This window comes from uncultured Cohaesibacter sp. (genome assembly GCF_963556055.3).
In the GTDB taxonomy this organism is placed as follows: domain Bacteria; phylum Pseudomonadota; class Alphaproteobacteria; order Rhizobiales; family Cohaesibacteraceae; genus Cohaesibacter.
In genome coordinates this window covers 56,848-114,518 of record NZ_CAUVYE020000021.1, presented here as the reverse complement: position 1 = coordinate 114,518, position 57,671 = coordinate 56,848, and the positions used below count along the sequence as shown (strand labels likewise).

The following is a 57,671-nucleotide window of genomic DNA, read 5'->3' as shown; positions in this document are numbered from 1 at the left end:
TTAAAGCGGCTTACCGACTGTGTTTTGAATCATTCTAAGAAAATTTGCTTTTTGTTCATCGTTAACGCGTTGTTTTCACGTGGGATTTGCATTGACTTTGAGAAGCGTTCGCATCAATCTGCATCTCAATCAAAACCTCTGGTATGGAGGAGACGCTCTCGCTGAGAGCGAAATTGCCGCCGATTTGGGCCTTGAACCCAACTTTGGAGAATGAAATGAGAAGACGACTTGGCTTGTCAATGACAGCCGCCGCCTTGTTGATGTCCTCGTCCCTTGCGTCTCATGCCGCAAGCGAAGTGAATATCTATTCCTATCGGCAGCCCTTCCTGATCGAGCCGCTCTTGCAGGCTTTCACTGAGGAAACCGGCATTCGCACCAATTTGATTTTTGCGAAAAAGGGTCTTGAGACACGCATCAAGGCCGAAGGGGAGTTTTCTCCCGCCGATCTTTTGCTCAGCACCGATGTCGGACGTTTGCAGGCGGCCAAAAATCAGGGCATCGCGCAGCCCGTTTCTTCCGAAATCCTGCATCAGAATATTCCGGCCCGGTTTCGTGATGAAACGGATCAATGGTTTGGTCTGACAACCCGCGCCCGCGTTGTCTATGCGTCGAACGAGCGTGTCGCGGACACGGAAATCACCTATGAGGATCTCGCCGATCCGAAATGGAAGGGGCGGATTTGCACCCGCTCAGGCCAACATGATTACACCATCGGGCTCATCGCTTCGATGATCGTGAATGACGGTGAAGAAGCCACAAAGACCTGGCTGGAAGGCGTCAAGGCCAATCTGGCGCGCCGCCCCACTGGCGATGATCGCGCCCAGGTCAAGGCCGTCTATGCCGGAGAGTGTGATATCGCGCTGGGCAATACCTATTATATGGGCAAGATGCAAACCAACGACAAAGAGCCCGAACAGAAGGAATGGGCCAAGTCGGTGCGCATCCTGTTTCCCAACAGCAAGGATCGCGGCACGCATGTCAATATCTCTGGCATGATGCTTACCAAATATGCGCCAAACAAGGACAATGCCATCAAGTTGATGGAATTTCTCTCCTCGGCCAAAGCGCAGCAAATCTATGCAGAAGGCAATTTCGAATATCCTGTGCGACAGGATATCGAGCCCTCAGAGCTGGTCAAGAGCTGGGGCAGTCTGACGCCGGATGCCGTGGCATTGGGGAAAATTGCCGACGCGCGGCAAAAGGCTTCGGAATTGGTCGATATCGTCGATTTCGATGCCGGAGCGCGATAGGGGCAAAGGCCCCTCGTAAAACAAAGTCAGGCCCTTCGGTTGCAATTGAGCCAACCGGGCGGGCATCTCTCCGGAAGGCACCTTGCAAGAGGGCAGAAGGGGAGGAAAGAGATTGGACGAAGAAGACCCACAATTGGCCCGTCCCCCGGGTTCAATTTGGTCACGCAGTACTGGTCCTACTGCCTGTTCCAGCGGGTCATTCTTCGCCAATGCCGCACTGATCAAAGACAAACGCGATTCTGGTCCTCTCGCGTGGCTCAATGATCGGTGCAACAGAAGGTTCTGCAGTCGATGACTGGGAGACGAAGCTGGTCCCTTCTCTCCGGAATGTCATTGATAGAAGCGGTCTTATGCATAACGGTTTTGACCCGGCAAGACAAGAATGCAGACCTCGAACATAAGGCAGACGGTTGATCAAGTGCAGAAAGCTGGTCCCTTTCCGCATCATTCACCCACCGAACTGCATTTATGTGAGTGCCACGGCGGTCTCCACGCCGTGGCACTCTTTTTTATGTCTTTGCAATTGGGATGAAGGGGTTACGAGGCGGGCTGCTCTTCGGACTGACGATCTGTTCCCCGCGTCACCACCAGTGTGATGATCGCCGCAATCAATGCCACGCTTGAAGACAGAACCGCCGTGCGATAATCGCTGATGCTGGCGATGATCCCCATGATCGAGCCACCAAACAGGCCGGAAAGCGCCATGCTGTTCGTGTAGAGCGACATGGCGTTGCCGATGAAACCGCGCGCGAATGACTGCATGAACGTGATGGAGACGGCGGCGAAAATGCCGAAATAGGTTCCCTCAATGGCTGCCGCAAGCACCATCTCTGCCATGCTGCTGACCGTCGAAAGATAGCAGTAGCAGACCACCCCCAGAAATCCTGCCAGAATCATCGCATTGCGCGATCCGAACCGCTTCAGCAGTTTCGGTGTTCCAAGGATGATGATGACCTCGAAGAAGCATTTGACCGTGAGTGACAAGCCCGGTGCCACTTCTGGCAGGTGGGCCTCCTTGATCAGGAACAAGGGAGAGGAGGCGAGCGCCAGCGCATTGCCAAGGGAGATGAAAAAGCAGGCAATCGTGGCCGCCATGAGCGGGAAATTGAAGTTGTGAACCTGTTCATTTCGAGCAAGGGAGGCATTGGACGTCCATGTGCGCCGGAAGGGCTGGCGGAAGGTTATGAACCAGGCCAGCAACCACAGACAGCCAACGGCAAAAGCCAACTGGAAGACAATCATATGGCCAAGAATACCGGCAAGCGCAAAGCAAAGGGCTGGGGCGATCATCCAGGCCAGCGACATCATGGCTCTTACCCGGGAATTGAATTTTGCCGTATCGAGCTTGTTCTGATCCGAATAGAAACGGGCAAAGCTCAGGATTGTTCCCGGAGCCGTGTTGGCAATGGCAAGGCACAGCGCATAGATCGTGATCAGCGTCCAGTAGCTGGTGTAGATCAGCAAGGAGCCCATGGCGACCAGATAGGACAGGATCGACACCATGAGCAGTCGCCTGATGTCCCACCCATTGTCGATGCCCTGTCCGACATAGCGGTTCGCCAGAATGGTCATGGTTGTCGCCAGAACGGAAAAGACACTGATCATCAGCGGTGACCGGTTCAGATCCTCAATGATGAACAAACCAATGAAAGGCATCGTTGCCGCATTGGCAAACGAGCCTGTAAAGACCATGACAAGAACGAGATATTGGTTGGGCATTGTGGGGGGTATTTCATAAAGACGCTCACGCGTTGTTGCCAACGCGAGTGTGAGCGCAAGTTGATATGAGTAAAAAAGCCCCAAAGAAGGTGAAAAGGAGCCAGGGCCGGACTCTTCCTAACAGATAGCAAAAATTGCATGGCTTGGTCAATGAACTCGACAGCAATAGCGGCATTTCCTGCGTCTTGTCACAAGACAGTCCGGATTGACCTGATCATGGCATCCGTGTAAACATGAATTGAATAGTCATAATATTGACGACCTACGCCCGAGCCAAGAAACGCCTGATGCACGTGCAATCAACAAACCAGACCAAAGCCGGGCAACGGCGGTGGGCCACAAAGGGAAACGAGCCTGCCATGGCTCCCCTGCCAGCAAATGATCCGGCAGATGAGACAGTTGCGCACGTCTCTTCAAGTCGTCCCGCCTCGTTTGGTCGGCCGGTTCAGCGCATATTGCACGCTGATGCCAAAAGCATGTCGGGGGTGGCTCTGTTGTTGCTGACATTGCTACTGGTCACTGCGCCCATTCTGTCCCTGATCGTTATTGCCTTCGGTGATGCGGGCGATGTCTGGCCACATCTGTTATCCACTGTCCTGCCGCGCTCTGTCACCACCACCGCCTGGTTGATGCTGGGTGTGGGAAGCCTCACCAGTCTTATCGGGATCTCGACCGCATGGCTCGTCACCATGTGCCATTTCCCCGGCCGCAGGGTCCTTTCATGGGCCCTGTTGGTGCCACTCGCCATTCCGACTTATATCGTTGCCTATGCGGCGGTCGACCTGCTCGATTTTTCCGGCCCCGTCCAGAGCGCACTGCGCTGGACCTTCGGCTTCTCATCGGCCCGAGACTACTGGTTTCCCGAGCTTCGCTCGCTTCCCGGTGCGATTGTGATCATGAGCCTCGTGCTCTACCCCTATGTCTATCTGACCAGCCGGGCGACCTTTCTCATGCAGTCGGCCTGCGTTCTGGATGTTGCCCGCACGTTGGGGGCCGGGCCATGGCGCCTGTTTTTCGCAGTTGCCCTGCCTCTGGCGCGGCCCGCGATTGTTGTCGGCGTCACCTTGGCCATGATGGAATGCCTCAATGATATTGGGGCGGTGGAGTTTTTCGGGGTCAAGACGCTGACGTTCAGCGTTTATGACACATGGCTCAACCGAGCCAGCCTTGCCGGAGCCGCGCAGATTTCGGTCGTCATGCTGCTGGTTGTTCTGTTGCTGTTATGGCTTGAGCGGCGGGGACGCCGGGGGCAGAAATTTGCCTCGACCTCGCGTCGATTGCAGCCCTTGCCCGGCTTCAAGCTGTCTGGCTGGCGAGCCGGACTGGCCCTTATGGTCTGCCTTCTGCCGATCAGTCTGGGCTTTTTGCTGCCAGCAATGGTGCTCTTGCGCTCCATCTGGTTTCATTGGCGGGACAACGTCAACGAAGATTTCTTTCTTGCGGCCGGAAATTCGCTCTTTCTGGCGCTGTTGGCAGCGTTGCTTACCGCCTCGCTCGGCACGGCGCTGGCCTATTTCGCCCGTACCCACAAAAACGGGCTGGTGAGCGCGGCCACGCGCCTGTCTTCCATTGGCTATGCTGTGCCCGGCACGGTTCTGGCCGTTGGCATCCTCATCCCCGTTGCGCGTCTGGACAATCTGATTGCATCGAGCATGCGAGACTGGTTTGGCATCGCAACCGGCCTCATTCTGATCAGTTCGGGCGCAGCCATGCTCTATGCCTACAGCGTCCGGTTCATGGCTATGTCCTATGGGGCAGGGGAAACCGGCTTGCAGCGCGTCTCGCCGAATCTGGAAGCGGCGGCGCGGACCTTGGGTCGCTCGCCTTTCAGAACGCTGGTGGAAATCGATCTGCCCATCATGCGCCCGTCGGTCATTTCCGGTGCGCTGCTGGTCTTTGTCGATGTCATGAAGGAACTGCCTGCGACCATTTTGCTGCGCCCCTTCAATTTCGATACACTTGCCACGCTGGTCTATGGCCAGGCGTCACTGGAGGCGTTCGAACAAGGCTCGCTTGCTGCCCTGACTATTGTTGTGGTGGGGATTGTCCCGGTCATTCTCTTGTCCCGAACGACGGGCACAGAGACCAGATTCTAGAATTTCAAAAAAAAGAATACCCGGCCAGGCCGGGTCGAGTTGGCGGATCTGCGGACTTATTGCCGCCCGCTTGGATATCGCCAAGCTTCGAGTCCTTAAAAAGGCGCTCGGAGTCCGAAACTTGAGCGATATCTCACATTAGAATAGCTCAAAAACAACAACTTGTAGATGTTGATTTTTAAAAACTAGATAATATTTGAAATAAATCCTTAATGGGTTAGGTTGAAAAAGACAAAATACTTGATGCGTCAATAAGTTGTTGTTTTAGTCATGGGCTGACTTAATGTATTTAAACTATAGGAGTGGGGACTTATAGTTTATCAGATCATTATAATAACTTTAGTCGAAAAGATAAACGGAAAATGGTGGCGGTTTGTCATGCGAATGACACAGGTGGAAAAGCCTGTGACTTGAATGCGAGCAACAGGCACCCATCAGCGCACGCTCGGCCGCTTGAGACATGTGCTCAAGACCTGGGCTTGCAAATGATGAGGAATCGGGGCGGGATCAAACCGGGATCAACAATGAGTATTCGTGCTTCGCACCCCATTGTCTTTAAGGCAATGACAGACAGCCGAGCGCCAGATTTCGCAATGATAACCCGGCCTTGCATCATTCTTTGCCTGTTGTTAACCATTAAGGCCTTGCATTTTGCTTTGTACAAAGGAAAGTTAGCTAGATAAGATACGCATGAATTCTGGGCATATCTGACCGGCGCGTTACGAACCTGTAGGCTGAATATAAGAAGTTCTTGCGCAGTGATGATCTCTTCGATTGTCATTTATGACAGTATCGTCGGAATGCCTTCAGTGGGGAAACTTGCAAGGGTGCCAAAAAGGGCTCGAGTTATCTGCATTGCGCATGCGCCTGGTATGGTGCTGAACGAGCGGCAATCCTTTTTTGAAGTAACGGAAGATTAAATGACATCGACCATACGGATCCGTATCCTGTGGACATTTTTGGCTTTTGCAGTGATCGTCGTGGGACTCGTGGTGTCCACGCCCTATTTGATCAATACGAGAGTGGTCAAGAGGCAGATTTCAAACCAGATTTCTGACTGGATGGGCCTGCCTGTCAGGGTGCGTGGCGAGCCTGTCGTGACGATTCTGCCCTATCTGACGATCAAGCTGAATGACGTTCAGGTCGCGTCCAAACTGGGCCGCACGCATCCTCCGCTCGCTGCCATGCATACCCTGAAGGCCGAGATGTATTGGCTGCCATTGATCTTCGGGCGGTTTGAAGTGCGCCGTTTCCATCTCGTCGAGCCCGTTTTCGAATTCATCCGCGACGAGCAAGGCAACAGCTCCTGGGATGTGACCGGGGGATCGCTGCTCCATAACAAGCTTGGCGAGAATCGGCTCATCTTGTCAAACGTCCAGCTGGGGAACTTCCGAATTACCCGCGGCGTGGCTCACTACAAGGATCAGATGACCGACAGGGAAGAGAATCTGAGCGACATCAATCTCAGCTTCGATTGGCCCCGTACAGAGGCTCCCGCTTCGATCGTCGGGACGACACAGTGGCGGGGAAGGGCGGTCAAGCTTAGCGCTCAATCCAAAAAACCGATGGAATTGTTTGCCGGAGGGCTGTCGCCGCTTTCGCTCTCCTTGTCTTCCCCTCTTTTTTCCATGAGCCTGAGTGGATCGGCTGCCACCATGTCGAATTTCCAATTCGAGGGGGACTTTGCCTTTCGCACACCTTCCGTGCAGGATCTGCTTGTCTGGCTGAAAAGGGATGTGCCCACGGATCAGACACTTGGTGCCGCCTCGCTCAAGGCGCGCGCCAATCTCGTCGGTGCGTCCATTGCCTTCTCCAATATGGATCTCGTTTTCGAGGACAATCACGCAAACGGGGTTTTGCAGCTCGATTTTCGGCGTGAGAGACCGTTCATTCAGGGTACACTTGCCAGTGACGAGCTTGATTTTGGTCCCTATCTCAAGGCGGCGGAACGCCTCAGGGATATCGAATATTACAATCTGCTCTCCCAGGATCTCGGCTATGCAGATGTCGACGTCCGGCTTTCGGCAACCAAGCTCACTCTGGGGCAATTGGAAATGAGCCGGGCCGCGACCTCGCTCATGACGCGGAACAATGAAATGTCCTTCTCCATAAGCGAGGCCTACACCCATGGCGGTCGGCTTGAAGCCAGCTTCGACATGCGGCAGAGCAACTCCAACAAGGGAATGATGAATTGTAACTTCCGTACCAAGGCAAACGGGGTCTCGGCAGGCAGCCTGACGCGTCAGATCCTGGGTAATGAAATCCTGACCGGGACCGCACTGATCGAAGCCGACCTGCAAGGCAGCGGCAAGAATCTGCATCAGATCATGGACAACACCCACGGCACTCTATCGGTCGTTCTGACGCAAGGTGATCTCGATCATTTCAGCCTCGACAAGGCACAGGCCGCTATTGAAGGGTCTCAGGACAAGAAAAAGACAGAATTCACCAACGGTCGAACGCGGTTTGATGTTCTTTCAGTGCGAGGCAAGATCATCGACCGGGCTCTGGATGTTGAAGGCCTGCGGCTCACATCGGGCAACCGGGCGCTTGTTGGCACGGCGCAAGTGGGGCTTGCTGATCAGACCATCGATTTCCCCGGAACCCTGTCTCTCTATCGCAGCTCTGATCCGGCAACCCATTCAACCGAGCAACCAAAGAAAAATCTCCCCTTCCTGATCTCCGGCCCGCTCTCGGACCCGAAGATCACAGCCAGAAAGCCGGATGACCCGGCAATCCAGCCCGAAACGGACATTCTGGCTCCGGGTGTGCCGTTGGATATGTCGCCCGGCAGAGAACCCGCAGCGCTTCCCGAAGCAGGTCAGCCGGTCGGGGCCAGCGATCCGTCCGCGCTTGTCACCCCGGCCCTGTGATCGCGGCCCAGTGATCTGGCCCAGTGATCCGACCTAGTGATCCCATCCAGCGCGCCGGCGTCGCGATCCGCTCCTTTGATCGCGTTTTTCCTTACGGCAGGGACGAGACCGTCTTTTTGCCTCACTATCGGCAGGCATGTGGTCAACACCTCGATTGAGGCTCGGTTTTGTCAAGCGCAACATGGAAGTCTTGAGGTTTTTCCCGATGTTGGAAATTGCAAATTGCGGTCATGGGCGCTACAAAGATCATCAATAGTCGTCTTGGCAAGAATGTGAGATCAGCGGAGTAGACCTATGCGTTTTGGATCCATGCTGTCAGGGTTGGGCAAGGCCCTTCTCGCCTCGTTGATCACCGGCACCGTATTGACCTTTCTGGGCATCTCAAGCCGGGATATCTTTCCGGGCATGTCTATCTATATTGATCAGCTGACAGATGCGGTCGAACTGACAATCAACTGGATCGTGATCTGGGCGGTGCCCAACACTCTGGTGGGCATGGTGATCATTGTCCCGATCTGGATCATTCTTGTGCTGTTCGGCCCAAGGCGTTAGGCCTGCCAACAAGGCATGAAGGGCGGCAGAGCCGCCCACCAAACAATCAAAAATCTTCCGCAAGGGCCGCAAGCACCGACCACAAGCAGCGGCTACAAGCTCAGAGGATAGGCTCAGGCATCACCGCGCTTTGAGGGGTCGATCCAGCGTTCCAGAAGCTGCGTCGCACTGACATTGTAGCCAAGGGCCTCGTAGAACTTGATGACTTTCTCATTGCCGGTCCGAACCATCAATTGGGATTTCCATATGCCCTGCGCCAGATGCCAGTCTTCGACTGCCTTCATCATGGCCTGGCCAAGCCCCTTTGCCTGATGGTTGGGCGAGACCGAGAGATAATAGGTCCAGCCGCGATGTCCGTCATGCCCCGCCATGGCGGAGGCGACGATCTCGCCGTCCTGCTCGAACCGGCCGACCAGCACGGTTGAATTGACTTGCGAGCGGGCAAAGGCAATATCGCTGTAGGGATTGTTCCAAGGGCGGGTGAGCCCGCAGACCTGCCACAGCGCAACGACGCTTTCCAGATCATCATCGACCATGTCGCTGACAATCAGACTATCCATTTTCTGGTTGCTCATTTTCAAAGATCACTATTGTTTTTCAATGCAGTAACAGACAGGACCTTGTCCGGATTCAGTAGGCCTTTAGGGTCCAGCAATGTCTTGATGCCGATCATCAGATCCATTTCAACCCGATCCTTGACGCTTGGCAATTCATCCCGCTTCAGGGTGCCGATACCGTGTTCGGCAGAAATCGACCCGTTCATATCTTTCACGATGCCATGAATGACCGTGCTCAAGTCCGTCCAGCGGGCCAGAAAGGCCTCCCTGTCGGCTCCCACGGGTTGGGAAATATTGAAATGAATATTGCCATCGCCCATATGACCGAACGGCACCGGCCGACAGCCTGGAATTGTTTCCTCGCTTGCGGCGATGGCGCGGGCCAGAAAGGCCGGGATCGATTTGACCGGCACAGAAATGTCGTGCTTGATCGAGCCACCTTCGAATTTCTGGATCTCGCTCATGCCATGGCGCAGTCGCCAGAAATCGTCTGCCTGTTGCTGGCTTTCCGCCAGAACGGCATCGCGGACAAGACCTGCTTCAAAGGCTTCCTCGAAAATGGACTCGATCAGCGCCCGTCCGTTAACTGCCTTTGAGCCGATTGACAATTCGATCAGGCAATACCAAGGATGCGGTTCTTCGAGCGGGTCGCGAATGCCTTCGCCATGTTTGAGGGTGAAATCGACACCGATTCTGGGCATCAGTTCGAAGCCTGTCATCATCTGACCCGCATCCCCGCGTGCCAGCTGGAACAGCTCCAGTGCCATTTCCGGATCATCGACCGCAAAGACGGCGACCTGCTGCTCTCTGGGCTTCGGATAGAGCTTGAGGGATGCCGCTGTTATGACCCCGAGCGTTCCTTCCGCCCCGATAAACAGATGCTTGAGATCATACCCCGTATTGTCCTTGCGCAAGGATCGCAGGCCATTGAAGATGCGCCCATCCGGCAAGACCACCTCAAGCCCGAGCACCAGATCGCGCATGTTGCCGTAGGCCAGCACATTGGTTCCGCCCGCATTGGCCGACAGATTGCCGCCGATCTGGCAAGAGCCCTGCGCTCCCAAAGAAAGAGGGAACAACCGGTCGCTTTCGTCTGCTGCCTGCTGAAGCGTCTCAAGAATGACGCCAGCCTCGACAATCGCGACATTGCTCTCGGCATCAAGAGTGCGGATCGCATTCAGTCTTTCCAGGGAAAGCACGACCTGATCGGCGCTGTCATCGGTGATCTGAGCCCCAACCAGTCCGGTATTTCCCCCTTGCGGCACGATCGCGATATTCTTCTCATAGGCCAGCTTCATCACGTCACTGACCTCAGCGGTGCTTGCCGGTTTGAGAACGAGATTGCAAGACCCGAAGAACTTGTCGCGCCATTCCCGACAATAGGGGGCAATGTCGGCGGCTTCGGTCAGGCAATTCTGCGCTCCTATCAGCTCTTTGAATTGCGCGATGATGGCGTCTCCGATTGTGGAGGACTTTGTCGGCCATGAAGATGAGGAGGAATTGTTCACTTGAGACTTCGCTTTTCAGTAGGGGAATGATTGATCAGATGGAAAAGAATTACTCGACAAGGTGGGAGATGACCTGCACAAACTATCAGAATGTTCGGGCGCTGAAAAGCGTTTGACGCCGCTACGAGAGGGTCCGGTTTCCAACACTTCGGCAAAAAGGCTCAGTCTGCAACTCTCAAAGTAAAACCAGTGATTTGTGCGTGTCTATCCAAATTACATTCCTTGAATCCTGTTTTTACTGTTCCGCCGCAACAAAAAAGACAAAGCCATCACTGTCACGAATCAACAAATTGTTCAAATCCACCGATAAAAGGGGCCTTGTTCATTTCGTAAATACGAAGTTACTAACAGGGGAAACGTTTGTGGGTGCACAAAATGTCGCAATTTTCGAGAATTTCGCGCGACTTGACTATAAAGCATAGAAAATTAGAAATTTATGACTATATCATAATCGTTATTGCAAATTGTTCGCATCACAGCAAGGGGACAGCTGGATGCCTAAATCAGGTATTTCTACAAAAAAGAGGCCTGTTCAGCGGATGAACAGTGCCCGTCGTCAGCTTGAGATCGTGAATGCTGCGTTCGACTGTATCGCAGCTTCAGGGCATCTTTCCCTGTCGACAACAGAGCTCGCCAACAAGGTGGGCATTTCTCAACCGGCGATCTTTCGACATTTTCGCTCCAAACAGCAGCTTCATCGTGCCATCCTTGATGAGGCCAATCTTCGCGTGATCGAAGAGTTGAAGCTGAATATCGGGCGGTCGGAAATGTGGAGCAATCCCATCAATCTGCTACAGGATGTCGTGATTCAGATGGGCTCCAGTTTTGAACGGTCGCCCGGCGTCTGGCTGACTTTGATCTGCCAGCGTAGCATCGCAGCCGAAGCGGAACTGCCCGTTGACGAGCATGTGCGAAAAGGGAACAGATGCGCCATTACTCAATGCGCCTATACCCTTGAGCGGCTCTGCAATGCAGCGATTGAAAACGGACAGATCAGCCACGAGGCAAAGTCTCGCGATATCAGCAATGTGATCATGTCGCTGATTTTCGGCATGGGTCAGCTCTGGCTGAACAATGAACGTGACTTTGCCTTGCCACAGAGGCTTGATGTTGCTGTCGGCGGCGTGATGGCTGGATATGCCTATCCAGCTCAAGCGGGCGACATGCCGATCTCGGCCATTGCTTGATTTTCAGTGAAATGGTCGGGGTCTTGCGCACCTGAAAAAGAGCCCGTTTCTCTGCGGGCTTTCTTCATGTTTCATGCATTTGTTGGCCTCTGCCAGATCCGGCAAGAGACAGGTGTCCGATTGGCTGCGTTTACCAAGGGGCTTTTCACGCAAGGCTAATTGCGAACAAGAGCCTTGCAATTTCCCCTTAGTCACGCATCTCAATCGTGCAACACTGGCCCGTCTGTTAAGAAACTGTAACAAAGATTGAGCTTCTGAGCGCGTACCGCGACATATTTGGCATTGCATTTGTACAAGAACCTATCGGATAAGATCCCGACAAACTGTGCGATGTCACATGAGGGACAGCTGTCTTAAGACAAATCGAATGTTGATTTTTGTCCCTGAGATTCATTATAGCACTAGCCAAAGAGCTTGCAGCGCGCAGCGGTGTTGCTCTGCTGCTATTTGAAGCGGACAAGCTCACAGGGCCTTCGGCAACCCGTTTTGCCGGTGGCAAAAGAATTCGCGAATTGGTCGCGACTGACTCAAGAGGATTTCTATGTCTGATAAGCCACAATTGATGAAAGGCAAACGCGGCCTGATCATGGGCGTTGCCAACAACCGTTCCATCGCTTGGGGCATCGCCAAAGCTTGTAAGGATGCTGGTGCCGAATTGGCGATGACCTATCAGGGCGATGCCATGAAGAAGCGCGTCGAACCCCTCGCTGAACAGTTGGGCGCCTTTGTGGTGGGACATTGTGATGTAACCGATGGCGACAGCATTGACGCCGTTTTCGGCACTCTTGCGCAGGAATGGGGCAGCATCGACTTTGTCGTTCACTGCATTGCCTATTCCGACAAGGATGAACTGACCGGTCGTTATATCGACACAACGCCGGAAAACTTCACGCAGTCCATGTTCATCTCTGCCTATTCCTTCACGGCAGTCGCCCAGCGGGCCGAAAAGCTGATGCCCGAAGGTGGTTCGATGCTGACCCTGACCTATTATGGCGCAGAGAAAGTGATGCCACATTACAATGTCATGGGTGTTGCCAAGTCCGCACTTGAAACATCGGTTCGTTATCTGGCTGAAGATCTTGGCAAGAACAATATTCGCGTCAACGCCATTTCCGCCGGTCCGATCAAGACACTGGCAGCCTCCGGCATTGGTGATTTCCGCTATATCCTGAAGTGGAACGAATATAACTCGCCGATGCGTCGGGTCGTGACGATCGACGAGGTTGGGGATTCGGCTGTCTATCTGCTGTCCGACTTTGCACGTGGTGTGACCGGTGAAATCCACCATGTGGATTCCGGCTATCATGTTGTCGGCATGAAGGCGGTTGATGCGCCAGATATCACTGTCTGATGTCACTTTGCGGCTGCCTGATCATGACGGGCGCCGAGACGGCATTTTTGCCTGACGTGCGATTTTGCATCCGTGGTCTACCCATTTTGGCGGTTGACCACGGATGTTTTTTTTGGCCTAAAAGCGCCAGGTCTGCCCCGCTGGCAGGCCATGGCTCTTTCATCCGCCAGCCAATCAAGCAAAGTCTGAAAAGGAGACGCGATGCCGACCCCGCCAATCTACTATATTCGCCATGGCGAAACCGACTGGAATGCCGAGCATCGTTATCAGGGGCAACGCGACATCCCGCTGAACAAGACTGGCGAGCAACAGGCCCGCCGCAATGGCAAGGTGCTCGCCGAGCTTCTGGATGATCCTGCTGGTACCAATCTGTTTTGCAGCCCAATGACCCGTACCCGGCAGACCCTCGATCTGGTGCTCGAGACATCCGGCTGGGCCGATACGGACTGGGCTCGCAATGTGTTGTTCGATGACCGGCTGATCGAATTCTCTTTCGGCGACTGGGAAGGCTGGACACTGGAAGAGATCAAGCAGCGCGAACCAGAACTCTATTGGGAACGCGAAGCCGATAAATGGACCACCTGCATGCCCAACGGCGAGAGCTATCAAATGCTGGCGGAGCGGATTGGCGGCTGGTTCCGATCTCTGGACAAACCGACTGTTGTCGTTGCCCATGGTGGCGTCTTGCGGATTGTGCGCTATTTCCTTGAAAATGTGCCCGAACTCGAGGCCCCGATGCTCAAAACACCACAGGACAAGATTTATTTCTGGTCCGGTTCAGACGCGTCCTGGATTTGAACCACCCGTCCGGTTCATCGCTGGCGACGGTTTTCCTGTTTGTTTTTCAATCATTTGGTGTGAAAAAATCGAGCGGTTGCATGTCGTGGTAATCGTTTGCCGAGAAAAAGGTTCAATTTTAGCTAAAAGCAATGCAAACCCGAACTAATAATTGGCGTAAGTAGAAAGGTTTATAAGCTAAGTTGCCCCGAGTATGGAAATGGGACTTGAGGAAGCTGGTCGGTAATGCGACCACTGGCGACCTATATGCTTTGGGGAAAGCTATTATGGTAAAAACGGTAAGACTGGCCTATCTCGCATTGGCTGTAAGTGCATTCTGTGTCCACAACGCAACCGCCATGGCAGAGGGAGTCGTCGCCGCATTGGCAGGTCAGACTTTCTATTGCGAAGGGGGCAATGAATCCTCCGGACGCCACTATTATTTCAAGGTCAAGAACGGGCAGGTTGAACGGATTGATCACCGTTTCCCAAATCAGAATGTCATTTTCAATATCGGCGGTGCCAGCAAAGGCCAGCTTAATCAATATTGGAGCTATGAGACCCTGAGTGACGAGCGGGGTGATCGGGTCCATCTCTATGAACGCGTATCCATGCGCTCAGGCTCCGAGAACAAGCATGTCTATCGCACCTATGAGCTTTATCGCAACAAAGGCGGCGTCTATATGATCTTCTATGACGGCGTCAACGGCGCACGCGACTGGACGATCAAGATGACGCGCGACTGCGGCTACAAGGTTGGCAACAAGATTGTTCAAAGCTCCGGACAGCGCTACTGGTCGACGACATTCTCCAAGAAATAGCGAACAGGAAGAAGCCGACAGGCAGAACCGTTTCAAGAAATGCCCGCCTCCTGGCGGGCATATTCGTTTGGATGAGCCGAACAGACCTGTCTTGACACCGCATCTGTGCGCAAGGACATGATAAAATCCGTCTCATGATTTGACCTTTGTTGCTGCGCTCAGTAAGACATCTTCCGATGATCTTCATGAATGCCTGTGATATAGCAGACCGCTGATAACAGGCGCGTGCGATTCTCTTGCCATGGCAGGCAGGTCTTGCCGCTCAGCCATGCAGGGTCGGAATCGCTTGAGACGGAAAGCAGGCCGCCAATGTCGCATAACAGTTTCGGACATCTTTTTCGCGTCACCACCTGGGGCGAGAGCCACGGACCGGCCATCGGCTGCACGGTGGATGGCTGTCCTTCACTCATCGGCATCACCAGAGAGGAAATCCAGAGAGATCTGGATCGTCGGCGTCCCGGTCAGTCCCGCTATACCACCCAGCGACAGGAGAAAGATCAGGTCGAAATCCTGTCCGGGGTCTTTGCGCACCCTGAAAGCGGAGAACAGGTGACGACCGGCACGTCCATCGGCCTCATCATCCACAACACGGATCAGCGCTCCAGGGATTATGGCGATATCGCCGAGCGTTACCGTCCGGGCCATGCCGACTATACCTATGACGCCAAATATGGCATTCGCGACTATCGCGGTGGTGGTCGCTCCTCAGCGCGTGAAACAGCCATGCGCGTTGCCGCCGGAGCCATTGCCCGCAAGGTGATCCCGGAGATCTCCATCCGCGGTGCCATGGTGCAGATGGGCCCGCACAAGATCAACCGCGACAATTGGGACTGGAATGAAGTGGGCAACAATCCTTTCTTCTGTCCGGACAGGGAAGCGGCTGCTCTTTGGGCCGATTATCTTGATGACATCAGAAAATCCGGCTCCTCCATCGGGGCCGTGATCGAAGTGGTCGCATCCGGTGTTCCCGTTGGTCTGGGGGCTCCCATCTATGCCAAGCTCGATCAGGATATTGCCAGCGCCATGATGTCCATCAACGCGGTCAAGGGCGTGGAAATCGGTGAAGGCTTCAACGCCGCCTGCCTGACCGGCGAGGAAAATGCTGATGAAATGCGTCTTGATGACACCGGCAATCCGGTTTTCCTGTCCAACCATGCCGGGGGCATTCTGGGGGGCATCTCAACTGGGGAAGATGTCGTGGTCCGTTTTGCCATCAAACCGACCAGTTCCATCCTGACACCAAAAAAATCCATTACCCGCAGTGGTGAGGAGGTTGAGGTCATGACAAGGGGACGTCATGATCCTTGTGTCGGCATCCGGGCCGTGCCTGTTGGTGAAGCCATGCTCGCCATTACGCTGGCCGATCACATCCTGTTGCACAGGGCGCAACAGGGCGGAAGGTAGCATTGCATTTTCAGGTGCAAATCCTAACTGTGAGAAACACCAGAACCAGACCCGCGCGCATCCAGCAAGCGTGGCGCATAAACAAAAAGGGACCTTCATGGCCGATATGGAACGGGTTGCAGAGGCAATCCGCGCATTTGAAAAAGGTGAGATGGTCATCGTCACGGATGATGATGATCGCGAGAATGAGGGCGATCTGATTGTCGCCGCCACCAAGATCACGTCCGAGCAGATGGCCTTTATCGTTCGTCACAGCTCGGGCATCGTCTGTGCTCCGATGACAGGCGAGCGGGCCGGGCATTTGCAGCTCGCACCGATGGTCGCCAACAACAATGCGCCGCTGTCGACCGCTTTCACGGTTTCGGTTGACTTCAAGCATGGAACGACAACCGGCATTTCTGCCGAAGAGCGCTGCATGACGGTGCATGGCCTTGCCAATGGCAACACCGGGGCTGGCGATTTCGTGCGGCCCGGCCACATCTTCCCGCTCATCGCCAAGGATGGCGGAGTGCTGGTCCGCTCAGGCCATACCGAAGCCGCGGTTGATCTGTGCACGCTTGCCGGTCTGCCACCGGTTGGTGTCATTTCCGAGCTTGTCAATGACGACGGCAGCGTCAAGCGCGGACCGCAGATCGCTGAGTTCGCCAAGGAACATGGCCTTCGTCAGGTCTCTGTGGCCGATCTCATCGCCTATCGCCAGCGCATCGAACGCCTTGTCGTCCGCATTGACGAATTTCCGGTTGAAACCCGTCACGGCCCGGCCCGTGCGGTCACCTTCAAGGCCAAATTCGACGATATGGAGCATCTGGCGCTGATCTTTGGCGATATCCGCGATGGCAAGGATGTGCCTGTGCGGCTCCATCAGGAAAATGTGTTGGCCGACATCTTTGGCAAGAACCGAACGCTCGATTCGATCGCGAGCAGGTTTTCCCAGAGCCGTGGTGTTCTGGTCTATTTGCGCGACGGTTCGCCCTATGTTGCCACAGGGTCCATGCGTCCGAGAGACGGGTTGGAGCCTGAGGGTCTGACCGCAGCGCATGACGAAGCCCATGTCAGTGCCAAGTCGCGCAATGAAGACTGGCGCGATATCGGGTTGGGAGCCCAGATCCTTCTCGATCTCGGCATCTCGTCGATCCGGCTTCTGTCATCAAGGGAGCGACACTATGTCGGGCTCGAGGGCTTCGGTCTGAATATCTCGGGCACGGAGATTATCTGAGCGTTCTTTTCAGGATGAAGCGAGAAAGCTGCCCGTTGTCAGACTGCTGACAGCGGGTTTTTTGCATTGGACTGCCCTGTACAGGGCTGCCCTGGCTTGTCTTGGTCATCGCCATCTTTCGGAGGTAAGGCCATCCGAGACATGTGTCAGGGTCGGGCTATGTTGTCGATGGCGAAGCCGAAAACAAGGAGCCCGCGATCCGAAGAGACCGCGGGCTTTTCTTTGACTGGCCGGATAACCGTTGTTGTAACCTTAGTTGGTCGGCACGGCTTTTTTCCTGAAGAGCGGAGAAATCAGGCGGCGCCATGCGAGGGCGAAACCGGTCCAGACAAGGAACAGAGAGGCGAGCGAGGCAATGCCGGCAAGGGTCTGTCCGACAATGCCGTAGACTTCACCTGAATGAAGGAAACGCAGATAGCGTTTGAGGGCCTGGGTCGGCGTTGCCATCTCGTCGGGTCCCTTGACCTCAACCACATCTCCGGTCTCCCGGCTATAGGTCACGGTCTGCTGGGTCGCACCCTGTTTGCCGTTGCCCGTATCCACCAGAATATCGACATTCTTGGCATTGTCTGCACTCGGGACAATGATTGAAATGGTTTTCCAGTTGCTTTCAACGGTTTTGGCCTTGTCCAGAATGGACTGATAGGACACCAGCTGTTCAACCGGCAGGTTTGAGGAACCGCCACCAGAGGAGCGGGCCCACATGCCTTTGCCCCTGCCGCCTCCCATGGGCGCTTCAAGGCCTGCCGCAGAGAAGGCAAGGTCATTGGCCCACGGATAGGAAATGATGACACCGGTGCCGACAACTGCGACGAGCGGGATCAACACCCAGAAGGAAAAGACATGATGCCAGTTGAAGTCACGTGCCTTGGCAGTTGGCATTTTGACAAAGAATATTTTCTGCCTCAGGAACGGCCATTTCCATTTGCGCGGGAGCCACAGATAGGCACCCGAAATGATGATGAACAGGAATGCGAGGTTGCTCACCTTCACAAGCGTTGCCCCAGTGCTGTCAAAGCCCATGGCCAGATTGCGATGCAGATCTTCTGCCAGATGGAAAAAATTCTCGGTTGGATTGCTGCCAGCTTCGATAAAGGCTCCGCTGTAGGGGTCGATCATTTTCATCTCGTGCCGACCCGCCGCTACGGTTAGAGGCTTGGAAGCATCGCTGTAATAGTTCAGGGTTGCTGTCTGATCCTCGAAAACCGGCTTGGCAATCGCCAATATCTCATCGGTTGTCAGCATCTGCGCATTTTCAGATGGAGCCGAGACCTTGGGGTCAAACAAGGCTGCAATTTGCATTTCATAGGTCAGAATAACGCCGGTCAATGCCAATACGAATATGACAAGTCCGGTTGCGATCCCAACGACAAGGTGGGACCAGAAGATGATTTTTCGAAACATGGTCGAAACTCCGATGTGGCAAACTGGTCAGGAAACCGCAAGGATAATAGCGCGTTTGAATTGTGGGATCATCACAGCCAGATAATAAACTGTCGCACTGTGTCGCTTTGCAGCAGCTGGATACAAACGGATACAAATCTCGTATCGCGGCGACCGGCGTCAGCCCTCTTGCTGCTTGGTTTTCACACCGCATTTCACAGCTTGAGCTGCGAAAACGCGCTGACTGCAAGGTAAATGCATGGTCAACCGATTCTCTCAGCGGTTCGAGACTTTAGGTCTAGAAGAGTAAGGTCAGAAAAAATATTCAGGAAATATTCATTTGCATTTTGAAAAATGAATGCCGGACCCTACATATAATGGGAAGCGAGCCCGTTTACGAGCTTTCCGAATAGGTCCTCGCAAAGTAACCAGCGATAGGGGAATGAAATGAAAAACAAAGCAGTTGCAAAAAATGCTTCCCAGGACTCCGCGAAACTTGCCATCATGCTGAGCCTCGGACTGGTCGCGGGACTTGTTTTCTATCTTCTGGCCGCCTAGCCTCGCATCCTTGATGATCAGACGGATCAATCGCGCCTTATGATTTGCGGGGGCTCTTCGCCCTCGACCTCTCTCACGTTGAATTTGTAACGAATGGCCATGCCTCTGAGGGTCAGCGCCGAGCTCATGCCAATGAGGGCGCTGATGGCCTCGTCCACTCCGAGCATTTGCAAGCCGACATAAAGGGTCGCGCCCAACAGGGCCGCTGTGGCATAGATTTCCTGTCTGAGCAGGAATGGGACCACATTGCAAAGAATGTCCCGAATGAGGCTGCCGAAGGTGGCCGTCACAACCCCCATCATGATGCATATGACCTCATGGTGACCCAGCTTCGCGGTAATCGCTGCGCCGGTCACTGAGAAAATCGCCATGCCTATGCCATCCACCCAGTTGAATATCTGTCTTTGCGACCAGCCAAGATGATGAACACCATAAGCCAGCAGGGAAGAGGGGAGCACAATGGCAAGAGGGCCCGGATCGGCGACCCAATTGACTGGCAGGGAACCGATCAGAATGTCACGGATCGTTCCGCCCCCGGTTGCCGTCACCAGACCGACCATGAGAACGCCAAACAGATCCATCTGCGCCTGAATGGCGCGCAGGCCCCCCGACATGGCGAATACAACCAGACCGGCATAAAAGAATATGGGGACACCCTTGTCCAGAATGAGGCTCAGTAAGACAGACATGTTGCAGCAATTCCATTGGCTGTGAAGGACACGAAACCGGCTGTTGGCAAAGAAAAGTTAACACGGATTTAAGGGCGGGAGAATAATCGAAAAATGCTGAAATTTCAAAAGGATTTACCTTGGTAAGTTCTTCGTTTGTTCTGTGAAAAAAGTACCGGCCCCACTGTGTGATTCATTTGTTTGATTTTTGTTCTTTTTGTGTTCGTCCAGAGATTAAATAGATCAAAAAAATTTTACGTGAAGGCTTTACACTTTTGGCGTGAATAATCCCTTCGTCTAAGAGGCGGAAAGCCCTTTCGGGCGACTGTTCCGGTCTCCAAATCCTTGCCAGAGGGCCCGTCCCGGATGCAGATGGCCATGCGAGATTCGGCTCTCTCTGACCGGATTACAGTTTGATACAATTTGCCAAGGGAGAGTTACACTTAGCCATATTCTGGAGAGAATTGTGGTTCATTCTCTCTGGCAAGCAAGACGAAGAATTTGGACGAGGCTCTTTCAGCATTTGCAAATGCGACTCGCAAAAGCTGGGCAAGCCGGGATCACACTCTGATCGGACAATGAGGAATTGGCCAGGCAGAGGAAACCCGCACACTTGTCCATCCTCAAGATCGACCTGTCCATTGACATGAACAAACGTGACATTACATTAATTTTATTAATCGTGATTGCATCAGCCAGGAATTGTCATTCAAATAGTGCTATAGTCGCAATGATATTCGAGTTTTAGGAGAAATCTGATGCGCAATATGCTGTTTTTGACCGCCATCGGTATTCTGACCAAATATGTTTTTCGCGCCTTTGCAAGCGTCTGTGAACGCCTGTAATCGGGGTCTTTACCGAACATCTTCCAATGAAAAACCCGAACCGAAAGTTTCGATCCGGGTTTTTGAACGCTGTTATTGATCCGCGTCTGTTGCGGGATCAGGCAGAATAGCTGAACAACAACGAGCCCTGGCCAGATACGTTGCCCTGAGCGCTGTAGCTGGTGGCATTCTGCTCTTGCAGTTGCTCAAGAAAACTTGCCAGCATATCACTTGTGCTGTCTTCGCTGCTGGTTTCAGAGGCTTCTCCCGGAGGAGGACCCGGAGGAGGGCCACCCTGAGGGCCTCCCGAACCTTGCGGACCGGCTTGTGCCATTTCTTCAAACAGATCCGAAAGCTCTTCAGCCTGTTCCTCAGTCAGATTGCCCGCTTCCACCTGCTCGGCGATCAGGCCGTCGATTTTTTCCTGAACTTCTTCCTGGCTTGGAGGGGCAGAGCCTGCTTCAGGGGCCGTGCTGCGCATCTCCTCGCTTATGTCGTCAAGGGCACTCGAAAGTGCCTCCTGGTCTTCGGTGCTAATTTCTCCCGATGCGACCAGGCTTTGCAGCTCTTCTTCCAGACGATCTTCCGGAGAAGTCGACTGCATTTGCTGCATTGTGCTAAATAGGTTCGTATTTAGCCCGCTGATTGAGGTCATTTGAACTATCCTTAAGGCTGTTCATCCAATGATTTCGAAGCCTGCCCTGCGGTTATCGTTGACTTGCGAGCCAAGAGTGCTACCAATTCGTTAAAGCGTTTTTAACCAAATGTGTCAGGATGTTTCTGTTTATATCAAATTGCGATTTAGAAACCTTCAGAAACGAAAACTCTTCAAAATCTGCGTACAAGGTAAAGGTTTCTTTGATTTTTGCACCGCTTGACCTCCATTATTAAAGAGATGAAGCCGCCCATAACAAAAAAGAACAGCCATGCAGAACCCCACACATATATTGGTCATCGAAGATGACACTGAAATTCAGACCCTCCTCGCTTCACTGTTACAGCGAAACGGATGGACAGCCTCGCTTGCTTCCAATGGCCATGAAGCAGATGCCATCCTGGCCCGCAGTTGTATCGATCTGATCCTGCTTGATGTGATGTTGCCCGGAGAGGACGGTCTTTCCATATGCTCGCGCCTGCGCTCCATTTCAACCATCCCGATCCTGATCCTCTCGGCCAAGGGAGAAGACATCGACCGGGTTGTCGGGTTGGAACTGGGTGCTGACGATTACATGTCCAAGCCCTTCAATCCCCGCGAACTGGAAGCCAGAATCAAGGCCATGCTGCGCAGAAGCCGCATGGCGGTCAAAGACAGCCGGATGCAGGCCCCCGTCCTCTATTTCGGCGGTAAATGGCAGCTTGATGTCAGGAAGCGCGAATTGTGCGACAACAATGGCGTTCAGACCCATCTGACCCCGGCCGAGTTCGACCTGCTGCGCGTCTTTTGTGAGCGTCCCGGCCTGACACTAACCCGCGAGCAACTGATAGAACTGACACAGGGGCGCAACTCTGGCGCCACGGAACGAAGCATCGATATCCTGATTTCCCGGTTGCGTCGCAAGCTGGAAAGCGGTGAGGGGTCGCAGAAGCTGATCCATACCGTCAGGTCTGGCGGTTATGAGTTCATTGCAGAAGTTGAAGAACACCGCGAGTCTGCATGAAAAAAGCCCTTTGGTTTGATTTTATAAACTCGATTGCAGGGCAGCTTCTGATTCTGCTCATTCTGGCCACTGTCCTGTTCCTGTCGGGTATCTATATCTCCATTCAGGCGGCGCGCGACGCGCCTCTCGCTCCGCCTGTCATGCTCTTTTCCGAGCGCCAGATCGGCATTGCCGAGGTCTTGTCTCTGGAGGATCCCGGAGATTATCGGGCGCATCTTGAAGAGCTGAAGAAACGTCATCCCAAAGTCACTTACAAGCTCCATCCCAAGGGCGAGTCGCTGGGGCACGATCTGGTCTGGGCCAAGGGACGGCACATCGTCGACAAGCCCTTGTCCGCAGCCCCGGGAGCCATAGCGCCAGCGCAATTGTTCAGGGAACCGCGGGACCGCATCCGCGAGCCGGGAGAGCCCGGATTTTTCGGTGTGTCCAACCCGCAAGAGGTCAGTCTGGTGATCTCTCGTCGGGTGGAGAAGAACGAAACGACCGACATAGCCAGGGTGACCCTCTTTGCTCTTATGCCAAGCGAGGAAGTCCTGAGCGCCTCGATCGAGGTGAGGGCAGGCGACCCGCCCAATCATCTGATTGAAAATACGCTGGTCTTCACGGTGGTCTGCATGCTGCTGTTGCTTTTCTGGGCGATCGTCTTCCTCATAAGACCGCTGAGAAAACTGGCATCGGTGACCAACAACATCGCCAAGGAAGATGTTGACCCCAAAAAGGTTGACGTGACAGGGCCGACCGAATTGCGCGCGGCGGCAAGCGCACTGAACAAGATGCAGGAACGCATCCACCATCTGATTGACGACCGCACCCGAATGCTGGCTGCCGTCGGGCACGATCTGCGCACGCCCGTGACGCGGCTGCGATTGCGTGCCGACACCGTTGAACCCGAGGAGGATCGGGCTGCATTCCTGCGTGATCTCAACATGATGGATGGCCTTCTGTCCCGGTTGATGGCCTATTTCAGCAAGCGCGATCTGTCTGATGAGCCCGTAAGGCTGGAACTGAGCAGTCTGGTGCACAGTCTGGCCTGTGAATGGAGTGATGCGGGCAATCCGGTTGAAATAACGGAACTGACCAATGTCACCATTCGTGCCAGGCCCAATGATGTCATGCGCATGGTCGATAATCTGATCGACAATGCCATCAAATACGCCGGTTCCTGCGAGTTGTCGCTGACAAAGGAAGGCGATTTCGCCTGTCTGAAAGTGATCGATCACGGGCCGGGTATCCCGCAAGAGGAAAAAATGCTGTTGCAACAGCCTTTCGCTCGCGGTGACAAGGCTCGCACCATGAATGGCGAACCCGGCTTCGGCCTTGGTCTTGCGATTGCAAGCAAGGTTGCCGAAAGCCATGATGCGACGCTGGATCTGCTGGATACGGAGGGCGGCGGCCTTAAGATTGTCGTTCGCTTCCCCTTGTCGGAATAGACAGGGACCCGCTTCAGACGTCCAGTTTGCTGGTATGCTTGACCGCGCGCAAGGTCAGGGTCGAGTTGACCCTGACCACACCGGGCAGGTTCGTCAGAATGTCATGGTGAATGCGTTCCAGATCCGCTGCATTGCGATAGATGACACGCAAGAGATAGTCATATTGCCCGGCAAGCAGGTAGCAATCCTGAATTTCGTTGATTTCCTTCACCGAACGCTCGAATCGCGCCAGCGTCTCGCGCCCCTGACCGTCAAGCGTGACAAACACGAATGCAACGCCCGAGAGACCGCAGGCCTTGACATCCAGCTGCATGTGATAACCTGCGACCAGCCCGCTTTCTTCCAGAATTTTTACCCGGCGCAAACAGGCCGACGGGGACAGATTGACCCTGTCGGCCAACTCCGCATTGCTTAGCCGCCCATTCTCCTGAAGCAGGTTGAGAATTTGCCGGTCTCGTCTATCTAGATCATCAAGTTTCATAAAAATTCGACCATTTTGAAATTCCTTGCAATATTATGCGAAAAAATCCGATGGAAACAAGGTTTTTTCGCCGCACATTGCGCAGATTTTGCGTCATCATTGATACGTTGTTCGATTTCCCAAAACAAGCAAGCAAGACAATTGCGCCGCTCTCATCCTTTCTGTCAGAGCGCCGCTGAAAGACTTGCAAATAACCAAAAAAAGCAATCACCACGGAGCTTAGAAAAATGCTTATCGGATGCCCTAGAGAGATTAAAGACCACGAAGACCGTGTCGGCCTCGTTCCGTCTTCCGTAACCGAGCTGGTCGCCAATGGCCACACGGTCATGATTGAAACCAATGCCGGTGCTGGCATTGGCTGTGCGGACGAAGATTATGTGGCAGCAGGTGCCACCATCGTTGCCACTCCGGATGAAATCTTCGAAAAAGCCGAAATGGTTATCAAAGTGAAGGAACCTCTGGCTGTCGAGCGTGCCAAGCTGCGCCCCGGTCAGTTGCTGTTCACCTATCTGCATCTGGCACCAGACGCCACCCAGACCGCTGATCTGGTCAAATCCGGCGCGACCTGCATCGCTTATGAAACTGTGACCAGCCCGTCTGGTGCTCTGCCATTGCTCTTCCCGATGTCTGAAGTTGCTGGCCGTCTTGCTCCGCAGGTTGGTGCTCAGGCACTTGAAAATAACGGTGGCGGCATGGGCGTCCTGCTCGGTGGTGTTCCGGGTGTCGATCCCGCTGAAGTCGTCATCATCGGCGCAGGCGTATCAGGCACCAACGCCGCCCGCGTTGCTCTTGGCATGGGCGCCAGCGTCACCATGGTTGACCGCAACACAGACGCCCTGCGCGCAGCCGTCGACCGGTTCGGCACCGCCATTCAGACCGTCTATTCCAACAAGGGCAACATTGCCCGCCTCGTGGAAAAAGCGGATCTGGTCATCGGCACGGTTCTTATCCCCGGTGCGGAAACTCCCAAACTTGTCACGCACGACATGATCAAGACTATGCGCAAGGGCTCTGCCATTGTTGACGTGGCGATCGACCAGGGCGGCTGCTTTGAAACGTCCAAGACAACCACGCACTCCGATCCGACCTATGTGGTCGATGGCGTCGTGCATTATTGCGTTGCCAACATGCCTGGCTGCGTTGCTCGCACCTCCACCTTTGCCCTTAACAATGCGACCCTGCCTTTCGCCCTCGCCCTTGCCAACAAGGGCTGGCAGCAGGCGCTCAAAGATGATGTTCATCTGCGCAACGGCCTCAATGTCCATGACGGCAAGGTTACCTACGAAGCCGTCGCCAAGGGCCTTGGCTACGACTATGTTTCCGCAGAAGCGATACTGGGTCTGTAAGATCCCGCAAACGACCGGCCGGCCCGAACGGGACTGCCGGATGTAGGTTTGCCCTCAATCATATGAAAAGACCCGGTTGCCTTGCAGCCGGGTCTTTTCATATGGTCATGCCGTCATGTGTGGGCGCTAGCAGGCCCGTGATTCAGGAAACCGGCCCTTTTGGCAGGCTTGGGCATAATGATTGCAGAAAATCTCGTCCCACCCCCGATCATAGCCTTCACGCATCATCTGAGCCAGTGGCCCGAAACAGTCCCAGCCCGAATGCACGAGCTTGACGAGGGTCTGGTGTTCCTCCATTTGCAGGAAACTGATCGCCAGAAGGGTATTATGCTCCTTGGGTTGCCCCATATGGAAATCGATTGCGAGTGAAAAGGGCGGAGCACAATCTGCGAAGTTGCCCCAGACATAGCGCGTATCATCCGCGCTGATCTCTATGATCGCGCCACCCGGAATCGGATCCGCTTCGATTGTTTTTGCCGGCTTGCCAACACTATGGGCAGAAATGGATCGCGTATCCAAAGGCCACCACGAGGCTATGCCGCTCGTGAACAGGCGGTAGGCGAAAGGCGCATCAATTGGCACTTCGATGACTTTGACAACCGGTTTAAGCATCTGGACATCTTGCAAAAAGGCGAAAGGAACAAGGTGAGAATACCGTTCCTGATCACCCGGAACAACAAGCACAAGGTAGGGAGGGGCGGACTGCGCATTTCCTTTGAGCTTGGAAAGTGAGTAAAAAATAGGCAGAAATTGAAAATCGGAAGCCTGTAGGGCTTGGTCCTGCTCTCATAGGTCGATCTGAAGAGAAAAAAGGGTCATCGGCTGCGGGCGAGAAATCACGGCAAACGCGCTCGAGGCCCCTTGCAAGGGCGAAGGTGGCTACGGGCCGGAATCACAAAAGCGCAGCAGTTCGGGAAGGCTGTAATCGCTCAGAATGGAGCAAGAGCCGCCCGCCCTTGATGCACGCCTGTCAGCTCTTCGCAGACAATCCTGTCAGGCAGCGTCGTTTGATTCCTGAATGACCGTTGCCGGGGCTGGCCCGTTCGGTGCCCCGGAGGAGGCCTGTTCCGCCTTCTTGCGGTGTCGGGTCATCAGCGGGCGCGTGGTTTTCAGGACACGGCCGAATGTATAGCCCGTCCGGTCTTCAATCCAGACCGCAGCGTGATCGAGCCACACGACATTCTTGCGCAACTTGCGAACCCAGTTTCGGCCCACACGACTGTTGGCGATGACGAGAAAGCAGCCAAGGGCCAGTAGCGGAACACCGGTGGGAATGGGGAGCCAGACAGTCGCCAGCCCGCCAATCAAACACAGGATGGCAAAGCCCAGAATAGCCCATTGCTTGAGATTGGAGATCACCGAAATCACACTCCCTGGCTGCGGATTTCGCGGCAATTTACCGCTCTGTTCAGTTCAAATATGCTTCATATATGTCAATTTAACGACAAACTGACAGCCTATCACCCCCGTGCAGACGCTTTGTCAGGATAGCGACCGGCTGCACCGTTGGCTTTAGAGATATGGGGTGATGCAAACCATATTTGAAGAGCTAAAAAGAGCTGCTGCGGCGAGCAAGACGGGCTTCAATGGGACGTGTCGTTTTCAGCACCCGCACCATGCGGGCCTGGCTCCTGTCTTCAAACCACCACATCTGGCGATCGACAAAAGACCATTTCCTGCGAATTCTGCGCACCAGAGCCCGCCCGTTGCGCGTATTGGCGATGAGCAGAAAGGTGGCAAATGTCATCAGAATCGCACCCAGCGGCAAAGGCGTCCAGACCGAGGCCATGCCGATCAGAAACAGGCAAATTGCAAAGGCAATAATCAATCCGCGTTTGAGCCGTGCCATCCGGTCACGTTCCTTTCGCTCTGTCCTAAGACGTGATGGTCTTCTAGTTGTTCGCTTAAGATCTAGTTACTTTTCCGGGGCTATCAAGTCCATGGGAAAATTGTAACCGGAAAGGGCGGACAGAGGACATCGCCGAGGACTGTCAGAATGCAAGGCACTCCCGGCCCAAGGCAGTCAGCGCTCAAGATGGGCGACACATTCAATATGTGGGGAATAGAGAAACTGGTCGACCGGCGTGACCGAGACAATCCGATAGCCTCCATCGACAAGAATGCGCAAGTCTCTGGCCAGCGTACCCGGATTGCAGGAAACCGCAAGCACGGTCGGGACTTTGGATTTGGCAATTTCCTCGCTCTGGGCCTTGGCGCCCGCTCTTGGCGGATCGAACACAAGGGCGTCGAATTTCTTCATTTCTGCGGCCAGAACCGGACGACGGAAGAGATCGCGCTTTTCCATCTTGATGCCCTTGAGGTGAGAGCCGAAGCGCCATGCCTTTTCAAGAGCCCGCAAGGCCGCATCTTCGCCTTCCAGCGCCCAGACCTGGGCCTTCGACGCCATGCGCAGGGCAAATGTGCCCGAGCCGCAAAAAAGGTCAATGACCCTTTTGGCATCGCCCACGCAGTCAAGCACCAACTGGGCCATGGCCATCTCGGCCGCCTCATCTGCCTGCACAAAGGCTCCGGCCGGAGGGCTCACCTGTGCCGCGCCCATCTGCAACAGCGGCGCACGCCGTTCAAGCAACACCTCGCCATTGGCCGAAAGACGCGCCAGATCCAGACCTTCAGCCATTTCCACGGCCTTGAGATAATCCTGCCCCTTGCTGAGATCCTTCACATCCTCAAGCGCCAGATCAACGCCCGTCATGGTGTGAAGCAGCGTGACGCGCGCCTCGTTTTTCTTGGTCAGAAACAGAGGCAGATAGTCGGCGAGCCTTGGCAGCAATGCGTTGAGTTGAGGCACAAGCAAGGGGCAGTGCTCGATATCGGCAATGCGGGTCGAGCGTGCCTCGTGGAAGCCAAACAGCAGTCTCCGATTGATCAGCCTTGCTGTCAGAACCGCTCTGCGTCTGCCGCCCGGCCTGGTCAGCACAGTCGGAGCAATCTCCACCGCCTCAAAGCCGCGCGAAGAAAGAGCGTCCTGAACGAGCGAACGCTTCCAGTCTCCATAGGCGGCAGGTTTCATATGCTGCATGGCGCAGCCGCCACAGGTTTGAAACAGCGAGCAGATGGCATCCGCCCGCATTGGAGACGGAGACAGGATTTCTTCCAGCTCGCCGCGATCGCCCATGGGCGTTATCCGTGCGCGCTCGCCCTCGAGCGTGTAGGGCACATAAAGGCTCTGACCATTGTGGTAGACGATGCCATCGCCCTTGCCGCCAAGCTCGTCAATCGTCACTTCAATCGGATCTGTCACGCGTCTTCGTCGTCCCTTCAAATCCGGCCTCTATAGCCGGATCAGCGATAAAAATCCAGCGGATTCGCTGTTTCGACATTGTAGCCGCATCGAGGGAATTAAAAAGCGGTTTGACAACAAAAAGCCAATCCGGTTGATCAATTCTCCCTGCAATATGGATACAAATTGTCGCACCTCTCGAAGAGTCTTAACACGACCATGGGTTGTGTCAATGATTCATTTATTAAGTATCTGAAAAAACAGCAAGAAAACAAATGTGAGAGATTTGGCGGGTTAACCATGAAATCGAGTTGTAGGTATTTTTTACCGCAAGTTTACCCCCTTTGGTTAGAAATCTCCAAAAAACAAAAAATGCGGATTTATGCCTTTAGAGCGGTTTTGGGTGTGCCAGCTTCAAAGAAAGGCGAACGGAGTATCTCAGGAGACCATCGTGGACATCAGATTGATAGCGACTATTGCAGCGCTTTTTCTGTTCTCTTTCAATGCGGGAGCACAGGAACAATCAACCTTTGAAATGGAGCAGCCTTGGCGGATCGCCAAGCTCAGTGGCACCGCGAAGATTGCAGCACCCAATCGCGAAGCCATGCTCATCCGGCCCAATCGGACGCTTTTCGCGGGCCAGACCCTTTATACGGGTGCGCGCACCCGTCTATTGCTGACCAATGGCAAGCAGCGCATTCAAGTGAGTTCGAACTCTGAACTCGCCTTGCCCAAGGCGTCTGACTATGACCCGTCCATGACGGTTATCCTGCATAGGAAGGGCACCATTCATCTGACCGTCGACAAAAGGAAAAACACCCATTTTCAGGTCAAAACGCCCTATATGGTCGCGGCTGTGAAAGGCACCGAATTCTCCGTTTCGATTTCTGAAGGTCTTGCCGATGTGCGAGTGCATAGCGGTGTCGTCGAGGTTGAGAACAAACTGGGTGACGAGAAATTTGATGTCCGCGCCGGAGAAACCGCAGCCATCGATCTTTCCCATCTGAGCCGAGACACCAAAACCAAGGCGCAACGGGCGTTCGTCTCGGGAGCCGAGGATCCGGACGAACTGGAAGCGGCGCCGACGCATATGGTTTTTGTCACGCGCGGGGAACAGGTCTCCGACGTGTTGATGCCAAAGAATCTCAAGCAGCAGGCTGAAGACGCGGACGAGCCGGACGGTGTTGTCGACACGCTTGGCAAAAAGGCCTCGCATCTGGTCAAGCCGATGACGACTGTCGTGGGTGGTTGGTTCGGCTCGATATTCAACTGGATCAACGAGATGATCCTGATGGCGGTCCTGCCGCTTTGGACGGCGATTGTCGAACTGCTCGCTGGCGTCAACTACTGGCTTCGCATTGTGATGATCGCCGTCGTTGTCGGCCTTGTGGCCGGACTTGGCTCGATCACCTATTATGTAAGCCGGCGTCGATGAGAGTGACGCCTGTTGTTGAGGTCTTGGGTCGCAAAGATGCTGACCTCAAATGAAAAAAATCCGCCGGGCGATGAGGCCCGGCGGATTTTTTAACGAGTGAATGGCCTTCACTGGAAGCTTGTCGAGACCTCGAATGCTGTCTTCAACAGACAGGGAGGCCTTTTCGCGGATCAGCCTTTCTGCTTTTCCCGTTCGACGGCTCTCCAGCCGATGTCCCGGCGACAGAAGCCATTGTCCCAGCGCACCGCATCCACGGCCTTGTAGGCAAGGGCTTGCGCCTCTGTAACAGAGCCCCCTCGCGCACAGACATTGAGCACACGACCACCTGTTGCCAGCAGCTTGCCATCCTGTTCCGCCGTGCCCGCATGGAAGATCAGGACTCCGTCAAGCGCTTCGGCCTCTGACAGATCAGCGATCACTGTGCCTTTTTCATAAGATCCCGGATAACCTTTGGAAGCAAGCACCACATTCATGACCACATCGTCAGACCATTGCGCTTCCTTGCCTGCAAGCGCGCCTTCCGCGGCGGCAAGCAACAGCTCCAGCAAATCGCTTTCAAGCCGCATCATCAGGGTCTGGCATTCGGGATCTCCGAAGCGAACATTATATTCGATCAGTTCCGGCCCCTTGTCGGTGATCATCAAGCCGACAAACAGGATGCCGACAAAGGGGGCACCACGGCTCGCCATGCCCTTGAGGGTCGGTTCGACAATGCGCTCCATCACGCTTTGGACCATGGCATCGCTCATCACCGGAGCGGGACTATAGGCACCCATGCCACCGGTATTGGGGCCGGTGTCGCCTTCTCCAACGGGTTTATGGTCCTGAGCGGAAGCCAGATAAAGCGCGGTCTTGCCGTCACAAAGCGCGAACAGGCTGGCTTCCTCGCCCTGCAAGAAGGCTTCGATGACCACTTCGGCACCGGCCTCGCCAAAGGCCCCGTCGAAACAGTCGCGAACGGCCTTTTCCGCTTCCTCCTCGCTCATGGCAACCGTCACGCCCTTGCCCGCAGCCAGGCCATCGGCCTTGATGACGATCGGAGCCGGATGATCGCCAAGATAGGCCAGAGCCGCGTCCAGAGTATCGAAGCGCGCATAGGCGGCGGTCGGGATGTCGAATTCGGCGCAGAGATCCTTGGTGTAACCTTTCGATCCTTCCAGTTGCGCCGCCTCCCTTGTTGGCCCAAAGGCCTTGATGCCTGCGGCCATGAGACTGTCTACAAGGCCATCAACGAGCGGGGCTTCTGGGCCGACCACGACAAAGTCGATTGCCTTGTCTGCGCAGAAGGAAATGATCGCCTGATGATCGCTTTCCTTCACATCGGCTTTCGTGGCCAGCTGCAACAGGCCCGCATTGCCCGGCGCGACATAGAGCTGGCCCAGTCTCGGTGATTTTTTCAAGCCATAGGCGAGCGCATGTTCGCGTCCGCCAGAGCCGATGAGAAGAACGTTGAGGCGATCGGTCATCTGGGCCACCTTTTGAAAAGCACCTGACAAAGCAGGCCATCGGGGAAACGGGATCATTGGGTTGACGTCTGCTACCCTCGGGGCGGCGCAAAATCAAGCCCATTGCATGAAACTAGCTCTTATTGTCAGCCATTTTGACAGACTGTGACGCAATTTGGCAGCGAACGGCGTGGCTTCGCTCTCATCTCTCGTCTCAATCGCGATAAGGTGGCAACACGCCTTCGCTGTGTCTTGTGGTTCAAAATCGCTCGCAAATCACACAAGAAAGACTATATACGCGGTTGACGAAATAGTGGCCTTCAAGGCATGTCTTCTACATAATAGGGGGACGCCGACGGGGCGTGGGGCCATGACCGAGCATATTACAATGAAGAATGACATACCACTGACAGAAGGGGCGCGTCGCGGACGCGGTCAAGGGCCACTGGGCCGACAGTCTGCTTCCTGCCTGGTTCCGGCCCTATGCGCGTCTATCACGGCTGGAGCGCCCCTGTGGGCTGGTGGCTTCTTCTCTGGCCCTGCCTCTGGTCGCTGACGCTGGCGGTGGCCACGATGCCTGCCGAAAGCCTGCCCTCTCTGGTGACAATCCTCTGGTATGGCGTGGCTTTCTGGCTTGGCGCGGTCGCAATGCGCGGTGCGGGATGCACCTATAATTGATCTGGTCGATCAGGGAATTGACGAACGCGTGGAGCGGACCCGTTCAAGACCGCTTCCAAGCCATCAGGTTTCCCGCCGCAAAGCCTGGGGCTGGCTGAACTTCCAACTGCTGGTCGGTGGCTTTGTTCTGCTCCAGTTCAACGACTATACCAAGCTGCTTGGCCTTTCCTCGCTGATCGTCGTGGTCATCTATCCTTTCATGAAACGGATCACCCATTGGCCGCAACTGGTCCTCGGACTGGCCTTTTCGTGGGGCGCTCTGGTCGGTTGGACGTCAATCACGGCGCGGCTTGATGTCGCACCGGTCCTGATGTATGCCGCCGCTGTTGTCTGGACCATCGGTTACGATACGATCTATGCCCACCAGGACAAGGAAGATGACGTCATGATCGGCGTCAAATCCACCGCTCTGCTATTCGCCGAAAACACCAAGATCTGGCTCGGAGCCTTTTATGGCATCATGATTCTCTTCATGACCGCCTGCTTTGTGATGGCCGGGGCCAGTTGGCCCGCCTATCTCGGGCTTGCTCTTGCGGGTATGCACATGGGCTGGCAGATCTGGAAGCTTCAAATCAACAATGGCGCTCAATGCCTCAACCTGTTCCGCTCCAACACGCAGGTAGGCTGGATCCTGTTTCTGGGTATACTCGCCAGTATCTGGATCTGATCGGGCAGCCCCTGGTCCGGTTGAGAGATGTCAGCTCTTGACGGCCCCGAGCAGATATTCCGCATTGCCGTCACCGCCGAGAATCGGGGAGGGGATGAGCGACAGGCTCTTCCAGCCTGCAACGGCTTGTTCTTCCTCGCCATCGATCCATTTGGCAATTGCTTCGGCTGCCCGTTTTCCCTCATCTGCATCGCGCACAAGACCGCCTTTGCCGATACCTTCCTTGCCAACCTCGAATTGCGGTTTTGACCAGCAGGATCGCCACAGAACCGGGGCTCGGCCATCAGAAGAGCAGGCGGCAGGGCCAGCCTCAGGGAAATAAAGGACACATCACTGACAAGAAAGCTGAAGGGGTCCGGCACATGGCTGCGGTCGAGCTGGCGCGCATTGATCCCCTCCAATACCGCCAGCTGCGGATTGCCTCTGAGGCTCGGATGCATCTGGTCATGGCCGACATCAATGCCATAGACCATGCGGGCCCCTCTCTCGAGCAGCACCTGACAGAAGCCGCCGGTAGAGGCGCCAATGTCGACGCAGACCTGATCCCTCGGATCAAAGCCGAAATGCTCCAACCCGTGAAGCAGCTTGAGCGCCGCACGCGACACATAGGCGGCGGCCGGATCTTGCTCTTCGATGCGCATCCCCTCGTCAACCATCTGGCTGGCCTTGCTGGCCCGTTGACCATTGACCGAAACATAGCCGCGCTTGATCGCATCGCGTGCTCTGGCTCGGGAGGCGCAAAGGCCCCGTTCGACCATTGCCTGATCAAGGCGCATTCTGCTCATGGAAAAAGGGTCCGCTGGTCTGGTTGATGAAAAGGCGACAGCGCCATTAATCACAGCCATCCGCAGCTTGCAAGCCTGAGATCAAAGGGGAGGAAAGAAAGGGGCAAGGGCTAAGGGGCGGAGGACATAGGAACGCCAGAGTCTGGGAAGGAGCAGGGTTATAGGAGCAAAACAGCCCCGGGAAAGGACGCGGGGTACAAGGCGCACCGACGAGTATGGGTAGGCCTCTTCCCACCTAAAGCTATTAGGCGATCAGGTCATCACACTATCAGGTCATCAGACGATCTTGCCATCATGCTATCAGAGTATCAGGCGATCAGGGGCCAAGGCGCGTCCTTCCCGGTCCGTCAAGAGGCAAGCAGCCCGAGACCTGTACAGGAGGTCAAAGCGTCTCTGTGCCAGCAATCAGCCGACGCAGCTTGGCAACGGCGCTGTCATGGGCCTCCCCATAGGCAATGGTGCCCTTGAAGTCGCCCCCCTTGTCCATCAGAAAGACCGACGCTGTGTGGTCCATGACATAATCCCCGTCCCCGCTGCCGTCATCAACCCGTTTAGCATAGACCTTGTAGAGCTTGATGATCGCATCGGTCTGCTCCCGCGTGCCGCGCAAGCCAATGAGGTCGTCAAAGAAGGCCCCGACATAATCGGCAAGGGACTCCTGATCGTCCCGTTCGGGATCGACCGTCACAAAGACAAAGCGCAGCTTGTTCGCATCTTCGCCCAGTTCCTCGGTCCAGAGGGTCATTTCGCTAAGGGTCGTCGGGCAGACATCGGGGCAGAAGGTGTAGCCGAAATAAATCGCCAGCGGCTTGTCCGTGAAGTCGGCTTCTGTCACCGGCTTTCCCGTGTGGTCGGTCAGAGAGAAGGGCCCCCCGATCTGGACATTGCCCTGTCCCTCAAGCGTGTTCTGAATTTGTAGCTCGTCACCATACCAGCTGAGAATAAGCAATCCCATGCCGACGGCCATGATCAGGCTTAAAGCCCACGAGAGTGATCTCATCAATTTTTTCATTGGCTTTTCCGGTCCCTGTCAAAAGCGAATGAGGCGAAGACATATTTGGAAATACTTTGTTTTCATAGCCGGAGAGATAAGTCAACGAGACGAAATCTCGCATTTGTCTTTCGTAGGATCGTTGAAAAGAGCCCTCAGTTGCGCTCGAAAAGCACCAGCTCCAGACCGAAAAACAGCAACAGCCCGCCAGTCATGATGTTCAGTCCTCTTGCGGCCATGGGGCGGGCAAGAAAACGTCTTGCCCCATTGACCATGAAGGCAAGCGCCCCCAGCCAGATCATGCCGAGAATGAAATGAAGAGCGGCCACCGCGATGGATTGCACCAGCGCCGAATGTGCCGGATCGATGAATTGCGGCAGGAACATCATGTAGAAAAGGATCGGCTTGGGATTAAGAACGTTGGACAGGATTCCCTCGCGAACGGATCGGCCGACATGCAGGCTGCGCCCCTTCTCTTGTGTGATCACCAATCCCTGACCGTGCCAGGCCGCCAGCAACGACTGGCAGGCCAGATAGATCAGAAACAGCGCTCCGGCAAATTTAAGCAAGGCAAACAGATAGGCGGACTGAAGCAGAAGCACCGACAGGCCCATGGCCGATATGATCGCATGAACAAACAGTCCGCAGCAAATGCCAAGGCTGGTCAGGAGCCCATCGGCAAATCCACCGCGGGAGGAGTTGCGCAAGACAAGAACCGTGTCCAGTCCCGGTGCCATGGTGAGGGCTGCAAGGGCTATGGTGATGGCAATAAACGGAAAATGTTCAAACATGCTTGCTCCTGCAAAAAGAAGGGTCTCGAAATGAAAAAATACAATCAGGGCGAAAATAGAATAACCTCGGGCAGATCACTGCGACAAGGCGAAGGTCTTCGGAAAGCGCGTTCCGGCAAGACAGAGATAAGGGGGAATGGCAAAGTTAGCCATTCCCAAAATGCAACTCGGGGCCGTTAGTCCCCTTTGAATTCGTCAAAAATGGCAATATGCACGGCTTCAATCTTGTTGCCGTCCAGATCGCGGACAAAACAGCCATAGTAAGACTCACTATAATGGGGGCGCGGGCCGGGCTCGCCATCCGGTGTTGCCCCCATTTCCAAAGCCTTGTCCCAAAAGGCATGAACCATCTCCTTGCTGCTCGCCTGAAACGCAACATGCACACCATTGCCTGCGGTTGCGGCGGCCTGATCATGGGGAGACTGAACCCAGAATTCCGGATGCTGCTTGCCAAAGGCAATGGCTCCGACATTCTGGCCGAATTCAAGATCCATGATCACATTGGCTCCAATTGTTTCCATCACGGCGATGTAAAAGGCCCGGGCTTTGGCAAAATCATTCGTCCCCACAGAGACATGAGCGAGAATTGCGGAAGGCTCTGCCAGCATTGTTTCTGTCACGTCGTTTTCCCCTGTTTGCAAAGGTTGAAAAATTAGAATTGTTCTTCATTTGTTCTAAATTCATAAGCCGATGCACCGACCACGTCAATTCGGTTTTTTACGAAGCAGAACCGGCAAGAAAAGAGTTTTTTAATCCAATCCGAACAAAAATGGTGGCAAAATCCTCGTTGTCTTTTTTCTTTTCAATGACATCGGTAAACTGGTGAGGCCCCTCAGGCGGGCGTTTCTATTCTGACGCGGACAATCGTGTCGGGTTTTTTTGTTTTTGAAGGCGATGCATTCAGACGGGTCGCCGGTTTCCAGCTATTCATTTCTCAAATATTGTTGCACCCAAGGGGAAGGATCCTCGTTTATGTCTCATGTCGGCACTTCGGCCAGTTCCCCGGATGACGCTTTGGCCAACTCACCCGTGAAATCAGATCAATATGGCGCACTTGAAGCCGCCAGAAGTCAGATGAAAAGCGATCCGGACAATCCGCACTGTCTGCGTGAGCTGATCACTGCGGCCCTCAAGCTTGGCGATGTTCATCGGGAAAGGCAGAGCCTCGCCAACGCGCTGGCCTGTTATGAGGAGGGGCTTGAGGCTTGCGAGCGCCTTGTCGCGCTGGACAAGAAACGGGTGGAGAACCAGACCAGCCTCAATCTCATTCAGACGAGGATTGGCGACATGAAACAGGCGCTGGGGGATGCGCCCGGTGCCCTGGTCGCCTTCAATGCGGCCCTTTCGCTTTTTGAAAAGATGGCCAACTTTGCACCGTCTCGTCATACACACCAGCGCAATCTGATGCAATGTCATCGGAAGCTGTCCGATGTTGATCCGATCAACTCTGATCGACATCTTGCCGAAGCCCTGCGGCTTGCAATGGATCTGGACCGTGCAGGACAGCTTCGGCTTGCAGATCAGGTCCTTATCGGTCAGATGCGAAAGAAGCTGGTCAAGGGGCATGCTTCGGGCGGCCTCTGGACAAATCTCAAGCGCGTCCTCAATTGGACATAAGATGGGCATAGGGAGTATGCGACTTTTCAATTTGACCTTTTGGGGAGATGTCGCAACCTTGCCCTATTGCCCTTTTCCCTATAGACATAATCGATTAGAGCCCGGTTTTATGGCCATGCGACCCGACATTTGCAATGGCTGGGCGACCGGAGAATGCAGCCCTTCCCGGATCCATACCCGAAAGGCTTGCGTATAGGATAAAAAGTGAAGCGACCGGACGCCGAAAAGGCCTTACTCTTTGCCTGAAGAGTTGGGCCAAAGTAACCAACCGCAAAAGGATCGAGCGATGTGTGAGACGCACGACGCTTGCAAGAAAAAGACAGGTGACGGAATTGTCTAAAACACCAGTGCTCGACAGCATCCACTCCCACGAGGATATTCGGTCTCTTGATCTTGCAAGACTGAAGACGCTTGCCCAGGAGGTGCGCTCCGAGACGATTGATGCGGTGTCTGTCACCGGTGGCCATTTGGGCGCCGGGCTTGGCGTTGTGGAATTGACCGTTGCCCTGCATCATATTTTCAACACTCCCTATGATCGGGTGATCTGGGATGTCGGCCATCAGGCCTATCCACACAAGATCCTGACCGGTCGCAGGGATCGCATCCGCACCTTGCGCCAGCCCGGTGGGCTGAGCGGCTTCACCAAGAGATCGGAAAGCGAATATGACCCGTTCGGAGCAGGTCACAGCTCCACCTCCATCTCCGCCGGTCTGGGCATGCAGGTTGCAGCTGAACTGCGCGGCGAAGAGCGCAATGTGGTGGCCGTCATCGGAGACGGAGCAATGAGCGCAGGCATGGCCTATGAAGCCATGAACAACGCCGGTGCACTCGATAGCCGTCTCATTGTCATTCTCAATGACAATGACATGTCGATCGCGCCGCCTACAGGAGCCATGAGCGCCTATCTGGCGCGCCTCATTTCCGGCAAGACCTTCTTGTCCTTGCGCGATGTTGCCAAACAGCTGGCGCACCAGTTGCCCCGTTTCTTCAAGGAGAAAGCCCAGAAGGCGGAAGAGTTTGCCCGCTCATTCGTGACCGGAGGCACTCTGTTCGAAGAGCTTGGCTTCTATTATGTCGGACCTATCGACGGGCACAATCTGGATCATTTGCTGCCGATCCTGAAAAATGTTCGCGATATCGACAAGGGGCCGATTCTGGTGCATGTGGTCACCCAGAAGGGCAAGGGCTATCCGCCTGCCGAGCACGCCAGCGACAAATATCACGGTGTCTCCCGGTTTGATGTAATGACCGGCACCCAGCTCAAGCCGCCCAGCAATGCCCCGACCTACACCAAGGTCTTCGGTGAAAGCCTTTTGCGCGAGGGGCGCAAGGACGACAAGATTGTCGCGGTCACTGCGGCCATGCCCTCGGGGACAGGGGTTGACCTGTTTCAGAAGGAATTTCCGGACCGGACCTTTGATGTCGGGATCGCCGAGCAACATGCCGTCACCTTTGCGGCAGGGCTCGCCTGCGAAGGCTTCAAGCCTTTCTGCGCCATCTATTCGACTTTCCTGCAACGGGCCTATGATCAGGTCGTGCACGACGTCGCGATCCAGAATCTTCCTGTTCGCTTTCCCATTGATCGCGCCGGTTTCGTGGGAGCCGATGGTCCGACCCATGCCGGGGCCTTCGATATCGGCTTTCTGTCATCGCTGCCGAACATGGTGGTCATGGCCGCAGCTGACGAGGCGGAACTGGTCCACATGGTCGCGACCGCAAGGGCCCATGACGATGGCCCGATTGCCTTCCGATATCCGCGCGGTGAAGGCGTCGGCACGGATCTGCCCGATGACGGTGTGCCGCTTGAAATCGGCAAGGGACGCATTGTGCGTCAAGGCAGCAAGGTTGCGATCCTCTCGCTTGGCACTCGGCTGGCGGAAAGCCTGGCGGCCGCCGAACGGCTTGACAGCTATGGCCTGTCGACAACTGTTGCGGATGCCCGCTTTGCCAAGCCGCTTGATCGCGGCATGATCCTGAAACTGGCTGGAACCCATGAGATGCTGATCACGATTGAGGAAGGGGCCGTGGGTGGCTTCGGCTCTCAGGTGTTGCATCTTCTGGCTGCCGAAGGAATGCTCGACGGCCATCTCAAAATCCGCACGTTGGCCATGCAGGACAGATATTGCGAACAGGGCAAGCCCGATGACATATATGCTCAAAATGGTCTCGATGCCGATGGCATCATCGCGGCGGTATTAGAGGCGCTGGGCAAGGACCTGAACGCTGCCATGGAAGCTGGAGAGCTGGCATAGCAAGCATGTCGCGCTTCAATTTGTCCTGCCTATGAGAAGACCTGTCCCGATCATGGCGATTGAAGCCTTGTCGGTGGCTTCCTGTTTTTCGGCGGGCTTCTGGCACATCTGTCGTCACGGGAAGAAAGAGGAGAAGGGGCATGCAAATTCATACGATCCCGGTCGGGGCCGACAATTGCTATATCATCCGTCAGCGCGGGGCCATTCTGATTGACGGTGGCATGCCGGGGCCAACTGCCTGCGAAGACCTCGCCAAGGGGCTTGAGGCGGCCGGTGTCGAGGCGCATGACCTCAAGGCCATCATCCTTACCCATTGCCATTGGGACCATATCGGCTGCGTTGCCAAGATCAAGGAGCTGACCGGAGCGCCCGTCATCCTGCATCGCAATGAGCAGGTTGTTCTGGAACAGGGCTTGCGGTCCATGCCTCCGGGCATCACCATCTGGGGGCTGATCCTTGGCTCCATGCTCAACCGCTACAGCAAGGGCTTGCGACTGGAGCCCTGCAAGGCCGACATCACGCTGGGGGACGAGGATTTCCCGCTTGAGGATTACGGCATCGACGGGGTCATAACGGCCACACCGGGCCATTCACCGGGCTCTCTGTCTATCCTGCTTGACGACGGTTCCGCCTTTGTCGGTGATCTCGCCATGAACGGCTTCCCGCTGACCTTTGGCCCATCCTTGCCGATCTTTGCGACGGACAAGCCGAAAATCGCGGAGAGCTGGAAAAAGCTGATCAAGAGGAAGGTCAGGACAATCTATCCCGCCCACGGCAAACCCTTCGCCATAGAAGAGCTTCAGCGTCGGGCAAAGCTATAAGGCGGCGCCACCGTGTGGCATGCTCTGTCAATTGGGACAGGTCTGGCTAAATCGCCCCTTTCAGACTATCATCAGACAATCCTGTCCAGCCAGAGAGATTCGTTTCTCTGGCTTATTCATGTCTTTCATCCTCGCCTGTCAGAGTTGCCCATGTCCTCCAGTCAAAAAGGTGCCAAGCCCACATCTCCCTCCCGGATCAAGGTTGGCATGGCGATGCCTGCCTATGGATCAAATTGCCATGTCGAGACGACGAAAAGCCTCATCATGACAACTGCCGTGCTGCTGGCCAACAAGATTCATTCCTCTTTCATGGACGTGGACACAGCCGACATCGTCTTGTCCCGCAACTTTCTCATTTCCAACTTCTATTATCATCAGAAGGAGTGCACGCATCTGCTGTTCATCGACAATGACATGTCTTTCGAGCCGCAGCTGATCATCGACATGTTGAAGCTCAAAAAGGACATTGTCGGCATTCTCTATCCCAAGCGCAGCATCAGTCTTGAGAAATTCTATATTCTGGCGACCGAAGGCTATGAGTTTGCCAAGGCCAAGGCGCATTCGATGGATTTTCTTGGGCGGCTGGATCCGGAGCAGAAACAGGAAGGCAAATTCATCTCCGTCGATGCTTGCGGAACCGGCATCATGCTCATATCGCGCGACGCGATTACCAGGATGATCGAGAAATGCCCCTACATTGTCGATCGCCATCATTTCAAGAAGATCCCGGCCTTTGCAGATCTGTTTACCGAGTTTCTGACACCATTCAACAAGGTGATCACCGAAGATCTGGAATTGTCCGAGGACTATTCTTTCTGTCATCGCTGGCGCGAGGAATGCGGCGGTGACATCTGGGCTTCCTATGATCATCCGGTTAGTCACTATGGCAATTTCGTATATTCCGGCAAGATCATGGATCAACACTGAGATCCGGCCCGGCAAAGGAAAGACAGCGCAGTCCCTGCCTCAATCGGGCGAGGAGAAGCCGCGTGGCGTTTCTTTTCGGGCAACGGATCAGGATGGTCTCCTTCCTGCTTCAATCACGGGAAAGGGACGACCGGCCTTCTGCCCGTCATGCTCTAGAATAGCCAAAACCAGACAATCGGCAGAAGAATGGCCGTGGCCAGAGCATTGAGCCCCATGGCAAGACCGGAAAAGGCGCCCGCTTCTTCATTGACTTGCAATTTGCGCGCCGTACCAAGGCCGTGTGCTGCGGTGCCGATGGCAAGCCCGCGCGCGGCCCAGCCCTTGACCCCCACCAGATTGAGCACCAGCGGTCCGAGCGTCGCCCCGAGAATGCCGGTGATAACGACCAATACGGCGGTGAGCGAGGGAATGCCGCCAAGCACCTCGGTGATGCCCATCGCCACCGGCGTTGTCACCGACTTGGGTGCCAGGGAAAGAAAGGACATTTCCGACCCGCCGAGCACCCAGGCGATCAGGACCGACGAGACCACCGATGTGATCGAGCCGATCAACAGGCTGACCAGAATTGCAAAGGCTGACCGGCGTACCTTGTCAAATTGTCGATAGAGCGGAATGGCCAGCGCCACCGTCGCCGGACCGAGCAGGAAATGCAGAAAATAGGCACCTTCGAAATAGCGCTCGTAAGAGGTACCTGTCAGAAGCAGGACCGTGATGATCAGCACGACAGCGATTGGCAGGGGATTGACCAGCGGCTTGCGGCCCGACTTCTCATAGCAGTAAAGGCCGATCTGGTAGGCAACGAGTGTAAGGCTCAGATAGAGCAGGGGACTGTCGCCAAGATGCAGCCAAAGGGCTTCCAAACGATCCGTCATGCCGCATCTCCCTTGTGTCCGCCAACCGGTTTGTGCCGTGTCAGGAATGTCATCACCAGGCCGGTTACCGCGATGGCAAGAAAGGTGCTGAGCACGACAGAGATCGTGATCGGCAGAAATTCCCGCTGGATAAGCTCGGCATTGGCCATGATGCCAACCCCGGCCGGAATGAACAGAAGCGTCAGATTGGACAGCAGCGCGTCGCCCGCCTTGCCCAGCCCTTCGGGAATGGAGCCCTTGATCAGCAGACCCGTAAACATCAGCGCCATGCCGACCACCGGGCCGGGGAAAGGGAGCTTGAAAAATGTCACGATCACTTCACCAAGCAATTGGCACAGGAAAATGAGTGTGAGATAGAAGAGCAAAACCGGCCTCTTTCTTTTGGAACCATGGAATGGCGATTGGAACTGTCCGCCCATCTTGAGCCCGAGCAAAGGACGTCCGGCTCAAATCGCATGGCTTTGGGGTGACCTATGTGATGAGCCGATGGACATAAGGACGCATATCACGAATGCAGGCCAGAAGGGAGCGATAAAAAGCAAGCCTGCCTTGCATCCACATTCAGTCATGATGTTGAACCCGTATCAGGACGGGGATCAGGATGGGGATCACGCCTCGACCGGAAACACGTCCTGTCGACAAAGTGAAATGTTTCACGCATATGAAGGGGCAAATCTCCGGTCAATGCAGATGCCGACGGAAGGCCAGCAAGTGCGGAAGCGTTGAAGCATTAAGGCGCTGGGGTCGTGAAGCGGGGCTTCACTGAAGGCGGTGGCAACTGACAAGGCAGGCAGGAGGGAGGGCCTTCCAATGACGAAAGAGAAGGATCTGTCACGCGCCTGTCGCCTTGCTGTCGTGCCGGAGTCGGGGCAATGGCGGTCGCTGTCGCCTGCATGACGTGGTGAGCACCGGTCAAGGGTGAGAGGCTTGCGTCAGGAACAGCGAACGCCATTTCGGTTGCGTCAGGAGGCACTTCGAAGCATGCCTCAGCAACCGAAGAGGCAAAATGAAAAGACCAAGCATGAGACATGCAAGCCGATGCCTGTTATGCATAAGGGCATCTGCTTTCTGGGGACCAAAATGATGATCATTCGCAAACTTCGCTTGGACAAGGGGCTCTCTCAGGAACAACTGGCCGATATGGCGGGCATCTCGACCCGCACATTACAGCGCATCGAACGCGGTGCCAAAGCCAGCCCGGAGACCCTCAAATGTCTGGCAGCTGTTCTCGAAGTCCAGTTTCAGGATTTACGCAAGGAACAGACCATGACAACTGAATTCGACAATAGCCAATCCCAGTTTCAACAGCAGCAGGACCCTGCCGCCAGAGCTGTCAATCCGGCACAGATTCTGCCGCAACTGTCGGCGGAAGAAACTGCCGCCATGGAATATGTGCGAGACATCAAGTCCTTCTATACCCATGCCACCGTCTATGTTTGCGTGATGGTGCTGTTGCTCATCATCAACCTGTGGACTAGCCCGGATTATCTGTGGGTGATATGGCCAGCCTTGGGTTGGGGCATCGGGGTTGCCATAAACGGTTTCAACACGTTCGAGGTGATCAACATTTTCGGCGACGATTGGGAAAGACGGCAGATCGAGAAACGCCTCAAAAAGAGACGTTGAGAAGGCCCTTACACGAGATGAAATCCCGTCACAAGGAGGCCTTCGGGCCTCCTTTTTGCTGAAAACGCGCCTTGTTTGGCGCCCAGATTATGAGTCGGTTTTTTCTCGAAGATTGCTTCAAGGGCTGCATGAACGACTTGAATCAGGCTCTTAACGGCCTTTGAACTTCATGGTTAACAAAAGCTTTAAAAAGCGGAATCAAGATCTCAGCAACATCTCTTAAGGGATTCAATTGACTCGCGCTTTTGCCCTTCTTCAAGCAATGTTGCATAGCGGTACAACGCGCTTGAAGGCATGCTTTAAGTTGAAGTCATGTTTGAAAACACGCGATTTTCACCGGGACGATGCGCGGTGTCGCGCAGGCAGAAAAATGGGGGCCTTGTGCCCCCATTCGCAATCTTGTGACAGCAGATCCGGGCGCGGATCAATGCTTGGCCAGATAGGCCACCAGCAAGTCTTTGCCAGCGGTCAGGTCGGTTTTGTCGATCATCTCGCAGACCGTATGAATGTAGCGCGTGCCAACTCCGATTGCTGCGGCACGGGTGCCCGAACCGGCCTGCTGACCGGCTGCACCATCCTGCCCGCCACGGGCCAGAATGAAGCGCTGGGTGGGGACATTTTTCTCGCTTGCAACGGCTTCGAGTTCTTCCACCAGATCGATGTCGGCGATGAAGGAGCCATCCTTGATGTCGAGCCCGACACCTTTTCCTTGCGTGGTGATGGTGTCTTTTTCAGGGGTGCCCGGTGTGTCGCATGAAAGGGTTGTATCAACGCCGATGGCGATGTCGGCATCAATGCCGAAGGAGGCTGTGCGTGCGCCACGCAGGCCCACTTCTTCCTGAGCGGTGAAGGCGACGACGATTTCGCAGGCATGTTTGGATTTGTCTTCCACCAGCTGCTTGATCACCTCGATGCCCAGCCAGCAGGCAATCCGGTTGTCCAGCGCCTTGGAGACGACCTTGTCGCCGATCTCCATGAAAGGCTCGTCCATCACGATATAGTCACCGACCTTGACCTTGTCCTTGGTTTTTTCACCAAAGCCGAGATCAACGATGAAGTCGGTCACTTCGGGCAGTTTCTTGCGCTCTTCCGGTGTGGAGATGTGGAGGCCTTTGCCACCGGGATTCATCACGCCCTTATAGTCGCCATCCTCGGTGCAAACCAGCACACGTCGGGCAAACAGGGTGCGCGCATCAAAACCGCCGACGGGGTCGATGGAAATGAAGCCCTTGTCGGATACATGGCTGACCAGAAAGCCGATTTCGTCCATGTGGCAAAGAAGCAGAATCCGTTCGGCATCCTCATCTTCTCCCGCTTCGGCGGTCGGATAGCGGGTGCAGATCAGGGAGCCCATCGGATCGGTATAGACATCATCGAAAAGGCCTTCGACTTCTGTTTCAATAAGCTCGCGAATGCGATGTTCGCGGCCGGGAACACCAGGTGTTTCACAAAGACGGCGGAGAAGATCAATGTTCATGACTGTTATCTGCTTTCCTATGGAAATTTAAACTTAGACTCTCTATATCAGTGGTAACGTAAAAAATTCAATGCGCGAATTGCACATGGTCGCTTGTTCGAGGGCCATGTTTTTCGTGCGGGAAGCCAATCCATTCAGACACTGTCGGCGCGTGCCGGACGGGCGCACCGATAGGGGTGAGGAATAGAGATATGAGAGATCCATACAGCGTACTTGGTGTTTCCAAGTCTGCGGATGAGCGCGAGATCAAAAGCGCTTTCCGCAAATTGGCAAAGAAATATCATCCTGACCAGAACAAGGATGATCCCAAAGCGCAGGAAAAATTCTCCGAGGTCAATCAGGCCTACGAGATTGTCGGTGACAAGGAAAAGCGCGGCAAGTATGACCGCGGCGAGATTGACGAGCAGGGCAAGGAAAAATTCCACGGCTTTGCCGGTGGCAATCCCTTTGGCGGCGGTGGAGGCGGAAACCCCTTCGGCTCGGGTGGTGGTAACCCGTTCGGCGGTGGGACCGCAGACGATATTCTGAACGAGATTTTCGGCAATATGGGCGGCGGCATGGGCGGCGGACGTCGACGCGCTGGCGGCAACCCGTTTGGTGGCGGAGCCGGGCACGACCCCTTTGGTGGCGGCCATGGCCATGGTGCTCACCAGCGCAGCCAGCCGCAAAAGGGGCAGGATGCCGAAGCCAAGCTTTCGGTCTCGCTTGAAGATGTCGTCTCGGGCGAGAAACGCCGGGTGCATCTGCCCACCGGCAAGACCCTCGACATGACCGTGCCCAGGGGCGTCAAGGACGGCCAGACCATCCGCATGAAAGGGCAGGGCTTTGAAAGCCGCACGGGCCCGGCAGGGGACGCGCTGGTGACCATCCAGATCCTGCCGCACAAGCTGTTCGAGGTTGAAGAGAACAATGTTCGCCTTGAGCTGCCTGTCACTCTTTACGAGGCGGTGCTGGGAGCCAAGATCCGTATTCCGACCCTTGAAGGCAAGGCAGAAGTGAAAATCCCCGCAGGCATGAGCTCGGGCAAGAGCCTGCGCCTCAAAGGCAAGGGCCTGCCGGACCGCGATGGCAAACGCGGCGATCTGCTGGTCACAGCAAAGATCATACTGCCTGAAGGCTCCGATCCGGGCCTGCGTGCGCTGATGGAAGACTGGCAGGACACCCGTACCTATCGGCCTCGCGGACCGGAATTCGGATAAGGCAACCCCGGTTGTGAAGTGACCGGGATCGGGCCTGTATCGGTCTGGAGATGAATCAAAAAGGCGGCGTGCAAGCCGCCTTTTCCTTTTGCACCATTTCCTTTCGTGCCATCCATCCACGTGCAACACAAGGCGTAGATATGCGCTTACCAAACGTGTGGGGTCCCCACTAGCCCTTCACGGTGTCGAGCGTGTCTTTGAAAGGGCTGATCAAGATCCCAAGGCCCCGAGCACGGTCTCCAGCCTGTCCAGATCATTGTCCGTGACATGCAGATGCGGCGCAAAGCGCAATGAGCTGCCGCGTCGGCTGATGAAAATATTCTTTGCGGCAAGATCCGCGATGAAGGACGCTGGCAGAGGTTTGCTTGATGCGGCGCCGAGAATATGCGGGCTGCGATGGTCTTTCGGCACAGGCTCGAACCCGGCTTTTTCGACCATTGCCGCGATCCTGTCATTGATCCCGGCAAGGGAGGCTGCAATCGCATCGACACCCCAGTCTACAAGCTGACCCAGCGCCACCAATCCACCGGGCAGCAGGGTCGGGATCGCCTTCTGGCCCATCTCGAAGCGGCGTGCACCGGGCTGATAGAGGTCGGTATAGTCAACCAGCTTTTCGAAGGCCTCGGCCCCGTCGCGGGAGAGCCAGCTTTCTTCGAGCGGTCTTGCTTCATGCCATTTGGGATCTACATAGAACAGGCTCAGGCCATAGGGGAAGAATAGCCATTTATAGCCTGCGGCTATCATGAAGTCCGGTTTGATGCGCTCAAGATCAAGCGGCATTGCTCCAAGTGACTGGGTAACCTCCAGCACCAGACAGGCCCCGTTCTGTCGCGCTGCTTCCGAAATGGCGTCAAGATCAAGCGTTGCCCCGTTGGTCCAGTGGCAATTGGGCACGGCGACGAGTTTTGTCCTGGCCGTGATCCGGTCCAGAACGCTCTTTGTCCAGTTATAATCATCCGGTGTCGGTGCGGTCACCAGCTTGGCACCCGTGATCTGGCTGATCTTGAGCCAGGGCAGATAGTTGGACGGAAAGGCTTCGTCCAGAACCACGATTTCGTCTCTTGCTGTCAGGATGTCCTCGAAAATGCGCCCCACCGTTGATGTGCCATAGCTGGCCGAGGGAATAACGGCATAGCAGTCCGGCTTGCCGCCGAACACTTTGGCCGCAAGCGAACGGAAGCTTTCCGCATCATCAAAAAAGTCGCCCGCGGCCCGTTGCCACGGATGGCATTTGGAATAGGCTCCTTTTACCAGGGCGTCGGCTGAGGCTTTCAGCAACGGGGAATTATAGGCGCAATTGAAATAGGCAACATCATCCGGAATATCGAACAACTGCCGCTGTGGTGCGATCTTGCTCATTGGAACTCCTGTTCGACAGAAAGTGGAGAGGGATTTATTTGATACAAAAAGTAAATTGTAATAAGATGTTTGGCGCAACCGATATATTGTATATATGACAATATAATCAGTGTATTAAATGAAGTTCGCTTGGCAAGTTTCTGACTTTTCAGGTGGATTTATAAAGACAATTAGCTGATTGTATCAGGATTTCATTTCGGGGCAGACAGGACATGCGGACAAAATTTCGACAGGTGGTAAGCCAGCTCGCCCAGGACATCAAAAGCGGAGACCTCAAACCGGGGGACCGGTTGCCAACCCATCGGGAACTTGCCTACCGCTTCGGTCTGTCGCTGGGCACCGCCACCCGCGTCTTTGCCGAGCTTGACGCCATGGGGCTGACGGTGGGCGAGGTCGGTCGCGGCACCTTCGTGCGCATGAATGGCGATGCAAGGGCGGTTGATTTTTCCCTGTCAGATCCGGCGGGGGATTTTGTCGATTTTGGTCGCAACCGTCTTGTCTTGCCTGAGCAGGACGAAATCTTCCGAAATGGGCTGCAAAATGTGCTGGGCAATGCAGATTGTGACACGCTCGACTACCGCAACAATGCCGGCTCCGCCTATGACCGTCGCATGATCTGGTATTGGTTGAATGAGGAGCGGGCCGTGCCGATCTTCGGCCATGAGGCCCTGACCATTTGCAGTGGCGGACAGCATGCCCTGATGCTGGCCCTGCTTGCCGCATGCCATCCCGGCGATTGTGTTGCGGTGGAAGAGCTGACCTATCCGGTTGTCCGTCTGGCTTGCGAAATGCTGCATCTGGATGTGGTCACGGTCCAAAGCGACGCGCAGGGGATCTGCCCGCAGTCCCTTGATCAGCTCTGCCGAGAGGCTCCCGTCCGGCTGCTCTTCTGCATGCCCAACATGCAGAACCCGACATCGGTGACCATGCCCCTTGAGCGGCGCACGCAGATCGCCGGGCTCCTGAAAGAACATGACATTTACGCGCTTGAGGATGATGCCTATGGCTTCTTGCTCAAGGCACCACCCATGAGCCTGTCAGAACTCGCCCCCGATCATGTTTTCTATAGCCGCACCCTGTCGAAAAGCTGGGCTCCGGGCTTGCGCATCTGCTATCTGGCTTCGCCTGAGAAAATGCTGGAAAGAGTGGACAAGGCTCAACGGTCGACGGTCTGGATGACCGCCCCGCTGATGGCATCTCTTGCGACATATCTCGTGCGGACCGGACAATATGGGATTGTCATCGGCAAGAAACGTCGGGAGATCGCAAAGCGTCAGGCAATCCTTGGTCGCGTCTTTGACGGGATGGCCTTGCAGACCGATCCGGCGAGCATGCATGTGCTGCTGCCAGCTCCGGATACAGTCCGCACCGGTGCACTGCTGGAGGCGCTGGAAAAGGTCAAGGTCATAGCCTCCCCGATCAGCCAGTTTGCTGCCGGCGACGACATCAGGGCCAGACCTATGGGCATCAGGCTCTGTATCGGAGCGCCGCAAAACCGCATGCTGCTGGAAGATGGATTGCGCCGCATTCGCACCACGATCACGGCACTGCAAGACAATCCGTGACGCGGAAAGGGCAAGAGGGGACAGGGGACGGGGAGACCTCTGTCAGGGTGCTCTGCCCGGACGACAAGAAGGGAGAAGGCCCGGCGCACAAACCGCGGCGAGCCCTCATCTGCGATCAGTTGACAGGCGTGATCAGCGGTTTGCCTGCAAAATGGGCCGCGAGATTGTCGAGAACCAATTGCGACATGGCTCCGCGGGTCTCCATCGTTCCGCTGGCATTATGCGGATGCAGCACGACATTTCCGAGCGCACGGAAGGCGGGATCGGGGTTGGGTTCATTGAGGAACACATCAAGCCCTGCACTGCCCAGACGGCCGTCGCCAAGGGTGGCGATAAGAGCCTTTTCATCGACCACACTGCCACGGGCGATATTGATGAAACTGCCCTTGGGGCCGATCGCTTCAAGCACCTTTTCGCTGACAACGCCTTGCGTCGCAGCCCCGCCCGGCATGGAGGCGATCAGAATGTCTGACCATTCGGCAAGCGCCAAAAGGTCGCTCTCATAATGATAATCGATGCCGCTTTGCGGATTGCGACCCCAATAGCCAAGCTCCGGTTTCATCGGCTCAAGGCGGCTGGCGATGGCTCGTCCTATGCGGCCAAGTCCGGCAATGCCGATCCGCTTGCCCTTGATTGAGGACGTCAGGGTGAAGGGGCCTTTTTCTCCCCACTTGCCGTTTCGCACATAGGCGTCGCCGACGATGAGGTTGCGCCGGGTCGCCAAAAGCAGTGCGATGGTGAGGTCTGCCACGTCATCGGTCAGCACATCAGGCGTATTGGTAACCTTGATGCTCCGTTCATTGCAGGCTGTGACATCGATGGGATCATATCCGACCCCGGAAGAGGTGACGACCCCCAGGTTGGGAAGGCGCTCGATGAGATCGCGGGCGATGCCCCGACCACCATTGGTGACAACGGCCTTGATCTGTTCTCCAATCGAGGCGACAAGACCGTCCTTGTCTTCGCTCAGATCATACCGATGCACGTCGTAGGTTGCCTCCAGCTGCTTCTGGCAGTCCGGCACAAGGGGGGCGATGGATAAGATGGCGGGTTTCATGCGCGAACTCCTCAAAATGTCTGTGTGATCGTCAGGGCCGTCTCCCAATGGGGCATTGCAGGCATTGCAGTCTGTGAGGCCAGAAGGGGAGAGGATGGCGGGAACTGTTTGATCTCAGGTGAGCTTGTGTTGGGATAGTGGTCTTGTGATGCGACTGAAAGCGCTTTCATCATTATGCTGATTGCAGATCGGAACACAAGTCGGCAGATCCGGGATGATCGTAAAGGTCCCCAGTGACTGTGAGCAGACCGACCCGATGCGAATGCCTCTGCCTCCATTTTGCGCAAACAACATGCTTGACGCCGCTCTTTGAGGATTGCACAAAAGTCGGGAGATCTTTCACCCGACTCCCACAGGGAGGGGGCGCAATTTAGGGCAAATGGCAAAACAGATGGACGTGAGGCAATGATGGATTTTGAATTGAAACATGTGGCTGACAAGGCAATCCTCTTTGTCATGGCGGTGGATGCGGAATATGGCGAGCATCTTCGCGGCCACATCGCCCCCCTGATGACCGGCGTCGGTCCTGTGGAATCGGCCATTGTGGTCTCTTCGACGCTGGCAAGGCTGGAGGCAGAAGACCGCAAGCCCGACCTTGTGGTCTCACTCGGCTCGGCCGGATCGGCAAGCCTTGAGCAGACCGAAGTCTATCAGGCCATCACCATCGGCTACCGCGACATGGACACATCCGCGCTCGGCTTCGAGAAGGGGCTGACGCCTTTCATCGATTTGCCGGTCAATGTGCCGATGCCCTTGCGCATTCCCGGCATTCTGGAAGCGTCGCTGTCAACCGGTGGCAATATCGTCTCCGGCGCTGCCTATGAGGGGATCGATGCCGACATGGTGGATATGGAAAGCTTCGCGGTGCTACGGGCCTGCATGCTGCATGATGTTCCGCTCATCGGACTTCGCGGCATTTCCGACGGCAAGGAAGAGCTGACCCATGTCGATGACTGGAAGGAATATCTTCACATCGTCGACGAGAATCTCGCCAAGGCCGTTGCAAAGCTCGAAGCAGCTATTGAAAGCGGCCATATCGCACTTTGATCCTGTCCCTGTAGGCCGGGTCATCTTGAGGCAGCCCCGGACAGGCTGCCTGTTCCCTACCTTCTTCCCTTCCTGCCTATCCAACTCAGGCTCTGACCAATGGCTACAAGTACCCCGGCAACAAACGCCCTGAAGAAGGGCAAGATCGACTTTTCCCTCACCGAATATGACTATGCTCCGGGTGGTGAGCGTGTCGGCCTTCAGGCGGCCGAGGCTATTGGCGAACCAGCCTCAAAGGTCTTCAAGACCCTGATGATCGAGCTGGATGGCAAGCCGGTCTGCGCCATTCTGGCCTCGGACAGGGAAGTCAACATGAAGAAGCTGGCCAAGGCCTTTTCCGGCAAGTCGGCCAGCATGATGGATACCCACGATGCCGAGCGGATGACCGGCTACAAGGTTGGTGGCATCAGCCCGCTCGGGCAGCGCAAGAGGGTGCCCACGGTGCTTGATGAATCGGCAATGGGGCAGGCGGAGATCTATATAAATGGTGGTCGTCGCGGCTTGCAGATCAGGCTCAAGCCGCAGGATCTGGTTGAGTTCCTGCGCTGCGAGGTTGCCGATCTGGTCCGCTAGGCTTGTCTGACCCCGTCTTACCCCGGTTTGCGCTACTGCACTCATTCCCCGTCATCGCTTGCGCTTTTCCCTTCCCTGCGCATGACGACATGCGGGATCTTCACGCCGCGCTTGACGTCATGGCCTTCCCGATCAATCACGAAGCCGAATGCTTCATAAAAGTCTGATGCTCCCAATAGGGCCTTGAGCCAGGTGATCTTTTGCTTTGCACGCGTCTCGCAGGCCTTGACCAGAGCCGAACCGATTCCCTTGCGCTGTATGTGAGGCGAGACGAAAAGCGCGGTCAACTGCGCGCCTTGCCAACTGCAATAGCCGACCACAAGGCCATTGCGAGCGGCAACGAGAAAATCCTCTCCTGCTTCATGGCGATTCCAGTAGCCTTCCAGGGTCTGGTCCTTCATCCAGGCTTTCAGCTGCTCCTTGCTATAGTGGTCGCGGAGCGAAATGGTCAGGCAGTCGGTATTGATATTGTGAATGGCAGCAAGGTCATCGCGCTCCATCGGGCGGATGACCAGACGGCTGCCTTGCGCACTGGTTGGCATAGCTCAACTCTTGTCTTGCATTGTCTTGTCGTTTGTTTGTTCGATAGTCTTCAGCCCAGATTGAGCGCTGTCTTGGGGCGCTCACCGGAAAGGGCTGTAAGAACATTTTGCGCCGAGGCGACGGCTATGCGCCGCATGGCCTCTTCGGTCGCTCCCCCCAGATGAGGGGCGAAGATGACGCGCGGTGATCGGCCAAGCGGGCCTTCAAGCGCCTCGTCTTCATAGACATCAAGTCCGGCGGCAAAAATCTTCCCGCTCTCGAGCGCCTCGAAAAGCGCCGTCTCGTCAACAAGCCCGGCCCTTGCCGTGTTGATCAGAATGGCACCGGGTTTGACCCCTTCGAGGGAGCTGCGGTTGATCATGTGGCGCGTTTCGTCCCGCAAGGGGGTATGCAGAGAGATGAGATCTGCCTCTGCCAGTCCGGCTTCCAGAGAAGACGCACGCTCGAAATCACCGATATCTCTGACGCGTGGAGAATGAACCAGCACCCGCATACCCAATGCATGCTTGAGCATCGCACCAAGGCGGGATCCGGTGTGCCCCCAGCCAACCACAAGGGCGGTCTTGCCCTGAAGCTCTACCGTTCTATTGCGATCACGAAAGCCAAATTTGCCCGCCCGTTCCTCGCGATCCGCCGCGGGCAGAAGCCGGGCAGCCGAAAGCGACAGCCCCAAAGCCAGTTCCGCGACCGACTGCGCATTGGCGCCGGGTGTATTGCAGACCAGCACGCCCCGTGCCGTTGCCGCTTCCTTGTCGACTGCATCATGACCGGCCCCATGCACCACCACGACCTTGAGCCTGTCTGCGGCAGCAAAGGCCTCGGCGGTGAAGCCGGCGTTGCGCGTGATCGAGGCAATGCAGCCCGGCACCAGCGAGGCCACTGTTGTCATCTTTGCATCCGGGCAGATGACCGGTTCGATACCGGCCTCCCTCAACAGGGCGAGGCCATCTTCATGCACGGGTTGGACGATGAGACATTTCATGAGGTTTGCTTTTCTTTTTATTGGCCTGCGGGGAGCTTGTTCGACCTTGACCTGAGATATCTGGTGCTTTTATCGAAACTCTTCCGGATTTGCCAGACTGATGGTTAATTTTGGTCCTGATCTGTGGCAAAAATGCAGTCAGCAGTACGGTCCGCACATCAGGCATGGACGGTGAGCGCATGGAATCTGTTCGGCATCAGAAGAATGAATTGAAAGATTTCATCATTTCCATGCAGTTCACATCATGGTTCAGGCATTGCAACACTGTGTATTTCGTTTAGAATGGTTACAAATCAATTGGACATTTCCCTGAGTGACCAGCGAGATTCAAACCAATGACAAAACGCTTTTGAGCACCAAACTTTGAACGGAATTCAGCCATGGCAAAGGATTATCTCACCCTCTCCAAATTGCAGCAGATGAAAATACTGCGCGAAGCTTTTCTTGCACTTCTCTGTGCCTTTTTCATGCCTTCCGTTTGCCAGTGCAACTGCGGAAAATAGGATCGCATCTTAAGGCAGGGGCTCTGTTTGTGGTAATGAAACGAGGCGCTCAGGCCTGCTGTCTGTCGACCGCCTGACCGAGCGCCGGAGCCAGATCCCCCTTGGGGCCGACACGGATCAGACCAAGGCCCATCCATTCGGCCATCAGGCTCAGTTCCTGTGCGAGAGCGTCTGCGACCTTGAGAAGATCTATTTGAGGCTCGCCATAGGCGGCAAAGACTTCAAGAATGCCCTCTTGCCGGTTTGCCTTCATGTCAAGCCGGGCAACCAGCCGGTCTCCCATCAGGAAGGGCAACACATAATAGCCGAAACGCCGCTTCTCCTTCGGTACATAGATTTCGATCCGATAGTGAAAATCGAACAGGGCCTCGATGCGCGGGCGATTCCAGATGAGTGAATCGAAGGGTGCAAGCAATGCCTGGCAGCGTGCGCGCGCAGGCAGAGCGGCATCCTTGTGCATATAGATCTGATCGTTCCAGCCTTCCACCTCGACCGGCAACACGATCCCGTCCTCGACAAGGTCCCGAAGGGCTCTTTGCGCTTCTTTGCTGGACAGACGGAAATAGTCACGGAAACATTTTTCGCTTCCGATCCCGTGTGCCCGAGCCCCTAGGGCCATCAAGTGTCGGTGCGCATCGGCTTCCCCCAGCGCCGGGGTCGTCAAGATCTCTTGCGGCAGGACGCGTTCGGGCAGATCGTAATAGCGTGTGAAGTTGGTTCGGCCAGCGGCGACAATCCTGCCGCACCAGAACAGATATTCCATCGCGATCTTGTTGTCATTCCAGCCCCACCAGGAGCCACTGTGCCCCCTGCTTGGTTCAAGATCTGAAATGCTGAGAGGCCCTCGCTCTGCAATGGCACGATAAACCGCTTCAACCGCGTCCGGATTCTCCTTGGCAAACCGCGAGAGCTTGCCCCAGACCCCCTCATGCCGTTTTGCCCGTTCCATGCGCCAGACAAGAGCCGGATAAAGCTCTATTGGCAGGATCGAGGCTTCATGTCCCCAATATTCGAAATAGTCTTTTTGTTTTGATCCCTTGCCGACCGCATGCAGGGCCTTGTCAACGAAGCTGCGGTCATAGGCCCCGAAACGAGCAAACAGCGTCAGATAATGGGCTCGATCCAGAATATTGACCGAATCCACCTGCAATTGAGTGATCTGGGCAAAAACTGTTGACAAATGCCGTTGATCGACCCGTTTGAGGTCTCGCCTCTGAGGCAGGAATCCTTGCGCCTTGAGGGCGATTCGCCGGGCCTGAGAATTCGTAATGCTCTGAAATGTCATGAAACTGTTGCGAAATCTTTGGTTTAAGAGGGAAAAAGGGAAATTTTGTACAGCTATTGGGCCGTTGATCTGTCACCAGACAACAAGACTAGCAGGGCGGCCCATCAAAAGTTGAAAATTCGATAATTTTCGGTTTGTTCATCTCCGGTTGGACTTGGAGCTGATAGTGAGGTGCGATACTCTCGTTACCATTGGGTTAACCATGTCCTGCTTGCGGCAACAAGCAGGGGGACCAGATGGACCAAAGGAAGGAAATGCCGCAATGTCATTTGTAAATAGCTGGTTGATCCCCGGAGTGGTCGCTGTCGCGGCGGTTACCGGCATTACGCTTTTCAGCGAAAGCAGCAAGATCGAAGCCGACCTCACGGAGCGGGCCCAGAAAATCCTGGATGCAAAGGACATGGACTGGGCTGAAATCTCGTTTGATGGTCGCGATGGGACATTGCTTGGCACCGAGCCCGAAGAGGGCGAAGCCAAATGGGCGATTGAATTGCTCAACGAGGAATGGGGTATCCGCAAGGTCGATGACAAGACGGTGGCATTGCCGACCCAGAAACCTTTCACATGGGGGCTGCGCCGCGATGGCGACGCCATGACGATGATCGGTTACCTGCCTTACCGCCTGTTCAAGTCAGCACCCGGCAAGATCGCTGCTGATACCGGCGATGTGGCACTTGATATGAGCAGCGTCGCTGCCAAGCGCGGAGCGCCCAGAGAGATGGAACATGTCTTTGACCTTTCCACCTCGCTGATGAGCAAGCTGCCCTCGGGCAGCGCCATGCTTCAGGATGACAAACTGACCATTTCGGGCAAACTGGACAATGATGCGGCCTCTGCCGCCCTTTTCGACGAGATCACGAAAGAGCTGACGCAGGCCGATCTTCAGACGGTGAGCGTCGATTTGCAGATCCCGCAGCCTCAGGTTCCTGTCGAACCGAGCCCGGTTGATCTCACAACCACCCCGAAAGAGGACAAGCTGGTGGACGGCTTTGCCGTCAAGCGCTCCGATGAGGGCGTTGACCTCAGTGGTGCCGTTCCGAGCGACGATGTCAAACAGCAGATCGTGGATCTTGCTCGCAGGAAATTCGGCTATGCGGCGGTCAAGGATCGTCTGATCGTCAAACCAGGCAGCAAGATTGCCGGTCTGGTTGCCGAGGATTACGACAAGCTTTCCCTGGCGGTGCTGCAACTGGTCAGCCGCCTCAGCTCCGGTGAGGCCAAATTGACCAGTGAAGGCCTGACACTGACGGGTGGGGCCTATTATGAAGGGGCTCTGACGCAATTGCAGACGAGTTTGCAGGATGCACTGCCGGCTGGGCTTTCCCTCAAGTCCGATCTCTCGGTTGCCGCCCCCGGCGAAGTGGTCGAGGCTGATCAGTGTCAGATGCTTCTGCGCACCTCGCTCGAGCAGAACAATATTTTCTTTGATAGCGGCAATGCCTCCATTTCAGCCGACTCCTTTGGTCTGCTGGACAGCCTGATCTATACGGCAACGCGCTGCCCGGGCAGTCACATCCAGATCCGGGGGCATACCGACAGCGACGGCGATGACGCAGCCAATATGCTGTTGTCTGAAAAACGCGCCCAATCCGTTCTTGCCTATCTTGTTTCCGGCGGACTGGCAGAAGACCGTCTGCAAGCCAGGGGCTTTGGTGAAAGCGAGCCGGTGGCAAGCAATGACACCCCGGAAGGCAAAGCGAAAAATCGGCGTATCGAGTTCACGATACAGCCCTGATGCAAACCACCACAAGGACATAAAAAATGGGATATCTTAGCGTGACTTTATATCAGATGCTCCTTTTGGGGCTTGTTCTGGGCATGATCATCGGGTGGTTCGCCTGTGATCCGAAACAGAAATCGAAAGATTGAGGGAGGACACAATGGCTACACTCACCTGGCAAACATTGCTGCTGATCATTCTGGCCGTTGTCGTCGGCATGCTGATAGGCTGCCTGCTGCGCCGCCTCCTGACTGCCAGCAAGTCGGAAACGGCAGCGAAACCTCAAGAGCTGGCCGGTGATGCAGCAGACAGCGCAAGCCTTGCATCTGCCGCTGCTCCTGCTCCTGCTTCTGCTCCTGCCGCAGCTGAAGAAAGTCCAGAGGCGATCACTGAGATCAAAGATGACACCGCTGCCGGGCAGTCCGCTCCCGAGATGGCTAAGACTGCCTCTGAAGATGCACAAGTCGCTCTTTCCAGCGCCGAGACCGTTGTCGAGGAAAAAGTCGATGCGGCTATGGATGCCGTTGAAGAGGCTGCAATCGATGCAAGCAAGC

At 55.3% G+C, this 57,671-nt stretch carries 48 protein-coding genes and 2 pseudogenes (1 of these 50 running past the window's edge); 26 read left to right on the top strand and 24 right to left on the bottom strand.

Going from position 1 to position 57,671, the window contains the following annotated elements; all coding sequences use genetic code 11:
• The first annotated feature begins 215 nt into the window (after positions 1–215).
• Positions 216–1,250, top strand: coding sequence for a Fe(3+) ABC transporter substrate-binding protein (locus tag ACHZB8_RS14765; RefSeq protein ID WP_316861436.1), 1,035 nt, complete (start codon positions 216–218; stop codon positions 1,248–1,250).
• A 537-nt stretch (positions 1,251–1,787) separates the two neighbouring features.
• Here ACHZB8_RS14765 and ACHZB8_RS14760 read toward each other — a convergent pair.
• Positions 1,788–2,969, bottom strand: coding sequence for an MFS transporter (locus tag ACHZB8_RS14760; RefSeq protein ID WP_316861434.1), 1,182 nt, complete (start codon positions 2,967–2,969; stop codon positions 1,788–1,790).
• Positions 2,970–3,328: 359 nt separating this feature from the next.
• Between ACHZB8_RS14760 and ACHZB8_RS14755 the strand changes: the two genes are divergently transcribed.
• The 3 genes from ACHZB8_RS14755 to ACHZB8_RS14745 all read left to right on the top strand — a co-directional run bounded on the left by ACHZB8_RS14755 (position 3,329) and on the right by ACHZB8_RS14745 (position 8,490).
• Positions 3,329–5,065 carry an iron ABC transporter permease gene (locus ACHZB8_RS14755; RefSeq protein ID WP_316861432.1) on the top strand — a complete coding sequence of 579 codons (1,737 nt, stop codon included), beginning with the start codon at positions 3,329–3,331 and terminating at the stop codon, positions 5,063–5,065.
• A 920-nt stretch (positions 5,066–5,985) separates the two neighbouring features.
• A complete protein-coding gene (locus ACHZB8_RS14750; RefSeq protein ID WP_316861431.1) occupies positions 5,986–7,938 on the top strand; it encodes an AsmA family protein in 1,953 nt (650 codons plus the stop codon).
• A gap of 294 nt (positions 7,939–8,232) precedes the next feature.
• Entirely contained in the window at positions 8,233–8,490 is a 258-nt protein-coding gene (locus tag ACHZB8_RS14745) for a hypothetical protein (RefSeq protein ID WP_316861430.1), read from the top strand.
• 113 nt (positions 8,491–8,603) lie between these two features.
• Here ACHZB8_RS14745 and ACHZB8_RS14740 read toward each other — a convergent pair whose 3' ends face one another.
• Both ACHZB8_RS14740 and ACHZB8_RS14735 read right to left on the bottom strand, forming a co-directional pair.
• Positions 8,604–9,065 (bottom strand): GNAT family acetyltransferase, encoded by a 462-nt coding sequence (locus tag ACHZB8_RS14740; protein WP_316861428.1) that lies wholly within the window; start codon positions 9,063–9,065, stop codon positions 8,604–8,606.
• 2 nt (positions 9,066–9,067) lie between these two features.
• A complete protein-coding gene (locus ACHZB8_RS14735) occupies positions 9,068–10,510 on the bottom strand; it encodes an FAD-binding oxidoreductase (RefSeq protein WP_316861589.1) in 1,443 nt (480 codons plus the stop codon).
• 584 nt (positions 10,511–11,094) lie between these two features.
• Here ACHZB8_RS14735 and ACHZB8_RS14730 point away from each other — a divergent pair.
• From ACHZB8_RS14730 to ribB, 6 genes are all read left to right on the top strand, one after another.
• Positions 11,095–11,742: a TetR/AcrR family transcriptional regulator gene (locus ACHZB8_RS14730; protein ID WP_316861427.1), complete on the top strand. Its 648-nt coding sequence runs from the start codon at positions 11,095–11,097 to the stop codon at positions 11,740–11,742.
• 541 nt (positions 11,743–12,283) lie between these two features.
• The gene (gene fabI, locus ACHZB8_RS14725) at positions 12,284–13,093 is read left to right on the top strand and encodes an enoyl-ACP reductase FabI (protein WP_316861425.1); all 810 of its coding nucleotides are present in this window, start codon (positions 12,284–12,286) and stop codon (positions 13,091–13,093) included.
• A 201-nt stretch (positions 13,094–13,294) separates the two neighbouring features.
• On the top strand, positions 13,295–13,891 hold the full coding sequence (locus tag ACHZB8_RS14720) for a histidine phosphatase family protein (protein WP_316861423.1): 597 nt from the start codon (positions 13,295–13,297) through the stop codon (positions 13,889–13,891).
• Between the two features lie 266 nt (positions 13,892–14,157).
• Entirely contained in the window at positions 14,158–14,691 is a 534-nt protein-coding gene (locus ACHZB8_RS14715; RefSeq protein ID WP_316861421.1) for a hypothetical protein, read from the top strand.
• 309 nt (positions 14,692–15,000) lie between these two features.
• Entirely contained in the window at positions 15,001–16,095 is a 1,095-nt protein-coding gene (aroC, locus tag ACHZB8_RS14710; RefSeq protein WP_316861419.1) for a chorismate synthase, read from the top strand.
• Between the two features lie 97 nt (positions 16,096–16,192).
• Positions 16,193–17,311 carry a 3,4-dihydroxy-2-butanone-4-phosphate synthase gene (gene ribB / locus ACHZB8_RS14705; RefSeq protein ID WP_316861418.1) on the top strand — a complete coding sequence of 373 codons (1,119 nt, stop codon included), beginning with the start codon at positions 16,193–16,195 and terminating at the stop codon, positions 17,309–17,311.
• Positions 17,312–17,563: 252 nt separating this feature from the next.
• Here ribB and ACHZB8_RS14700 read toward each other — a convergent pair whose 3' ends face one another.
• The 3 genes from ACHZB8_RS14700 to ACHZB8_RS14690 all read right to left on the bottom strand — a co-directional run bounded on the left by ACHZB8_RS14700 (position 17,564) and on the right by ACHZB8_RS14690 (position 21,348).
• Positions 17,564–18,715 carry a PepSY-associated TM helix domain-containing protein gene (locus tag ACHZB8_RS14700; protein ID WP_316861416.1) on the bottom strand — a complete coding sequence of 384 codons (1,152 nt, stop codon included), beginning with the start codon at positions 18,713–18,715 and terminating at the stop codon, positions 17,564–17,566.
• Between the two features lie 563 nt (positions 18,716–19,278).
• The gene (locus ACHZB8_RS14695) at positions 19,279–19,941 is read right to left on the bottom strand and encodes a trimeric intracellular cation channel family protein (RefSeq protein WP_316861415.1); all 663 of its coding nucleotides are present in this window, start codon (positions 19,939–19,941) and stop codon (positions 19,279–19,281) included.
• 921 nt (positions 19,942–20,862) lie between these two features.
• Positions 20,863–21,348: a hypothetical protein gene (locus ACHZB8_RS14690; RefSeq protein ID WP_316861414.1), complete on the bottom strand. Its 486-nt coding sequence runs from the start codon at positions 21,346–21,348 to the stop codon at positions 20,863–20,865.
• A gap of 322 nt (positions 21,349–21,670) precedes the next feature.
• On the opposite strand from ACHZB8_RS14690, the gene ACHZB8_RS14685 reads away from it, so the two are divergent.
• A complete protein-coding gene (locus ACHZB8_RS14685; RefSeq protein WP_316861412.1) occupies positions 21,671–22,402 on the top strand; it encodes a response regulator transcription factor in 732 nt (243 codons plus the stop codon).
• Positions 22,399–23,832, top strand: a complete 1,434-nt coding sequence (locus ACHZB8_RS14680; protein ID WP_316861410.1) for an ATP-binding protein — start codon at positions 22,399–22,401, stop codon at positions 23,830–23,832. The genes ACHZB8_RS14685 and ACHZB8_RS14680 overlap by 4 nt, the downstream gene beginning before the upstream one ends.
• Before the next feature lie 13 nt (positions 23,833–23,845).
• Here ACHZB8_RS14680 and ACHZB8_RS14675 read toward each other — a convergent pair whose 3' ends face one another.
• Complete coding sequence (locus ACHZB8_RS14675) at positions 23,846–24,313, bottom strand: Lrp/AsnC family transcriptional regulator (protein WP_316861408.1); 468 nt, start codon at positions 24,311–24,313, stop codon at positions 23,846–23,848.
• Between the two features lie 227 nt (positions 24,314–24,540).
• On the opposite strand from ACHZB8_RS14675, the gene ald reads away from it, so the two are divergent.
• Positions 24,541–25,659, top strand: a complete 1,119-nt coding sequence (gene ald, locus ACHZB8_RS14670) for an alanine dehydrogenase (RefSeq protein WP_316861406.1) — start codon at positions 24,541–24,543, stop codon at positions 25,657–25,659.
• A gap of 126 nt (positions 25,660–25,785) precedes the next feature.
• On the opposite strand, the gene ACHZB8_RS14665 is transcribed toward ald, so the two are convergent.
• The 4 genes from ACHZB8_RS14665 to ACHZB8_RS14650 all read right to left on the bottom strand — a co-directional run bounded on the left by ACHZB8_RS14665 (position 25,786) and on the right by ACHZB8_RS14650 (position 28,921).
• Positions 25,786–26,271, bottom strand: a complete 486-nt coding sequence (locus tag ACHZB8_RS14665) for an SRPBCC domain-containing protein (RefSeq protein ID WP_316861405.1) — start codon at positions 26,269–26,271, stop codon at positions 25,786–25,788.
• Positions 26,272–26,652: 381 nt separating this feature from the next.
• Positions 26,653–27,018 carry a hypothetical protein gene (locus tag ACHZB8_RS14660; protein ID WP_316861404.1) on the bottom strand — a complete coding sequence of 122 codons (366 nt, stop codon included), beginning with the start codon at positions 27,016–27,018 and terminating at the stop codon, positions 26,653–26,655.
• A gap of 190 nt (positions 27,019–27,208) precedes the next feature.
• The gene (locus ACHZB8_RS14655) at positions 27,209–27,508 is read right to left on the bottom strand and encodes a hypothetical protein (RefSeq protein ID WP_316861403.1); all 300 of its coding nucleotides are present in this window, start codon (positions 27,506–27,508) and stop codon (positions 27,209–27,211) included.
• 174 nt (positions 27,509–27,682) lie between these two features.
• On the bottom strand, positions 27,683–28,921 hold the full coding sequence (locus ACHZB8_RS14650) for a class I SAM-dependent RNA methyltransferase (RefSeq protein ID WP_316861401.1): 1,239 nt from the start codon (positions 28,919–28,921) through the stop codon (positions 27,683–27,685).
• A 430-nt stretch (positions 28,922–29,351) separates the two neighbouring features.
• On the opposite strand from ACHZB8_RS14650, the gene ACHZB8_RS14645 reads away from it, so the two are divergent.
• The gene (locus ACHZB8_RS14645) at positions 29,352–30,335 is read left to right on the top strand and encodes a FecR family protein (RefSeq protein ID WP_316861400.1); all 984 of its coding nucleotides are present in this window, start codon (positions 29,352–29,354) and stop codon (positions 30,333–30,335) included.
• 170 nt (positions 30,336–30,505) lie between these two features.
• Here the strand turns inward: ACHZB8_RS14645 and purD are convergent, their stop codons facing one another.
• Complete coding sequence (purD, locus tag ACHZB8_RS14640; protein ID WP_316861397.1) at positions 30,506–31,801, bottom strand: phosphoribosylamine--glycine ligase; 1,296 nt, start codon at positions 31,799–31,801, stop codon at positions 30,506–30,508.
• 437 nt (positions 31,802–32,238) lie between these two features.
• Here purD and ubiA point away from each other — a divergent pair.
• Positions 32,239–33,125: pseudogene (gene ubiA / locus ACHZB8_RS14635) on the top strand (4-hydroxybenzoate octaprenyltransferase).
• A gap of 30 nt (positions 33,126–33,155) precedes the next feature.
• Here the strand turns inward: ubiA and ACHZB8_RS14630 are convergent.
• The 4 genes and pseudogenes from ACHZB8_RS14630 to ACHZB8_RS14615 form a co-directional block, all read right to left on the bottom strand.
• Positions 33,156–33,910 (bottom strand): annotated as a pseudogene (locus tag ACHZB8_RS14630) (TlyA family RNA methyltransferase).
• A gap of 382 nt (positions 33,911–34,292) precedes the next feature.
• Entirely contained in the window at positions 34,293–34,910 is a 618-nt protein-coding gene (locus ACHZB8_RS14625) for an SCO family protein (protein WP_316861396.1), read from the bottom strand.
• Positions 34,911–35,056: 146 nt separating this feature from the next.
• The gene (locus ACHZB8_RS14620; RefSeq protein ID WP_316861394.1) at positions 35,057–35,692 is read right to left on the bottom strand and encodes a LysE family translocator; all 636 of its coding nucleotides are present in this window, start codon (positions 35,690–35,692) and stop codon (positions 35,057–35,059) included.
• A gap of 176 nt (positions 35,693–35,868) precedes the next feature.
• A complete protein-coding gene (locus ACHZB8_RS14615; RefSeq protein WP_316861392.1) occupies positions 35,869–36,312 on the bottom strand; it encodes a VOC family protein in 444 nt (147 codons plus the stop codon).
• 352 nt (positions 36,313–36,664) lie between these two features.
• On the opposite strand from ACHZB8_RS14615, the gene ACHZB8_RS14610 reads away from it, so the two are divergent.
• The 4 genes from ACHZB8_RS14610 to ACHZB8_RS14595 all read left to right on the top strand — a co-directional run bounded on the left by ACHZB8_RS14610 (position 36,665) and on the right by ACHZB8_RS14595 (position 41,309).
• Complete coding sequence (locus tag ACHZB8_RS14610; protein WP_316861390.1) at positions 36,665–37,309, top strand: tetratricopeptide repeat protein; 645 nt, start codon at positions 36,665–36,667, stop codon at positions 37,307–37,309.
• Between the two features lie 332 nt (positions 37,310–37,641).
• Entirely contained in the window at positions 37,642–39,561 is a 1,920-nt protein-coding gene (gene dxs, locus ACHZB8_RS14605; protein ID WP_316861389.1) for a 1-deoxy-D-xylulose-5-phosphate synthase, read from the top strand.
• Positions 39,562–39,701: 140 nt separating this feature from the next.
• On the top strand, positions 39,702–40,382 hold the full coding sequence (locus ACHZB8_RS14600; RefSeq protein WP_316861388.1) for an MBL fold metallo-hydrolase: 681 nt from the start codon (positions 39,702–39,704) through the stop codon (positions 40,380–40,382).
• Between the two features lie 150 nt (positions 40,383–40,532).
• The gene (locus tag ACHZB8_RS14595) at positions 40,533–41,309 is read left to right on the top strand and encodes a hypothetical protein (protein WP_316861387.1); all 777 of its coding nucleotides are present in this window, start codon (positions 40,533–40,535) and stop codon (positions 41,307–41,309) included.
• Between the two features lie 152 nt (positions 41,310–41,461).
• Here the strand turns inward: ACHZB8_RS14595 and ACHZB8_RS14590 are convergent, their stop codons facing one another.
• Positions 41,462–42,181 carry an LrgB family protein gene (locus ACHZB8_RS14590; protein ID WP_316861386.1) on the bottom strand — a complete coding sequence of 240 codons (720 nt, stop codon included), beginning with the start codon at positions 42,179–42,181 and terminating at the stop codon, positions 41,462–41,464.
• A complete protein-coding gene (locus ACHZB8_RS14585) occupies positions 42,178–42,546 on the bottom strand; it encodes a CidA/LrgA family protein (RefSeq protein ID WP_316861385.1) in 369 nt (122 codons plus the stop codon). Before ACHZB8_RS14585 ends, ACHZB8_RS14590 begins: the two co-directional genes overlap by 4 nt.
• Before the next feature lie 715 nt (positions 42,547–43,261).
• Between ACHZB8_RS14585 and ACHZB8_RS14580 the strand changes: the two genes are divergently transcribed.
• Positions 43,262–43,807, top strand: coding sequence for a helix-turn-helix domain-containing protein (locus ACHZB8_RS14580; protein WP_316861384.1), 546 nt, complete (start codon positions 43,262–43,264; stop codon positions 43,805–43,807).
• Between the two features lie 424 nt (positions 43,808–44,231).
• Here ACHZB8_RS14580 and ACHZB8_RS14575 read toward each other — a convergent pair whose 3' ends face one another.
• A complete protein-coding gene (locus tag ACHZB8_RS14575) occupies positions 44,232–45,284 on the bottom strand; it encodes a M20/M25/M40 family metallo-hydrolase (protein WP_316861382.1) in 1,053 nt (350 codons plus the stop codon).
• A 191-nt stretch (positions 45,285–45,475) separates the two neighbouring features.
• Here ACHZB8_RS14575 and ACHZB8_RS14570 point away from each other — a divergent pair, with 191 nt between their 5' ends.
• The gene (locus ACHZB8_RS14570) at positions 45,476–46,483 is read left to right on the top strand and encodes a DnaJ C-terminal domain-containing protein (RefSeq protein ID WP_316861381.1); all 1,008 of its coding nucleotides are present in this window, start codon (positions 45,476–45,478) and stop codon (positions 46,481–46,483) included.
• A gap of 210 nt (positions 46,484–46,693) precedes the next feature.
• Here ACHZB8_RS14570 and ACHZB8_RS14565 read toward each other — a convergent pair whose 3' ends face one another.
• A complete protein-coding gene (locus ACHZB8_RS14565; RefSeq protein WP_316861380.1) occupies positions 46,694–47,842 on the bottom strand; it encodes an aminotransferase class V-fold PLP-dependent enzyme in 1,149 nt (382 codons plus the stop codon).
• A gap of 212 nt (positions 47,843–48,054) precedes the next feature.
• Here ACHZB8_RS14565 and ACHZB8_RS14560 point away from each other — a divergent pair, with 212 nt between their 5' ends.
• Positions 48,055–49,407 carry a PLP-dependent aminotransferase family protein gene (locus ACHZB8_RS14560; protein WP_316861379.1) on the top strand — a complete coding sequence of 451 codons (1,353 nt, stop codon included), beginning with the start codon at positions 48,055–48,057 and terminating at the stop codon, positions 49,405–49,407.
• A 115-nt stretch (positions 49,408–49,522) separates the two neighbouring features.
• Here ACHZB8_RS14560 and ACHZB8_RS14555 read toward each other — a convergent pair whose 3' ends face one another.
• Positions 49,523–50,464: a 2-hydroxyacid dehydrogenase gene (locus tag ACHZB8_RS14555; RefSeq protein WP_316861378.1), complete on the bottom strand. Its 942-nt coding sequence runs from the start codon at positions 50,462–50,464 to the stop codon at positions 49,523–49,525.
• A 408-nt stretch (positions 50,465–50,872) separates the two neighbouring features.
• On the opposite strand from ACHZB8_RS14555, the gene ACHZB8_RS14550 reads away from it, so the two are divergent.
• Both ACHZB8_RS14550 and ybaK read left to right on the top strand, forming a co-directional pair.
• Positions 50,873–51,511 carry a 5'-methylthioadenosine/S-adenosylhomocysteine nucleosidase gene (locus ACHZB8_RS14550; RefSeq protein ID WP_316861588.1) on the top strand — a complete coding sequence of 213 codons (639 nt, stop codon included), beginning with the start codon at positions 50,873–50,875 and terminating at the stop codon, positions 51,509–51,511.
• A 99-nt stretch (positions 51,512–51,610) separates the two neighbouring features.
• Complete coding sequence (gene ybaK / locus ACHZB8_RS14545; RefSeq protein WP_316861377.1) at positions 51,611–52,084, top strand: Cys-tRNA(Pro) deacylase; 474 nt, start codon at positions 51,611–51,613, stop codon at positions 52,082–52,084.
• 41 nt (positions 52,085–52,125) lie between these two features.
• Here ybaK and ACHZB8_RS14540 read toward each other — a convergent pair whose 3' ends face one another.
• The 3 genes from ACHZB8_RS14540 to ACHZB8_RS14530 form a co-directional block, all read right to left on the bottom strand.
• On the bottom strand, positions 52,126–52,626 hold the full coding sequence (locus tag ACHZB8_RS14540; RefSeq protein ID WP_316861376.1) for a GNAT family N-acetyltransferase: 501 nt from the start codon (positions 52,624–52,626) through the stop codon (positions 52,126–52,128).
• Between the two features lie 50 nt (positions 52,627–52,676).
• Entirely contained in the window at positions 52,677–53,609 is a 933-nt protein-coding gene (locus ACHZB8_RS14535; RefSeq protein ID WP_316861375.1) for a hydroxyacid dehydrogenase, read from the bottom strand.
• A 552-nt stretch (positions 53,610–54,161) separates the two neighbouring features.
• Entirely contained in the window at positions 54,162–55,397 is a 1,236-nt protein-coding gene (locus tag ACHZB8_RS14530; RefSeq protein ID WP_316861374.1) for a DNA glycosylase AlkZ-like family protein, read from the bottom strand.
• Positions 55,398–55,659: 262 nt separating this feature from the next.
• Here ACHZB8_RS14530 and ACHZB8_RS14525 point away from each other — a divergent pair, with 262 nt between their 5' ends.
• A complete protein-coding gene (locus ACHZB8_RS14525) occupies positions 55,660–57,132 on the top strand; it encodes an OmpA family protein (protein WP_316861373.1) in 1,473 nt (490 codons plus the stop codon).
• 145 nt (positions 57,133–57,277) lie between these two features.
• Positions 57,278–57,671: the start of a hypothetical protein gene (locus tag ACHZB8_RS14520; RefSeq protein ID WP_316861371.1), read on the top strand. It continues 1,076 nt past the right edge of the window; only the first 394 of its 1,470 coding nucleotides appear in the window; its start codon is at positions 57,278–57,280; its stop codon lies beyond the right edge, outside the window.

Excerpts from the sequence above, each read along its gene's own strand:
- ACHZB8_RS14765 (WP_316861436.1), top strand. The coding sequence starts at position 216 with ATGAGAAGACGACTTGGCTTGTCAATGACAGCCGCCGCCTTGTTGATG.
- ACHZB8_RS14525 (WP_316861373.1), top strand. The coding sequence starts at position 55,660 with ATGTCATTTGTAAATAGCTGGTTGATCCCCGGAGTGGTCGCTGTCGCG.
- ybaK (WP_316861377.1), top strand. The coding sequence starts at position 51,611 with ATGGCTACAAGTACCCCGGCAACAAACGCCCTGAAGAAGGGCAAGATC.
- ACHZB8_RS14740 (WP_316861428.1), bottom strand. The coding sequence starts at position 9,065 with ATGAGCAACCAGAAAATGGATAGTCTGATTGTCAGCGACATGGTCGAT.
- ACHZB8_RS14565 (WP_316861380.1), bottom strand. The coding sequence starts at position 47,842 with ATGAGCAAGATCGCACCACAGCGGCAGTTGTTCGATATTCCGGATGAT.
- ACHZB8_RS14540 (WP_316861376.1), bottom strand. The coding sequence starts at position 52,626 with ATGCCAACCAGTGCGCAAGGCAGCCGTCTGGTCATCCGCCCGATGGAG.
- ACHZB8_RS14690 (WP_316861414.1), bottom strand. The coding sequence starts at position 21,348 with ATGCAGTCGACTTCTCCGGAAGATCGTCTGGAAGAAGAGCTGCAAAGC.
- ribB (WP_316861418.1), top strand. The coding sequence starts at position 16,193 with ATGGCCGATATGGAACGGGTTGCAGAGGCAATCCGCGCATTTGAAAAA.
- ACHZB8_RS14700 (WP_316861416.1), bottom strand. The coding sequence starts at position 18,715 with ATGTTTCGAAAAATCATCTTCTGGTCCCACCTTGTCGTTGGGATCGCA.
- ACHZB8_RS14560 (WP_316861379.1), top strand. The coding sequence starts at position 48,055 with ATGCGGACAAAATTTCGACAGGTGGTAAGCCAGCTCGCCCAGGACATC.
- ACHZB8_RS14600 (WP_316861388.1), top strand. The coding sequence starts at position 39,702 with ATGCAAATTCATACGATCCCGGTCGGGGCCGACAATTGCTATATCATC.
- ACHZB8_RS14620 (WP_316861394.1), bottom strand. The coding sequence starts at position 35,692 with ATGTTTGAACATTTTCCGTTTATTGCCATCACCATAGCCCTTGCAGCC.
- ACHZB8_RS14590 (WP_316861386.1), bottom strand. The coding sequence starts at position 42,181 with ATGACGGATCGTTTGGAAGCCCTTTGGCTGCATCTTGGCGACAGTCCC.
- ACHZB8_RS14745 (WP_316861430.1), top strand. The coding sequence starts at position 8,233 with ATGCGTTTTGGATCCATGCTGTCAGGGTTGGGCAAGGCCCTTCTCGCC.
- ACHZB8_RS14680 (WP_316861410.1), top strand. The coding sequence starts at position 22,399 with ATGAAAAAAGCCCTTTGGTTTGATTTTATAAACTCGATTGCAGGGCAG.
- ACHZB8_RS14730 (WP_316861427.1), top strand. The coding sequence starts at position 11,095 with ATGAACAGTGCCCGTCGTCAGCTTGAGATCGTGAATGCTGCGTTCGAC.
- purD (WP_316861397.1), bottom strand. The coding sequence starts at position 31,801 with ATGACCGATCGCCTCAACGTTCTTCTCATCGGCTCTGGCGGACGCGAA.
- ACHZB8_RS14715 (WP_316861421.1), top strand. The coding sequence starts at position 14,158 with ATGGTAAAAACGGTAAGACTGGCCTATCTCGCATTGGCTGTAAGTGCA.
- ACHZB8_RS14625 (WP_316861396.1), bottom strand. The coding sequence starts at position 34,910 with ATGAGATCACTCTCGTGGGCTTTAAGCCTGATCATGGCCGTCGGCATG.
- ACHZB8_RS14655 (WP_316861403.1), bottom strand. The coding sequence starts at position 27,508 with ATGGCACGGCTCAAACGCGGATTGATTATTGCCTTTGCAATTTGCCTG.
- ald (WP_316861406.1), top strand. The coding sequence starts at position 24,541 with ATGCTTATCGGATGCCCTAGAGAGATTAAAGACCACGAAGACCGTGTC.
- ACHZB8_RS14685 (WP_316861412.1), top strand. The coding sequence starts at position 21,671 with ATGCAGAACCCCACACATATATTGGTCATCGAAGATGACACTGAAATT.
- ACHZB8_RS14755 (WP_316861432.1), top strand. The coding sequence starts at position 3,329 with ATGGCTCCCCTGCCAGCAAATGATCCGGCAGATGAGACAGTTGCGCAC.
- ACHZB8_RS14665 (WP_316861405.1), bottom strand. The coding sequence starts at position 26,271 with ATGCTTAAACCGGTTGTCAAAGTCATCGAAGTGCCAATTGATGCGCCT.
- ACHZB8_RS14575 (WP_316861382.1), bottom strand. The coding sequence starts at position 45,284 with ATGAACATTGATCTTCTCCGCCGTCTTTGTGAAACACCTGGTGTTCCC.
- ACHZB8_RS14695 (WP_316861415.1), bottom strand. The coding sequence starts at position 19,941 with ATGTCTGTCTTACTGAGCCTCATTCTGGACAAGGGTGTCCCCATATTC.
- ACHZB8_RS14550 (WP_316861588.1), top strand. The coding sequence starts at position 50,873 with ATGGATTTTGAATTGAAACATGTGGCTGACAAGGCAATCCTCTTTGTC.
- ACHZB8_RS14580 (WP_316861384.1), top strand. The coding sequence starts at position 43,262 with ATGATGATCATTCGCAAACTTCGCTTGGACAAGGGGCTCTCTCAGGAA.
- ACHZB8_RS14760 (WP_316861434.1), bottom strand. The coding sequence starts at position 2,969 with ATGCCCAACCAATATCTCGTTCTTGTCATGGTCTTTACAGGCTCGTTT.
- ACHZB8_RS14555 (WP_316861378.1), bottom strand. The coding sequence starts at position 50,464 with ATGAAACCCGCCATCTTATCCATCGCCCCCCTTGTGCCGGACTGCCAG.
- ACHZB8_RS14610 (WP_316861390.1), top strand. The coding sequence starts at position 36,665 with ATGTCTCATGTCGGCACTTCGGCCAGTTCCCCGGATGACGCTTTGGCC.
- ACHZB8_RS14720 (WP_316861423.1), top strand. The coding sequence starts at position 13,295 with ATGCCGACCCCGCCAATCTACTATATTCGCCATGGCGAAACCGACTGG.
- ACHZB8_RS14530 (WP_316861374.1), bottom strand. The coding sequence starts at position 55,397 with ATGACATTTCAGAGCATTACGAATTCTCAGGCCCGGCGAATCGCCCTC.
- aroC (WP_316861419.1), top strand. The coding sequence starts at position 15,001 with ATGTCGCATAACAGTTTCGGACATCTTTTTCGCGTCACCACCTGGGGC.
- ACHZB8_RS14750 (WP_316861431.1), top strand. The coding sequence starts at position 5,986 with ATGACATCGACCATACGGATCCGTATCCTGTGGACATTTTTGGCTTTT.
- ACHZB8_RS14675 (WP_316861408.1), bottom strand. The coding sequence starts at position 24,313 with ATGAAACTTGATGATCTAGATAGACGAGACCGGCAAATTCTCAACCTG.
- ACHZB8_RS14595 (WP_316861387.1), top strand. The coding sequence starts at position 40,533 with ATGTCCTCCAGTCAAAAAGGTGCCAAGCCCACATCTCCCTCCCGGATC.
- ACHZB8_RS14570 (WP_316861381.1), top strand. The coding sequence starts at position 45,476 with ATGAGAGATCCATACAGCGTACTTGGTGTTTCCAAGTCTGCGGATGAG.
- ACHZB8_RS14535 (WP_316861375.1), bottom strand. The coding sequence starts at position 53,609 with ATGAAATGTCTCATCGTCCAACCCGTGCATGAAGATGGCCTCGCCCTG.
- fabI (WP_316861425.1), top strand. The coding sequence starts at position 12,284 with ATGTCTGATAAGCCACAATTGATGAAAGGCAAACGCGGCCTGATCATG.